The following is a 57,671-nucleotide window of genomic DNA, read 5'->3' as shown; positions in this document are numbered from 1 at the left end:
CCATCATGGGCCGCATCTGTCGGTCGCAGGGGCAGTAGATTGCCTTACCCCCGCATTCCACTCTGACTTAACAGACCTGATTGACAGGTTTGCCCCCTCAGCTTGGTTTTTTGGCCATTCGCATCGCCGGCTGCGCGCCATGGTTGGGCAAACCGATGTCCGAAACATAAGCGTTGGATATTGTCGGGAGTTTCTCCGGTCAGAGAGTGAGTATCTGATCGACGCAGGTATTTGGGAGAGCCTCGATGGGTCCCAAATCGGCTGACCTCATGCTTTTTGAGGCCACATGTCATAGCGACCTAATTGTAATCACAGATACTGGTGGCGCTCCCTAAGAATATTGGTTCCTGGAAAATGACAATGAAGTCAGATGGAAAAAAGTTAGAAGGCCTCACATTCTTGAGCGATGGAACACCAATGTCGTTGCTCAGGCAGAATGCGAAGGCGCTAAAGAAAGCGAAAAACCTCAAGCTTCACGAGGCGCTGGATGAAATCGCAAAGCAGTATGGCTTCAACAGCTGGAGCGAAATGTCTGCTCATAAAGTCCATCCTATCGCTGAGAATGAAATTTTAGTGGGCTTTCGGCAGGAGATAAGCGGTCGTGATCATGAGGTCTATTACGATCATCTCCTTGTTGAGGCTATGGCGCAAGGGAAAGAGCAGGTTGGTTCGTCCGTATTCATCGCAACGGGTGTTGAGGAGGTCGACGGTGAAACCTTATATGTCACAAATATACATTTCATCTCCCCGGAACGGGGGGCAGATGAAGATATTCGGGAGGTCCGTGTGCAGGATGTGCAGGCCTTACGCGCGCTGTTGGATGGTGGCATGACAATCCGACAGACTTTAGCCATTCTGGATGGCCTAGGAGTTTTTGACCTCTACCAGAGAAATGGCACGGAACTATCAAGTTAGGCGTAGCCGATACCATAGCTTGATTTTGGGTAGGAAATCTGAGTCCTGACAGGGCTTGCGAGGACCTTTTCCGGATATGAAATGAGAAGCCTAGCGGGATGGGCGGGATGCCCGCCTCCTGGATTGGCCCCGGTTCCAGCCGCGATCGTCGCGCAGCACCGCCCACAGGTAGCCAGTCTTGGTTTTGCCACGTCCGGGGTCCAAAACGGGAGCCGTCGTCTTATCGATATACGGCCGGGTACTGCCTTGTTTCAGCGGTATCGCCATTCGATCCACCACCGCTGCGATCAGTGTACCGGTCCGACCTATCCAGTCGGCGAGGACCGATCTGTCGTTTAGCACGCCCTGCCGCGCCATGACAACGGCTTGATAGTTCAGCGGCATGTACTCTGAATGCTTGGACACGGCGATCTGCGCCAGCAGCGCCTCAGAGTGGGCCAGCTGCCCTCCAGAAGATGCGCGGGAGCGTTCGCCTGAACTACGCCCGCGCGTCCTTTGGGGCGGGCGTACTTCGGGCGGATCGTGACAATCACTTGATACCGCGCCGGGATGTAGTCCAGCCCCCCCCCCGCACCGTTGTTCCAATTGAGGCAAAACTCGGCGGCTTCTCGAGCTACCTGTGTCGTCGCTACCCTCTAAATCTTTGTTCTTGACAGATACCGTGTTTGGCGAAATTCTCTACACAAGAAATTTTTTTCACATATGTGAAAAGCTCTGCGTCTTTGAGGAAGGATGCACGGCTAAAATGGGGGGAGAGTATGTCTGTAAAGCAGGTCGAAAACGTGCTGCGTTTTTTCGAGTTTTTCTCGGACGAACGAGTGCCTGCAACATTGACGCGGCTGTCGGCGGCCCTGTCGCTACCGGTCTCTAGCACCAGCAATCTAATTAAGACGCTGCGTGAACAGGGATACCTATTCGAGGTGCGCCCAAGAGGTGGGTTCTATCCTACCCGGAGGCTATTCGACGTTAGCCAGAACATCATTGATGGCGATCCGGTTCTTGCAAGCGTGCGCGACCAAATGGCCAAACTACGCTCCGAAACCGGAGAAACGGTGCTGCTGGCAGCTCGCGACGGTAACGACCTAATCTACCTGGATACAATGGTTTCCGATCAGGGCGTGCGATACTCGGCTGAGCCCGGTGAACGGCGTCCCATCTATGCTGTGTCATCTGGAAAGGCGTTGCTCGCCGCGCTCGATGACAAGGCATTAATGGCTGAACTCGAGGCGATGGACTACTCCGGTGCCAACGAGAATTCTGTGACCGATCCGGACAAGTTGTTCCAAATGATCGTTGAGGGCCGCCAGCGTGGCTGGTTCCTTAACGCGACCGAGTTCACTCCTGAGGTTTCGGGCGTGGGGGTTATGCTGGAGGTCGCAGGCCGCCAGCTTGGTTTGTCGGTAGCCGGGCCGAACTATCGCATGGAAGGCCAGCATGCCTCAATCGCCGAGGCGCTTACTCGATCAATAAAGGCGCTCCGCGACCAGATAAGCGGGTCGGGAGGCATCAAATGATTAATAAAACCATGCACATCATCGACACGGCATTCACCGCTGTTGCCGTTACTGCCATCGCAGCATTGACGCTTCTCGTCGTCGCGGATGTCTCCTTGCGCTACGGCATTGGCAAGCCAGTGTTCTTCGCACACGACGTCGTCGTCCTGTACCTGACACCCGCTCTTTTCTTCTTTGGTGTCGGTCCAACGTATTGGCGCGACGAGCACCTCGCCGTCGATCTTCTCGTGTTGCGCCTATCAGTTCGAAAACGTGCCGTGACAGATGCCGTCAGTGCTACCATCGGCCTGTTCATCTTCTCACTTCTTATCTGGGTGTCATGGGACAGAGCATGGACAAGCTTTGTTAACAGCGAGCGGATCGCCAGCATTGTGCCCTGGCCAGCATGGCTTAGTTACATCTTAGTGCCGGTCGGATCGGTAGCGATGGCCCTTGTCTGTCTGGCGCGCCTCTTTTTGGCCATCCGAGTCGTTTTCACCGGTGAAAAGCCTTCCAGCGCTCAACACACCGAACCCGGGGAAGAAACATTATGACCTCGCTGATTGTCGTTATCGGACTTCTCTTTCTTCTGTTCCTCGGTGTTCCGGTTGGTCTCGCGCTTGCCTTTTCAGGCATGGTGGGACTGGTCGCTATTGTCGGATTCAACTCAGCCTTGTCGGTTCTAGCAACCACTCCACTGTCCACGACCAACGGTTATGAGCTAATCGCCGTCCCGCTGTTCATCCTGATGGCCGAGTTTGTGATCGTAAGCGGCATCGCCGATCGGATGTTCAAGGCGATTACGATCTGGGTTGGCCGTTTGCCCGGTGGTCTGGCTGTTGCCACGGCCCTTGCCGGGGCTGGCTTTGGTGCAATCTCCGGATCTTCAACTGCGGCCGCTGCGGCTCTGTCGTCGACATCAATACCCGCCATGCAAAAAGCTGGCTATGAGGCCAAATTTTCAGCTGGCGTGGTGGCCGTCTCGGGCACTTTGGCCATGCTCATCCCGCCCTCGATTGCCTTGGTCTTGTACGGCATTATCGTCGAAGTGAATATCGCGTCGCTGCTGATTGGCGGCGTTATCCCCGGTGTTCTGGTGACCTTTGGTATCATCGTAACGGTCTACGCCCTCATGGCGCGCGATCCATCCATTGCCCCAGCGGCAAAGCGTTGGTCACTGCGGGAAAAGCTTTTTGCCCTGCGCGAGATCGGCCCGATGCTCGCCTTACTCGCATGTGTAACAGGGTCGATCTATCTCGGGGTTGCAACACCCACGGAGGCCGCTGGCCTCGGGGCATTCGGAGCCTTCGTCATCGCTGCCGCTTTTCGTTCGCTGACCTGGGCAAGAACTTGGGGCGCCCTGTCTCGTGCAGTGCGCGCGACATGTATGATTTTCCTAATCATCATCGGCGCGCACATTTTTGGCTATGTCCTGACATTAGGGCAGATAACCCCACAGTTCGTGACGTGGATCACCACGCTGAACGTTTCGCCCTATGTCGTGATGGCCGGGATCATCCTGTTCTACTTGGTTCTTGGCTGTTTCATGGACCAGCTCGCCATTCTGATCCTGACTGTTCCCGTCATGGTGCCAGCCATCGTCACCTTGGGTTTTGATCCGGTCTGGTTCGGCGTGGTCGTCGTCGTCTCCGCTGAGGTAGGCATGATCACACCGCCTCTGGGCATGAACATCTTTGTGGTAGCCCGCTATGCCGGAAGACCGCTATCAGAGATCTTCCGTGGCGTTGCGCCGCATGTGGTAACCCATCTGATCATCATCGCATTGCTTATCGCGTTTCCACAGCTGGTTCTGTGGCTGCCCAGCACAATCAACAACTAAAAAGGACACTGAAAATGACGCAACCAAAGGCTGCAGCTCTGAACCCATCCGTTTTTTTCATGACCGAAGACATGGCGCAGCCCTATTCGCCAAGCGGACACTCCGGAACTGTAAATCGTCGTCTCGTTTCTCCTGAAACCGGCGCAACCCAAATGGAAGTTTTGATCGGACGGATCGAGCCGGGCCAAGGCGCCAGCGCACATTTCCATCCGGGAATTGATCAGTTCTGCTGGATGCTCGAAGGCCGCGCGGACGTTACCATCGGGTCGCACAAACAAGAGATTGGGCCAGGAGAAAGCTGCTTTTTCGCCGCCGACATGCCGCACACCTTCACCGCCATTGGTGAGACGCCGGTGCGTGTGCTCATTTGTTACGCCCCCCCTTACGGAGAAGGCGCTCGCGTCGAGTGCTAAGGGCAATTTCTACCAAACATGATGAACTGGAGGAGTAAAATCATGAAAACGACCCTAACTGCGATCTCTTTGCTGGCGGTAAGCGCTATCAACCCGGCGTTTGCGCAAGAGGTTACACTGAAGATCGCCGACAGTCTGCCAGCGGACCACATCATCACCAAGAATACGACCGACGTGTTCATGGCGCGGGTGCAGGAAGAACTGGGCGACCGCGTTGCCTTCGAACACTATCCTGCTCAGCAGCTTGCTAAAGCAAAGGACATCCTTTCCATTACTCAGGCCGGGATCGCAGACATCGGCTATATCGTGCCATCCTATGTATCTGAGAAGATGCCTTTGGGTGGCGTCGTGGAACTGCCCGGCGAAATCGCATCTTCTTGCGAAGGATCGCTGGCGTTCCGCAACCTCGTGCAACCCGGTGGGATGCTCGACGAACTCGAGTTTCAGCCTGCTGGCGTTCGCGTGCTCTACAACGTCGCACTCTCACCTTACCAGGCAATTTTCTCAGAACGGGCAGGCGTGGGCTCGCTGGATGAATTCGACGGTATGAAGCTGCGTTCGAATGCTGGCGCGATGGAATTGTCGCTACAGTCGGTCGAAGCCGTTCCTGTGCGCATGACGCCGCCAGAGATTTTTGATGCCATGACAAAAGGCACAATCGACGGTGCTCTTTTGCCCTTCACCTCTACCTTCTCCTATGGTCTCGATCAGATCGTCGGGTCGGCTACACGGAACGCGAATTTTGGCACCGTTGGGATTACCTATTCGATTTCGGAAAAGAAGTGGGACAGCCTTCCCCAGGATGTTCAGGAAGTCCTGACCCGCGTCGGGCAAGAGGTGACGGAAAGCGCTTGCTTGGCGTTTGACGAAGCAGAGGTTCAGTTCGCCGACGACCTCTCTGCTAAGGGTGTTAATGTCTTCAGTCTCTCTGACGATGAGACAGCGCGGCTGAACGCATCCTTCGAAACCGTTGCCCAAGATTGGGCTAAAAACCTCGACAGCCGGGACAAGAAGGGCAGCGAAGCGCTCGCGGCCTTCCGCAGCGAAGTCGAAAAGCTACGGGTCGCCAACGATTAAATCCTCTAATCGCGGCGACGGAAACTTTCGTCGCCGCGTGTATCGCAAGCCGATTTCCCGAACCTCACCCTAACCCATCAGAGGCCATTGTGTTTGATCTTCTAAAAGGCGTTCGCGTGGTCGAACTGACCACAATTGTATTGGGCCCCATGGCGGGCCAGATACTTGCAGACTTCGGAGCCGACGTTGTTAAAATCGAGGCTCCCGACGGCGATTTAGCACGACATGTCGAGCCCCGTTCAGAAGCCGGCGAAAGCTCGATGTTTGTGAATTGCAATCGCAACAAACAGAGCATCGCGATAGACTTGAAGACCCAAGAGGGCCGCGAGGTTTTGAAGCGCCTGATATCGCAGGCCGATGTCTTCCTGCATAACATGCGTATGAAGGCGGTGCGCAAACTAGGGTTCGATGCCGCGACTCTGCGCGCCATAAACCCCGGCCTCGTTTATTGTTCCGCCATCGGCTTTGGCAGCGATGGCCCCTATGCTGATCGTCCAGCCTATGATGACGTTATTCAGGCAGCATCAGGTATTGCGCACTTGCCGACATACACAGGTGCCGAGCCCGCATATGTGCCGGGCGTGATCGCGGATAAGGTGGCAGCGCTCTACGCGGCCAATGCGATTTCCTCAGCATTATACAACAAAGCCCAAACGGGACAGGGCGTCGAAATCGAGGTCCCAATGTTCGAGGTTATGACCTCTTTCGTGATGACCGAGCATCTTGCTGCGGCATCTTTCGAACAGGACGCTAAACCAGGATATCGCCGGCTGCTCAACCGCCATCGCCGGCCTTTCAAAAGCTCTGATGGTTGGGTCGCGGTTCTTCCTTATACCGAAGCTCACTGGCGCAGCACGCTTGAGGAGATCGGGCGCGCTGACGTGATTGATCAGGAGTGGTTTAAAAGCGCTTCAACTCGATCGAACCATGTAGCGGAGATGTATGAAATCCTCGCTCAAGTAATGCCCAAGCGTAGTACCGACGACTGGATCAACACCTTTGAGCGGCTGGATGTGCCGCATTCGCGGGTTAGTTCTTTGGGGGACCTGCTGAATGATCCACACCTCCAGGCTGTCGATTTCTTTGGTGTTACAGATGATACAACTGGCCGAGCGCGGTCGGTGCCCCAGCCGGTAAAGGTCAATGGAGCTCACACCACCGTAGACAGAGGTGCGCCGCTGCTTAGTGAGAATTCGATCAGTCTGCTTCAGGAACTCGGTTACGAACCTACCAAAGTTCACGACATGATAGAGCGCGGCGTCGTGCAGGCCCCCCCACCAAAGGAGGGGGAATAGGATGGCAGGTCTGTGGCTAGAAGAATTTAAGCCAGGCATGGTTATCTCGCATGCGATCACACGCACGGTCACCGAAGCTGACAATTTTGCTTTTTCAACCCAGACGATGAACCCCCAGCCGCTGCACATTGATCGGAACTTCGCCGCTCAATCAGAATGGGGTAAGCCGCTGGTTAACTCGCTTCTGACGTTGGGGATCATGATCGGTATTTCGGTTCATGAAACCACACTGGGCACTACTGTCGGCAACCTGGGAATGACTGATGTGATATTTCCGGCGCCGGTCTTTCATGGCGACAGCCTGCGGGTGGAGACTGAAGTAATCTCAGCACGGGCTTCAAAGTCGCGCGCTGGTCAGGGTATCGTGGAGCTCATCCATCGCGCCTACAAACAGGACGGAACTTTGGTTGCTTCCTGCCGTCGTTCTGCGCTTATGCGCGCACGTCCAGCACAGGAGGCAAACTGATGCGATCGTGGCTTTTCGTCCCGGGCAACCGCCCCGACATGATGGCAAAGGCAGTGCGCGTGGGCGCCGATGCCATCATCCTAGATCTCGAAGACTCCGTTGCGCCTCAAAAAAAGGAAGAGGCACGCGAGGCAGTGGCAAACGCCCTCTCCACGCTTGATCGGAGCGCGCAGTTATGGGTGCGGGTGAACCCCATATCCAGCGCCTATTGCACGCAAGATGTCGCGACAGCGATCAATGGGCGCGCCGATGGGCTGGTCCTGCCAAAATCCGAAAACGGCGGAACGGTCCGCGACCTGATCGGTATGGCTGGCAACGCTTGCCCGCCAATCCTCGCTATCGCTACGGAAACCGCGGGCTCCTTGTTCGGCTTAGGCCAGTATGCAGGGCTGGAGACACATCTCTTTGGGTTGGCCTGGGGGGCAGAAGATTTATCGGCAGACTTGGGGAGCACAGCTTCACGCGACGATACCGGAGCCTTGACTGGCCCGTTCGCGGTGGCCCGCAATTTGATGTTGGCCGGTGCGAGGCAGGCAAAGTGCCAACCCATAGACACGGTTTGGACCGACATCCGGGATCTCGCCGGGCTGGAGAAGGAATGCAACGCCGCCCGGCGCGACGGGTTCACCGGCAAGATGGCAATCCACCCCGCACAAGTACCGATCATCAATCAGGCGTTCCGACCAACGGCTTCTGAAATTGCGCTGGCCCAACGGATCACGAAGGCGCTGGCGAGCAACCCTAATGTGGGTGCGGTCAGCATCGACGGACAGATGATTGATATGCCGCATCTCAAGCGTGCAAAGCGGGTTCTGGACCTCGTAGCAAAATACGGAGAAGATCAATGACGTCTGCACCCATTCGCCTAGGCCGTGGCTTTTACTGGCAAGAACTGACAGTAGGCGATCGGTACTCAACATACGGCCGCACTATCACCTCGGCGGATATCAGCACCTTCGTCGGTCTGGCCGGCATGATCGAAGTGCTTTTCACCAATGTGGAATACCGTAAAACCGAAAGCACCTTGAAGGGCGAACCGTCACCCGGAGCGCTAGTGCTTTCGGTAGCAGAGGCGCTGGCCCTTAATGCCACAGCTCAAGAAACGGGTTTAGCTTTCCTTGGGCTTTCCACACTAGACATTAAAGGGCCTGTCCAAGCTGGCGATACGATTGATGTCGAAATGGAAGTGCTCAGTGTTCGCCAGGAAAGCAATGGCGACCGTGGTCTAGTGCGAACACGCAACACGGTTCGCAATCAAGAAGGTAAAACTGTCATGGTGTACGAGCCGTTGCGCTTAATGATGGGAAGGCCCCAATAGGCGGGCAGCGTGGGACTGCGCCTTGCGTCCCAAGATGTGTAAGCTGGCTTGTCACCCTGCATTGAGCCGCGCAGAAAGCTGAGCTCCGTTATCTCAGGATCACACCAGATCGACAACGATCCGCGTTGCCTGAACTAAACTGATAAATCGGCTCACATTTGAGCCGGTTTGGAGGGGCTGAGTGCGTGCCCATATTGTGTCATATAAAAATCACCCCAAACTTCCTCCAAATGTTGGTGACAACAAATAGGAATTAAATTCCACAGAGGAGGAAACAAAATGACCACACGCACGCACGCCCAAGGCTTTTCGGCTGAACCACAGGACTATCGTAATTACATCGACGGTGCCTTTGTCGCCAATAGCGGCGACATGATTGACGTCATGAACCCAGCCAATGGTACCCTCCTGGGGCGCATTCCAGAAACCAGTGCTGATACCGTTGATGCGGCAGTTAAAGCCGCCAGAAAAGCCAAAGGCCCTTGGGAAAGCCTGCCTGCGATTGAGCGGGCGCACTACTTGCGCAAGATCTCCGCAAAGCTGCGCGAACACCGTATTGAGTTGGCTGATGTGATTGTCAAAGAACAGGGCAAGGTACGCGCGTTGGCGCAGGTCGAGGTCGATTTTACCAGCGATTACATGGACTACATGGCCGAGTGGGCCCGCCGGATCGAAGGCGAAGTGTTGACCAGTGATCGCCCAAAAGAGACCATGCTGCTAATGCGGAAACCCGTTGGCGTTGTTGCGGGCATTCTGCCATGGAATTTCCCGTTCTTTTTGATTGCACGCAAGCTGGCCCCCGCGCTGGTGACGGGCAACACAATCGTTATCAAACCCAGCGAAGAGACACCGATCAATGCCTATCTTTTTGCCGAACTGTTGGCCGAAACCGATCTGCCCAAAGGTGTCTTTAACCTTGTCGGCGGACGCGGGAGCGTCGCAGGTGAGGCCTTGATCACCCACAAGGACGTTGACCTCATCACCTTTACCGGCAGCGTTGCGACTGGATCTCATATCATGCAGGCGGCGGGTAAGAACCTAACCAAGGTCAATCTGGAATTGGGGGGCAAGGCCCCTGCAATTGTTTTGAAGGATGCTGATCTGGATCTCGCCGCCAAAGCCATTTACGATTCACGCGTTATCAACACCGGACAAGTTTGCAATTGCGCAGAACGCGTTTATGTTGAACGCACTGTTCACGATGCGTTGGTCGAAAAGCTCACTGCGCATTTCGAGGCGACCCGCTACGGGGACCCATCGGAAAGCGATGATCTCGAGATGGGGCCACTAGTCAGCGAAATTGGTTTGACAAAGGTAACTGCTGCGGTTGATTTGGCAAAAACGCAGGGCGCGACCATTGTGTGTGGCGGCAAGCCAGCTGATCTGGGAAAAGGCTTTCACTTCGAACCAACTTTGATCACCGGTGCGACCCATGAGATGGATATCATGCGCAAAGAAACATTTGGGCCGGTTCTTCCCATCCAGATAGTGGACTCCCTCGAGGAAGCAATCACCTTGTCCAATGACAGTGAATATGGGCTGACGTCGTCTGTCTACACCAGCAACCTCACTTCAGCCATGCAGGCTGCCCGGGAATTGAAATTCGGCGAAACCTACATCAACCGCGAAAACTTTGAGGCTATGCAGGGGTACCACGCGGGCCATAGAAAATCGGGTATGGGTGGCGCAGATGGTAAGCACGGGCTTTACGAATTCACCGTGACACAAGTGGTGTACATCCAAGAGTAAGCCAAAGCAGTCCGGCGCACGCCGCTCAAATACTCACTTTGGCATGTGTCGAACGGATGAAAGCTAAATGCCGCTTCGGTAGTAACGTAAATTTGGGTAATAGAATGGGCTATGTTGCACAAGACCAGCGGGTCTTTATGGCGTGAATCTAATATGGTAGCTGGCTCGCATGAGCAAACCAACAACACCTATCTATAAGACGCGAATTAGACTGCCTATATTGAGACGCTGGAGCGCCGCGGATCACTGAAGATCTGGTTCGATCCGGAGATAAACTGGGATGCCGAACCCTCCGGCAAGAGGGGTAGGTCGCGGACATTCAGTGACGCGGCGATCCAAACCTGTTTGACGATGAAGGTGCTGTTCGGGATGGCGCTGGGTCAGACGACGGGCTCTGTGGAAAGTAGAAAGCCTGCTTCGGCTGACGGGCCTCGATTGGGACGTGCCTATCTTCAGCACCATCTTCCGCCGTCAAGGGACGCTTTCGATGGACATTCTATATCGTCGCGCGAAGGGCCCGCTGCACCTGCTGAACCCCTCCCACGGTTTGAAGACAAACCACCGCAGGCGAATGGAGTGCCCGCAAGCACGGCGGCCCAAAGCGGCGCGTCTGGCGCAAGGTTCACACCGGCATTGATGAGAAAACACCGAAAATCAGCGCAATTGAGGTCACGGGCGGCAACACTGGGGATGCACCGATGTTGCCTCGTCTACTGGGACAGATCCCGCCCGATCAGGAGGTTGGCAGCGTAACTGCCGATGGTGCCTACGACACGCGCCGATGCCACAAGGCCATCGCTGACCGCGGTACGGCTGCAGTTATCCCGCCGCGCCGGAATGCCCAGCCATGGAAGCCGACCACAGCCGGTGCTATCTCCAGAAACGACGCACTTAGCGCATCGAAATATCTGGCACGGCCGCTCTGGCGAAAGGAGCGGCTACCACCGCCGAAGCCGCGTTGATACAAAGATGCATTGCGTGATGCTACTTGGCCAGCGCCTGATGGCGCGCGACTTTGACCGCCAGGTCGCGGAGGTGCAGGTGCAGGTCGCAATCCTGAACGGTTAAACCGCCCTTGGCATCCCTGTCACGAAAGCCCCAGGGTAAATCCGTATGGGGGAAGGTGAGATCCGTTCGTCAGCTGATTTACGCAACAGAGTCACTAGAATGTCATACAATGCTATCTCATCTCCGAATTAGGCTTCAAATAATTTTCGTAATGTACTGGCTCATTTTTTTAGGTCAAAACCAACATTTATACATGCCGCAGGATCGGTGTATTTGAGCGAATGCTGTTGAAAAGCTATTCATTTATCGGTGGATAAGTCGCTGGCGCAACTCCATTATAGGTTAAGGGGTTTTGCTATGATGGGACCGAAGCAAGAAGCACACGCTGCGATGGTTAATGAGTTCAAGCTTGTAGGTCACGTGCCTCAAGATCACCTGCTGCGCTCAATTGATCGTTTTGTCGCTCTGGGTGGTATCCGCCAGTTTCTTGCCGCCTCGATTTGTCTGATCCAGTGCCGAACCATTCGACATTTACAAAGAACCGCCATCGTTGTTCTCGTGAGAGCGCACTGCTGCGGCATCTGTTTGAGAAGACAGTTGCATTGTGCATCGCAGATGGCTCGGTGAGCGGGCAGCGTCTGTCGGCAGATGCTAGCTTAATTGAAGCCGAAGCCGATGGGAACAAACCTAGCTTGTGGGCTTGGTTAGACCGTCCCGAGCTGAACGATGTTCTGGTTCCAAATTAGTTGCGCGCGCTCTTTGACCTCCACGAGGCTCATTTTTGGGAAAAAGACATCTTCGATAGGCCCTTCGTAGGGTTGGCATTCATCCACATGTGAAACAGGCGCGCAATCGCGAACAGGCGTGAAACCCGTAGGGCGCTCGTATTGATAGATCATGTCGAACTTCCCGGTGCTGCACGTGCCATCGGGCAGTTCAAGACCTTTTGGGCAAGCCGTCCAAGTGTGGGGCAGACCGGGAGCGATATCGATTAGTGTGAGCGGGGGGATTACATATAGTTCTCCGGCCAGTTCAAGCAATCCGGCACCGTTTATCACCAGAATGCGCTCGGCGAGTAGTTCGTGTTCTCCGGTGACAGCATCTTTACCAATGTGAACGTGGCGCGGCATCCTGTATTCAGTGCAGAATGGAATTACCCCGAATTGTCCCTCGAAAGATTGTCCCCCGCGCGAAAGCTCGTGCATCTTCAGCGAAAAATGCGGGAAGGGAGATTTTATTCCGGCCCCTTCGCCGTGGACGACGCGGGATCTATTGGGCAAAAGAAAGCCCCAGTGATCTTGAACGTTCATATCTCTTTCTCCGTGCTAGCGTGGGTCTGCCGAAATACATCCCAACGTTGAGTGCGAGTGTAGATTTCCGCGGCCAGCATCCTGTAATCCATGCCGATCAAAAGGAAATCAGCGCTCACATCCGGAAGGGTTTCGATTGCTTCGGGTGATGCAACGCCTGCGAGACCAAAAAATATTCCGGATTTGTTGGTCGCCTGACAGACAGCGCGGAATGCATGCCGCATCACCTCGGCATTCATGTCTCCGGGCACGCCAAGCTCAACTGAAAGATCTGTGGCGCCGATCAATAGCCCGTCGAGACCCGGAGTGGCGGCAATCCGATCGAGATCCCGCAGCGCCGCGCGGGACTCGATCATAGCAATTGCGAGAGTTTCTCTAATGCCCTCGCCAATTAGCTCTGCAGTTGGCTTGGCCGGAAACCCCAGCTGGGGTGACGCCCCTCCCCATGAGCGTTTGCCGACGGGCGGATATTTGCAATGCGAGACAAAAGTGGCCGCTTCTTCTGCACTATCGACATGCGGCATGATGATCCCTTGTACACCGCTGTCGAGGTAGCGGCTGGCTTCGGGTATGGCGCTCTTGTCCAATCTCACTAATGGCGTGACGCCAACCGAGGATAGATAGTTTGCCATCATGCCGACTTCTGATGCCGACAGCAAACTGTGCTCGAGATCAATGAAAGCCCAGTCGATGCCGAATTGTTGCGAAAATCGCGGCGTAAATGGGTTTGCGGGAAGCCCAATGCCAAGACCGAGAGCAGTTTGATTTTGACGCATCTTCTGGGCCATTGTGTTGGCTGTTTTCATTGCGGAATCCTCTGTTTTAGAACTTCGGGGTTGACGACATGGCATGGTTGGCCGCCTTCGAGCACGGCGATGACATTGGCAACGCTTGCCGCAAATATGCGATCCATAGCGCCCTTGGTCGTGGCCAACGCATGCGGCGCGACCACACAATTCGGCAAAGTGAAGATCGGATGGGTTGTGTCGGGTGGTGCAGGATCAAATACGTCGAGACCAACCCCCGCCAACTGGCCAGACGACAATCCATCATACAGCACGTCGAGACTTTCTACGACACCGCCACGTGCGAGGTTGATAAGGAAGGCGCCAGCCTTCATTGAACGCACGGCTTCTTTGTTGATCAATCCCGTGGTTTCAGGCGTCTGCGGACAGTGTAGTGAAAGTATGTCGGAGTTCGCGTAAAGCTCGTCCAGAGTGGCGCGCTTTACGTCAAGGACGTCAAACGCCTCTCGAGGTGCAAATGGGTCGTAGGCCGAGACGCGCATATTAAATGGCCGCGCCATCTCGGCGAGGATACGGCCAATCTGGCCGAACCCGACAATTCCAAGGTGTTTGCCGTCGAGATCACCGCCCTGTCGGGAGTAGCGTGCCTGCCAATCACCGCGCTTTAGTCCGTCATTCCATTCGGGCAGTCGTTTGATGAGTGTCAGCATGAAGGTCATTGCCGCCTCGGCCACCGCACGGGAACCAGCGCCGGGCGTGTTGACGACGGGAATGCCCCTTGCCGTGGCGCAGGCAATATCCACCTTGTCATATCCGACGCCAGTGCGAGCGATTAGTTTCAATCGAGGAGCTGCTTCAATTACCTTGGCTGTGATGGGTGCCGCACCGCGAACAATCAGGACAGATTTGTCTCTGATCCGTTCTACAAGTTCTGATTCAATCATTTCGTCAAGAAAGTACAGGCGGGCGTGGGGCATTAGTGCCGCTTCCGCCTCTGGGCTGAGATGGGCAGTCAGAAGGATGTCTTCTTTCATAGGATGTCCCTTTTCTGTGGTTGCAATTTGGCTTGGGGGTTCAGTTGGGACGGTGGCGGGCAGGTATCGCTCTCAACTGAGGTGTTGCGCTGACGGGCGACGTGAAGTGCTTGCCGACCTTTCGCTTCATTGTCGCTCGGCTGATTTCCAAACAATCGGCCGCTGCGGTGACATTGCCTCGCGTGCGCAACAGTGCGCGACGCAAAACGGCCCTTTCAGCTTGTGCAAAGCTGTCTTTGCCGTTGTCCTCGAATATGTCGCTTGCCGGAATACCCTTTAAAAGGCTTTGCGGAGTTAGGCCCTTCAAAGTGCGTGCCATGCGTGTGGCGCCGATGACCACATCGTCTTGGTCGACGGCAAAGAGGCCTACCCCCGAGCGTGAGGTGTCCCCCATAGTTATGATGCGGCAATCGGGGTAGGCGTTGACAAAGAGGGTTTTCTCGATATCGCGCGCAACTGATATGGCGAGAAAGAGTAGTGCTTGCCGAGCGAAGGCGCTGTCAGCCGTTCGACTTAAAAGTGAAAGGTTGAAGGCGCCGGACAATTCGCCATCTGGGCCAAAAATTGGGGCTGCAACGCAGGCCATGGGGGCAATAGGCAAATAGAAATGCTCATCACGGCGGATCGTAACGGGACGCTCGGACACCAGACAGGTACCAACACCATTTGTGCCGCGATGCGCCTCGCTCCAATCGTATCCCTGAGAAAGGCCCATGCGGGCAAGACAGTCCGCATCAATCCCGTGTCTATAGGCACTCAGAACAATTCCGTTTGCATCGGTAACTAGGGCGCAGACTCTTTGGCCGGGAAAAGCACTTTTCTGATCCCGCAACGCCCTTTGAAAAGCGCGAATTAGGGGGGCGGCGCCTTGTCGCGCCCGTGACAGTTCATGTGCGTCAAGTCGCCGAAGCTCTGTTGGCATAGTAGGATCCAGATTGTGCCGCAGAAGACAACGATGCCACGATGCCACCAATTGCGATTTTCCGGCGCCATTAAATTGGACTTGTGTCATGACTTTGTGTGCGTGTTCACGTATGCCTGTGATCATGATCTCCTCCTGGGGTGATTTCGTTCCAGTTCCTCCACACCCCCCGACTGGGGGTCAGGCTGTTTCGACCTTTACGGTCTGTCCGCCATCGCGCATGCTTTGATCGATTGCTTTGGCTATGTTCAGGGCAGCTACGCCATCGTCGAGCGTTGGCAGTCGCCGCGAGCCGTTTAGGATGTCCTGGGCAAATATTTGCAGTGGTTGCAGATAGCCGTTCTGAGCGATTGATTGGAATTCTCGGGCGCTAACATTGGAATAATTGGGTTCCAAATACTGGGCGAAAGAAGGGGTTTCCTTTTGCATCTGGGTCGTGTCGCTCTTCGACTTTTCCAGAGGCGGTCCTTGCCATGTGAGTTGCCGATGGTTTTCCAAAGTCACGACGTTCTGGTTGCTGCGGATATCCATGTGTTCAGCCCCTTTTGCTGACCAGAACCCCATGGAGCTCAGGAAGAATTGTCCGATTGCCCCTGAACGGAAACGGACATTGGCCGAAATATCAGCCTGACCGTCGTTGGGTTCGACGAAATACGCGGAGACTTCCTCAATTTCGCCCATTATGTTGCGGGCCATGTCGAACCCATGGATCGCGCCGACGGCAAGCAAGTCCCATGTTGTCGCTCGGTGTCCGCCAGCGAAGCGGAAGTGAAAGTAATTTGAGGACCCAAAACCCTCGCCGCTAACAATCTCTTTAACCCGTTGGTAATGGGGCGAGAATCTCTTGTTAAAGGATACAGCAGCCACCAGATTGGGGTGCTCCTTTTGGGTATGGCTGAGAGCCACTACGTCGGCATTCGTCATGACAATGGGTTTTTCCACGTAGACGTGTATGCCTGCTTGAAGTAGCTCGTTGGTCAGCTTCGGTTGAAGGGCGGGGTAGGTAACTAAAAGCACGGCATCAGGCCTAGCCTCTTGCAGAAGGCTCTCATGGTTGTCGTGATACTCCGCTAGGCTAAATCGACGTGCCGCTGCTTGTGCGCGAGACGTGTCGATATCGCAAACCCCTACGACTTCGAAATCGTCGATGAAACCAACTGCGCTATGCAGAACCGTCGTCGCGTGCTCACCGCACCCGATCAGACCAAGACGGATCCGTGGTCGGTCCTCACTGGGAAGTGGATGTTTCAATTTTTGCTCCTTTAGTCTGTGTGTTGCGGCGTTCAGACCGCTGAATTGAAGGCGTTCTTGCGGAATTAGCCAAATGTCCTGATAATCGATTGAATTTCCTCGTCAGAAAGCGTGACGAAGTCTTGGCTGGCGATCAGCCGATCAAATTCTGAAGTGAAACAAAGATCGAAACCGATCGGGACGTCATTGCGAGACCACGGTTTATCTGCCGGTGCGATCAACGTGTCAGGGGCAAACTCCCAGCCGATATCATACACACGCTCTGGATGGGTGCCGAGGAAGACAAGCTTGCCCTTGTACGTACCGTGGACGTTAAAAATATTGGGCACGACCTTGTCGATCGTCCACCCTTGAGCGGCGAGAGCTTCGCGTGCAAGCAGCTCTAGAATCTTTGGATCGAAGTTGATTACCAAATTGCAGTGCAGATGTATGATGTCCGGATCCATGATCATGTTCAGCGTGTCTTTCCAGTGACGCGACTTGAAATAGCGACGGATCTCCTCTTCCTCTTTGACGCCCACGATCTTGAAGGGGAACTGTTGATGGAAATCATCCAACACTGCTTTGCCCCAATGTAGAATGTTGCGACCGTCTTGCGCACGTTCAGGTGCCATTGGTGCCAGTGCGCATCCCGCTTTGAACCGGAAGAAAAGATCAAAATGCGGAAGACCGTCAGGATGAAGGTTGTGCAGCGCCGCGACTTTGGAAGTGGCGCTTGGGGTCAGGTAATCGATACGACGCAACAACGGCTGTCCGCGCTTGGCAAAATAGGCTTCGATAACCGTGTTCAGGGAATCTGGATGGATACAGGTGTCGGCGTAAATATGAGAGTGCCAGACATCACCCTCAAGATCTTTAAGAAAACCGTTCCAGTGGTCTGAGGCGAGATAGTCTGCGACTGCTTTGGCGTGATCGGTGAGTGTGTTGGTGTCGTTTAAGTTGTGAGACATGTTGGTTCCTTCAGGGTGTTAGTACCTGTTCGCGTAAATCCCTTGGATTGCGACGTGATTTTCGGGTCTGCATTTACTTTTTAAGTGGGCGCTGTCTGGCGCTCAGGGAGGAGCGCTCGGAGGCGCACCTGACGGTGGCAAGGCACGAACGGGCTTGCGCGCATGGCTCGGGTGGGGAATAGGCTTGCAATCGGCCATTATCGGAACACCGTGTCAGGTAGCCATTGCGACAGGGCTGGAATGGCGGACAGAGCAAAGAGGCAGACTAGCATGACGCCGTAAAAAGGCAGGATGCTGCGCAAGATGTCTGAGATTTTGAGGCCGCTGACGGAAGCGACGGCAAAGATGCTCAGGCCAAAGGGCGGCGTCATCATGCCCAGCATCGTATTGAAAACAATTACGATGCCCAACTGTTCGGGTTGAATGCCCATGGTCTGTGCGATGGGAAGAAGGATCGGCGTCAGCAAAATAATAATCGTCAATCCGTCAATGAACATCCCAATGATGATCAAGAGCAAGTTGATGATCAGGAAGAATATTAGCGGGTTGTTCCCTATGTTACCAAAGACCGAAGCCGCATATTGGCTGACACCTTCGTTCACCATAATTGTCGAGTACAGTGATCCTGCGGCCAAAAGCGCGACCACGGCAGCGGCACTTATGATTGTGGACCGAATGGATTCCCAAAAACTGCGGATGCTGATGCGGCGGTAGAGAACTGCAAGGATCAAAGTGTAAAGTACGGCGGCGGCACCTACTTCCGAGGGGCTCATAATGCCGAAGATCATCCCACAGGTGATGGCAGGCATGATACAGAGAACCGGCAGCGCCAACAGCAGGTCGCGATAGAATGAGCTTTTTGCTGATGCCGGTTCGCTCATCGAACATTCAACTGTGGGGATATCCTGGTTCCCGCGCTTGCGCTTTAAAATCCAGATGTAGATGGTTACGAAGGCATAGAGAATGGCCGCGATGGTCACTGCGGGGATCACGCCGGCGACAAGCATCCGCACGCTCGAACTGTTTGCCGCGATGGCGTAGACGAGCAGGGGGATACTCGGTGGAAAGATTGGGCCGATGGTCGCGCTTGCCATGGTCAAGCCGGCGGCGAAGGGCTTTCTGATACCTTCACGGCCAGCAGCGTTGATCAACATACGGCCGGTCGCGCCGATGTCGGCAATTGCCGATCCGGACATGCCCGAGAAGATTAGGCTCAGAATCACGTTGAGGCGCAATGAATAGCCAAACTTCTCTCGAAATATGCGGCGCGTGATGGTGATCATGTCGCCTGCAAAGCCGAAACGATTGAGAAGTTCGCCCATGAAAATAAACATAGGAATGGCGATCAGAGTAAATGAGTTGAGGGTTTTGTACATCGTGTAGGGCACGATAGTCAGTGGAAAGTCACTGATCCAGAAATACCCGAAGGCGATTCCGAGGAGGGTCAGCACAATTGGTACCTGTAAAATCATCAGGACCGCAAAAGCTGTTATGATAGAAAAGGCCACCATCGTTATAGAGCTCCAGTTTTGCGTGTGCAGACTTAATTCTCGTCGTGATCGGGCGGAGAGACTTCGTCGAGAAGAGTCACTAGAAGCCAGCTCAGGACACCGTAGATCATGAAGTAGTAGATGAAGCGCACAGGAATCCGAGCAGCGATGGAATAGGTATTCATGACACGGGACAGCATATCGACGGTGAAGTAACCAAGCAGCGCCAAGATGCAGGCTGAAATAACCTTGGTCGTAACGTTTAGGCCATATTGCCAGCGCGGATGCAGCATTGTCGCGAGATAGTCCACGCGAAAATGCTGGCGCTCTCGCGCGGCAGTTGCCGCGCCAATGAATACCATTGCGATGACCGCGAATTGGCACGCCTCGATTGACCAAAGGGTCGGATTGTTTTGATATCGCGTTATGATCTGGATCAGTACGCTCCCAGTTGCCACCAGCAGGGACAGTGCCGCGATGATGGCCGCAAGCTCCGAGGTCGCAATTAGAATACGTTTTGCAATTGTTGTTGTCGCCATGACGGTACTCCTCCCTGTGATGGTCCGCGGCCAGTGCGGCCGCGGACGGTGTTGTGTTCTTGCTCAGAACTGTGCAGCAACCTCCTTAAGCTCGCTTTCTGTGAGCGTCACGTAGGGCACAGATTCGAGGTCTTTCTGGATGTCCTGCACTGTCAGAAGCCGCACTATATCATAGGGGCGAGCTTCGATTACGACCGAGGGATCATATTCCCATTCGATTTCGAGAACGGTTTCCGGCTGTTGCAGAAGAAAGGTGATCTTCTTGTACTCAAAGTTCTCACCAGTCATTGCTCCGCCGACATCTCCGCGGAATGTGACGTCGACCGCTCTGTCCACGACCCATCCCTTGTTGCGGAGAGCCTGAATGCCGCGTTTGGCGATTTCTTCCGGATGTACGCCGACGCGCGCAATAAGATGGCCGTGCTTGTTGCGCTGCACGTTGTAAACCATCTGTTCTAGCAACCTGTGCCAAGCCTTGGATTCAAAGAAGTCGTCAATCTGTTGTGCGGCGTCATCATCCACAGGACGGAAGTCGAACTGCTTGTAGTAGTTCTCCATATAGGTGTCGTCCCAGATGTCGATATTCTTCTTGCCGATCGCTTTTTCTGGCGGCATGGGTTCGATAATCACTTCGGGATTGAAGATCTGCATGATCTCAAAGTGGCAGCGGGTTTCGGGGGCGATGTAATAGCAGTTCGAGAACCCCGGTCCTTCGCTGGTCAACCAAATCGAGCGACGTAGGTTTTCGCCGTGCTTCTCAAAATAGGCGTTGGTCAGGTATTTCAGGTTGGCTGGGTGGATCGAGGCATCAACCGAAAGGTGCGCGTGCCGGACACCCTTGGCCAACTCGATCTGTTCCAGAAAGGACTTCCAGAAGTCGGAAGTATAGAAGTTTACGAGCTCTTGTTGAATAACCTTTTTCACGATTTTCTCCTTAGAAATTTGTCTGGGTTTCTGGTGAGGTCTTGCGAAGCGTGTTCTTTAGTCGACGATGTCTACAGCTCGACATATGTGCCGTTGGCGGCTATGCTTTCCTCGATAGCCAATGCAGTCTTGAAGGCATGCTCAGCATCTTTTAGCCCAGGGCCCGACTGTTGGCCTGACCGCAGGTCGGTGACGAAGGTTTTGATCCGCGTGAAATAGCCGTTTTGATAGTTGCTCTGGTATTCGAGTAAACTGATGTTGCTATAGTTTGGCTCGAGATATTCGGCCGGGGCGGGCAACTCGATGCCTGCTTGATGGCTGCTACCACTGTTCCGAATGGAAAGCGGCGGTTTCTGCCAGGTCAGTTCGCGCAGGTTGTCGAGGGTGATAAAGTTTCTATCACCACGAATTTCGAGATACTCGGCGCCTTTGGCAGACCAAAGTCCGAGAGAACTGAGAAAGAAGTTCCCTATTGCTCCGCTAGCAAACTGCAGGTTCACCGCGATGTGGGCCTGTCCTGCCTGTTTTTCGTAGGGCAGGGCGGAGACGCGGGTAATATCGCCAAAAAGATGACGTGCAAGATCGAAGTAGTGAATGGCTCCGACCCGCAATAAGTCGGTCGATCCGTTACGATAGCCTCCGGCGAATTTTGCGTAAAGATAGGACGGCATCCCGAAGCTGTCGCTGTTGAGAATTTCTCTAGTTTGACAGATATAGGGCGCATATCGTTTGTTGAATGAGACCGAGATATTTAACCCAGGCTTCTCCGCCGCGAGCACGGAAATTCGGTTCAGGTCTTCGAGGCTGGTGAAGAGAGGTTTCTCTACAAATATGTGCAGACCGGCCTGAAGACAGGTCACAGCAATGCTGGTGTGGACATGAGGCGGTCCGACAATTACTGCGGCTTGGGCGTCCGTCTCCGAGAGCATGACCTCTAGGTCAGAATAGTGCGGGCAATTGCCAAACCGGCGCGAGGCGTCACGGGCGCGTTCCTGATCCAGATCGCAAGCTGCGACGACTTCGATATCTTCGATCAGCGATAGTGCGGCGTGAATGACGACCCTCGCATGTTCACCGCAGCCAACGAGAACGGTGCGGATCGGGGATTCATTGGACACAGGTTGTATGTCTGATTTGGTGCTGGACACTGTATTTTACCCGAGTTTTGGATTTGTCGCCCACGCTTGTCGTGAGGCAAAACTTCCCTAGTCCACGAATGTTGTTTTCGTGGGCGACAAAATTTGTTGAAATTGAAGGGTGAATAAGGGGTGGTGTTACTTCATGTTGCGGATCGCCTCGATCCACTCGCCCCAAGTATCTTTGTTGGCATCGTAAAATGTCTGTGAAGTTTCGATGAACGCGTCGCGGTCGAGGCCGTCAGCCTCACGGATGATGGTTGTGCCTTTCGAGACGAGAAATTCCTCATATTCCGCCATCTTGTTGGGGTTGTAGTCAGTCTGGAACCAAGTCTTGGCGCTTTCGAATGCTTCGGTCAGCGCGGCTTGTTGCGTTTCTGACATCTGGTTCCATTTGTCCGCGTTCATCCAAACACCCGCAAATGTCACAACATGCTCAGTTTTCATGACATACTTGTTTACATCATAAATTCCCTTGCCGACGATATCATGCCATTGGTTTTCTTGACCTTCGATCACGTTCGTAAGGATGGCCGAAACAGTTTCCGAGCTCGACATGGGGACCGGCACCGCGCCGAAGTTTTGCCACATATCACTCCAGTGCTTCGAGGGGATGACGCGCATGCGGCGGCCATCAAGTTCAGCAGGCGTATATACTGGCTCTTTCAGTGTCAGATCACGCATGCCGAAATTGAAGAAGCCAAGAAGGTAGATGTTGTCGTTAAGCATCTTCTGGCGAATATCTTGTATGACAGGACTGTCTTGAGCCGAAACCTTGTCGAAGTGGGCATCTGACTCAATAAGGTAAGGTGCTTCAAGGATGGAGATCCACGGCACCACGTCAGAGGCTAGCGTCGGCCCGACCTGTGTGATATCGGCAATTCCGGCACGCACTGGTTCAAGACTGTAGCCGGCGAGCGTGCCACCGGGGTGTACGTTGATTTTGATCGATCCATCCGAAAGATCCGTGGCATATTCAGAGAACTTCCCGGCGAAGGCAATCTGTGCCTCCGCAGGTCCGGCGGTGTCCGAATAGTTTAAGGTGATTGGCTTGTCTTCCGCCGCCGCCAAAATGGGGCCTCCGACAGCAAATGCCGCAGCGAGAATGCCGCTGGTTAGGGCTTTTGTGATGGCTTTCATAGTTTCCTCCCTTGGTGGATTTCCCAAAGCCGCGTGTCATTGTAGCGGCGTCGGAGCGTTATGCCGGTTACTCCCGTCCGGCGATCTCTTGTAATTGCCGTTCGACTTCGAGCTTATCGTTGAATTCGAAATGCTCGCGAAGTCTTTGTTCTGCCTCGTCTTCTTTCTTGAGGACGATGGCTTTGTAAACAAGCAGGTGAACTTCGATCAACGCGGGAACATGCTCTTCTCGAACGTTTGATTGCTGGCGGCGCCACAGAAAACTGTGTTTCATTAACTCAGAAATCGCTTGGTAAACGGTGTTCAATGACGGGCTGTGGCTTGCCCGCACCAGAGCCGAGTGGAACTGAGCTTCTGCGTCAGCCCCGGCGATAGGGTCCAGGGCAGTTTCTCGCAACAACGTGAGACCTTGCTGCAGGTCTCCCAAATCTTCTGCTGTCGCGTAGCTACAGGCCAACCGGACCGCCTGACATTCAATCGCGATGCGCGCTTGAATAATGTCCGAAAAGGCCCTGTCGTTCTGTGCCAGAAAGAACGTGAAGTATTCCGAAAACGCTTCCAAACTCATTCTTGCGACATAGGTGCCGTCACCTATGCGAGTTTCGAGAACGCCGAGGATCGCAAGTGACCTGACAACTTCACGGAGAAGTGGGCGGCCGACGTTAAGCTGTTTCGCGAGCTCGCGCTCGTTTAGTAGTCGATCGCCCGGTTTCATTTCGCCCAGAATGATCGCGTTCCGAAAATACGCCACGATGTTTTCTGACTTTGAGACGGTTCGTTCCATTGATCTCGTTGAACCTCTTACCTTGGTAAGACCAATCTGGGCCGCAGGTTTGCGTTCTGTCAAGAAATTTCAGTCGCAATTTCTTTTACGTTATATAACAGTTACTTATATTGGTGTGATAAGCTGGACTCCTTCGGTAACCCGCCTCCGCTGGGCATTTCGGCCGCCCCGCTCAGACTGCCGGGCGGTCTGAAGGCCATGAGTCGCTCCCAAGGCACTGTCCGCTTCAGGCGGGCGGATACGGTTCGCTGCCATAGGCAAGAGCGACCGCTTTGGGCTAGGGCGCGCCACACGCTGCGCTTGGCACGAAGGTCGGCCCTAGGCCGCTCGCGACGGCGCAGCTTATGCCGCAACTGTGAAGGTCTCCCCTACCTCGGTCAGTTTGGGTTCCTTCTGACCTTCGCCGCACTCTGCAGCGATGACCGCTTCGGGGTGTGACCGGTCGTCCACAGCATGTGCCGCGATGGTCGGCTGAGGGCTAGAAGCATCGGTTTCACCGGAGGCAGAGTTAGGAAGCTCGCCGCGCATAAAGGCGATATAAGCGACTGCGGGCACCGCTAAGCGATTATAGCTCGAGCGCTGGGCAGAGCGGACGTAGATGCAGAAAGTTTCAGTGGCGGAAAATGACCCGCCGCGGTGGTAGGCCTGTCGGCCTGAGAGATTTTGTGAGCAAATGATATTAAGGGTTTAGACGTGGGTAGATGGCAGATCTGGCCTGGGCATTTCATGTCAGTCACCGCATACCTTTTCCAGAATTCACACCATAGGTTTTCCATGGGGTGGTTTTCAGATTGGTCGAAGAAAATGAAAAACGGCGCAGGATCATCCTGCGCCGCTCTTTTATGATAACAATGTCGGATGTTTACCTCAGAATGCGATCTGTCGCTTCCCGCAGGTAGACGTTCCCAAAAGCACCACGCTTGCCAACAAAGGGCTTGATACCTGCATCTCGTAGCTGTCGAACTAAGGCCTGCCACGATGCGCCGTGGGTCTGTGACAGCAGCTTGGGCGTCGTGTAGCATTCTTCGAAGGCGGCGGCGTCTTCGGCGGTGAAGTAGGCCTGATCTACCTTAGTAACCGGGTTCCTGAAGATCGTTGTCTTAACATGCCCCTCGTCGATCATGCATTTGAGGACCGAGGGCTGCCCGATGCCAACGGCCTTCGCGAAGTTTTCGATGCTCTGTGCGTCGACAGGGTCGGGGCGGAGCACTGCCGCGACCTCGTCGTGATAGACGTGAACCGCTACGTATCCTTCCCATTCCATGTGATTACCCACTCGAGAGATCCGACCGTCGCGGATGGCTTCGATGATCTCGACAGGACGGATCTTGAGTCGCCGGGCTTCCTTGGAAAGATGCTCCCAGCCATGTTGTGCTTGCCGGAGCTGCTGTGCGCCAGTCAGGATGCTGTCGAGGAACCGCTGACCTTGGGTCGGGTGCCAGACAGCTTTCACATCGGAAGCATCAAGATCTGGCCCCAAAACACCATCCTCGACCAGAAGATTGAACTGGGAGCGCGTCGCGTTGATTGATGCCGCCATGTCCTTGGCAGTTATCAGTTCGGTCAAGTTTTCCAGAGCTGGCCCCGCGGCCGTTGCATCGAAGACTTCCCATGGATCGGGCAGGCCCTTGTCCATTTCACGTACAATCCCCGCGCCGACGAGAGCCTTGCGCAGACGGCGCTGGTCAATGCCGGTTGCCTGTGCAGCCGTACGAACGGAATGAAGCCGTCGAACCTTGACTGGTTCGCCGAGGAGCTCGTCGCCGGGCCCCAAGGGCCATGTGCTCAACATGTGCGTGCGCAAGAGGTCTCGGAACGGGGCGTAGTCGGGATGATCGCGGTAGTCATGGGCAAGCCGGTCATACAGCTTCGGAAAGTTCGCCCTGGGACCATCTTGGGGGGATCCCGGTCTGCGTTGGAGGGCATCAAAGGTCTCGAGGATGGCGTCTTTCCCATGGCGAGCGACCTGAAAGCCCATTTCATAAAGAATTGGACGATCCTCTGGCGTCATCCGGGATTGAGGAATATCTTCAAGACGTAGCCGCGCACTCCCCAGCAGGTAGCAGAAATTGCAGGCAGCATGCAGCGGAAGGCCGTCGAGCCAGGTTTCATGGAATGATGTATGAGCCAATCGAGCCTCCAACCATAGGTCGAAAGGGAGGAGCTTCCTCGGTTTTCCATCATGCTTTTCGGCCAGAATATCCAACGCGAGACCTGCTAGTACGGGCGCAGAATCGAACCTTTTCAGGGGGCTGGCTTCCCGCCATAAGGCAACGAGTGCGGTTTGATGGATGACGCAAACAGTGACATGTGGAACCAGCCAGTGGCCGCGCATTTTCATTGCTCCCGTTGTCTCGAAGTCTTCCCGAAGGCAGGGGGCGCAGCCACGCATAACGGGTGTCTGGAGTGATTTGGTCGGGAAGGCATAGTCACGGAAAGATCGGGTGCCACTCCCGCTCTGCTGCGGCGACCATATTCTCACCTCTTCAGGGACAGTCTCCCCATGATCTTCCAGAGCCGAGATTGCCTCGTCTGCATTTTTCAAAACCGCCGTGAGAGAGGTCCCCTTGTCCACGCAGAACGTGGCGGCATCCACCCAGAAATGGGCCGCGCGGCGGGAAATCCAGGACGCGATGGTCTCCCTCGTGGATGTTATGTTTATTGGTGGCATTGTCGGCTGGATTGCTGATGTTCCAGCCCAGATATGTCAAATGCCCCGATTTGCAAGACAGTTCGTCCAGCCTATAGGTCAGTGTGCCGCTGGATTCTCGAGGATGGGGCCAGAGTCCCTCCCGTGGATTTCGGCCCAAAGCCGCCGTCCGCCGGGGTCATTAAATGCTGCGCTGCGGCCCGTCGAACCGGTCATTCGCTGCAACCGCAAGATCTGATGATGTGTGAATTCACACATTGCGGGACAAAGCGCCATTTCTCTGCATCTAAATCGATGATTGCAATCGGCGCTCAGCCAATAATCAGTTCATTGCGAACTGCTAGCAACTGTATTTCTCAAGCGCTCTGAGTGCGCCATTTCTGATCTGCTTTCACGAGCGCATTGACGATTGTGACGAGTTTTCGCGCAACGGCTGTGATGATAACCTTGTGTGATTTTCCGGCGTTGCGCAGTCGATCGGCGAAGATTCTGAGGACTGGGTTGTGATGGCTGGCAACGAGGGCAGCTTGGAACATGACATGCCGAAGCAGTCGTCGACCACCGGCAATTGCACGCTTGCCGCGCATCGCGCCGCTGTCGTGGGCAATGGGGGCAAGGCCCGTGAGCGCTGCGGCCTGCTCGCCTGAGATTTGGCCGAGTTCGGGCATCTCGGCGATCAACATGGTGCTGGCGACAGGGCCAATGCCAGGAACGGAGCGCAAGATGTTGGCGGTTTTGGCAAGCGTTTCATCCGCCGCAATGGCCTGTTCGATCTGAGCCTCAAGGTCTGCTATTTGGTGGTCGAGAAGGGTTTTCAACTCATCATCCATACTCGCAAATATGTCAGACGACCCCAACTTCCCATGCGCCTTGACCTGCGCCAGAAGTCGCTTCCGCGTTTCCACGAGCTGACCGCGTTTTGATACCAAGGCTCTGAGAACGCGTATCTTTTCGTGCGGCAGGTTGCGCCCGGCATCAGGTCTGAAGACCATGAACCGCGCGATAAGCTCCGCGTCGATCCGGTCCGTCTTGGCGCGTGTGCCACGGCTGGCGGCGAAGGCTTTGATCTGAGCGGGTGGCAATTGCCGTGTCGCGATTGCTGCGGCATCCAGAGCAGACCACAAGCGCCATTCTTGCCCACCAGTCGCCTCAAAGCACACAAGCGCGTTGAGTGAAGCCGCCAGGTCGGCAATCTGCGCGTGGCCTTCCTCAGTGTTGGGCAGGCGCTGTCGCTGTCCGCCTGGCAGGCAGTGAATATCCAGCCAATCGCGGCTGACATCTGTGCCGATGATCGCAGAGTGTGTTAACTTATCCATGTTCTCTTCCTTCTGGTCCGTGGTCCTGATTGGCCACATTCAACTGTTCGAGATGATGAAGAGAGACGGCGCTGGCTCGCTAGCAAACGTGGTCAAACCCACAAGGCTCAGACGCCATACACCGCCCCGTCAGCGACCTCGGCCAAGGCGGCTGACGGGGGCAACATAGCAAAACTGAGATACAGAAGGCTCAGGACCCATTGATTATCGCGGAGCCGCATGATTCACCGTCCGAAAACGGAGCGGTGATATGTCTGATCTTTTCTGGCTGAACGATGCGCAGATGGCGCGGCTGGAGCCCTACTTTCCGAAATCCCATGGCAAACCACGTGTCGATGATCGGCGGGTTTTAAGCGGGATTATTTTCATCAATCGCAATGGTTTGCGATGGCGAGATGCGCCTAAGGAGTATGGCCCCCACAAGACGCTCTATAACCGTTGGAAGCGTTGGAGCGACAAAGGCATTTTCGCACAGATGATGGTGGGACTGGCTGCCGAGCACAGCGAAAAGAATACCGTGATGATCGATGCTACCTACCTGAAGGCTCATCGCGCAGCGTCCAGTTTGGGCGTCAAAAAGGGGGGCGTGGACGTCTTATTGGACGAACCAAAGGCGGCATGAACACCAAACTTCATGCAATCTGCGATAGCCGGGGGCGCCCACTCAACCTGTTCGTAACGGCAGGACAGGTGAGCGACTACATAGGTGCGCGAGCGCTTTGCGATAGTCTTCCGGATGTCGATTGGCTGCTCGGCGATCGCGGCTACGACGCCGACTGGTTCAGAGAAGCATTAAAAGACAAGGGGATACACGCCTGCATCCCCGGACGAAAACAGCGGAAGGCGACGGTGAAGTATGACAAGCGCAGATACAAACGCCGCAATCGGATCGAGATCATGTTCGGCAGACTCAAGGACTGGCGGCGCGTTGCCACTCGCTACGACCGATGCCCAAAGGTCTTCCTCTCAGCCATCGCTCTCGCCGCCACTGTCATCTACTGGCTATGAGTCCTGAGCTTAGGTTGCTACAGAACTGTAGCAGGTGTCTGGGCAAAATGACGGATTCTCCATCCGAGAGACTTGATTTGTGACTGGGCCTAATGAGTTCCCCACTCACAAAGAATAACTAAGACGAAGTCACATGAGTATAACGATCAGCCATAACAAGCCCAGAATGCCAAAGGGTATTATTCGGCAACAATACGAATGAAGTTGATGGTCACGTAATCACTATCTTTCATCTTGGGGTGTAGATTTCCACGCAGAAGTGAGCCGGGTTTTCCATCGAGAAGTGAGCCACCTTTAAGTTATGTTTCGGGTGTCAGGCTCTGGTCAATGCATGATTGTCCTCCCTCTTTTTCTGCGCCGCTACGGCTGCACTGGCTTTGAAGCGGAAGCTATCGTTTCCGGTCTCCAAGATGTGGCAACGGTGGGTTAGGCGGTCGAGGAGTGCGGTCGTCATCTTAGGATCGCCGAAGACGGTAGCCCATTCGCTGAAGCTCAGGTTCGTGGTGATGACGACGCTGGTGCGCTCGTAGAGTTTGCTGAGCAGATGGAAGAGCAGCGCGCCGCCTGATGCACTGAACGGCAGGTAGCCAAGTTCGTCCAGGATCACGAGATCCAGGCGGACGAGGCTTTCGGCAAGATGCCCAGCTTTGCCTTTTGCCTTCTCTTGCTCGAGCGTGTTGACGAGCTCGATGGTCGAAAAGAAGCGAACCTTGCGGCGGTGATGTTCGACAGCCTGCACGCCAAGGGCTGTCGCGACATGCGTTTTGCCGGTGCCGGGGCCACCGATCAGCACAACGTTCTGGGCACCATCCATGAACTCGCAGCGATGCAGCTGCCTTACAGTGGCCTCGTTGATCTCACTGGCCGCAAAGTCGAAGCCTGACAGATCTTTATAAGCCGGGAAGCGTGCGGCCTTCATGTGATATGCAATGGAGCGCACCTCCCGTTCTGCGACCTCAGCCTTCAACAACTGGGCAAGCATCGGCACCGCAGCGTCGAATGCTGGTGCGCCTTGTTCCATGAGGTCGGTGACAGCTTGCGCCATGCCGTGCATCTTCAGGCTGCGGAGCATGATGATGATGGCGCCGCTGGCGGGATCATGACGCATGATGACCTCCGGCGGTCCGGGTCCGCAGGCCATCATAGCGTTCGACATTGGCTTCTGGTTCGCGCTGAAGGATCAGCGCCTGCGGCGTATCGATATCGGGCCCGCAGATCGTCTTTCCGTCGATAAGACGGTGCAGAAGGTTCAGCACATGGGTCTTGGTCGCGACACCTTCAGCCAGGGCCATTTCCACGGCGGCCAGCACAGCCTGTTCGTCGTGATGCAGAACCAGCGCCAAGATGTCGACCATCTCCCGGTCACCGCCGGGGCGACGCAACATGAGATCTTGCAGCTGCTTGAGGGCTGGAGGGAATTCGGAAAAGGGGGCACCGTTCCGCAAGGCACCGGGCTTGCGCTGGAGAACGGCCAGGTAATGCCGCCAGTTGTAAATCGTGCGTGGTGGCAATTGGTGGCTGCGCTGGATCACCCGCGTATGTTCGCACAGGATCTGTCCTTCGGCGGCGATCACCAGACGTTCAGGATAAACCCGCAAGCTCACCGGCGGTTCGCAAATGACGCTGGAACGCTGTAGCGATTGCGTTCAAAGCTGATCAGACAGGTCGGCGATACCCGCTTGCTATGCTCGACAAAGCCATCGAATGCGGGTGGTAATGGCATCAGAGCTGCTTGTTCGGCGGCCCAAACGTCAGCAACGCTCCCGGGTAATGCTGCGTGCGGGATCTTACCCCATAATACGACACACTGCTGTTCCAGCCAGTCGTTCAGAGCCGCAAGATCGGGGAAGTCCGGCATGGGTTGCCACAGTCGATGTCGGGAATCCTGCACGTTCTTCTCGACCTGCCCCTTCTCCCAGCCTGCGGCCGGATTGCAGAACGCTGGCTCAAATACATAGTGGTTCGCCATTGCGAGAAAGCGCATGTTGACCTGTCGCTCCTTTCCGCGACCGACGCGATCGACTGCCGTCTTCATATTGTCGTAAATCCCGCGCCCCGGGATGCCACCGAAGACCCGGAACCCATGCCAATGAGCGTCGAACAGCATCTCGTGCGTTTGTAGCAGATAGGCTCGGACCAGAAAGGCACGGCTGTGCGACAGCTTGATGTGGGCGACTTGCAGCTTCGTGCGCTCACCACCCAGAACGGCAAAATCCTCGCTCCAGTCGAACTGGAACGCCTCGCCCGGGCGGAACGAAAGCGGCACAAAGGTGCCGCGCCCCGTCGTCTGCTGATCCCGTTGCCGATCGGCCCGCCACTCACGCGCAAAAGCCGCAACCCGGCCGTAGGACCCGTCAAATCCGAGAACCATCAGATCGGCATGCAATTGCTTCAGCTTGCGCGACTTGCCAGCCTCCGTCTTCAGCCACCCGGTCAGCTTGTCGGCGAACGGATCGAGCTTACTTTGCCGCTCCGGCGTCGTGAACTGCGGCTCGATCGTGCCCGCGTTCAAATATTTGGTGATGGTGTTGCGCGACATCCCCGTGCGACGCGCGATCTCGCGGGTCGATAGTTTCTCGCGCAGTGCCATACGTCGAATGATGTTCAAAAGTCCCATGTGTATCACTCCGATGTCCCCCATTGCGCATCGCGCTGGAGGAAAGGTCACATGGCTCAAATCTCAGTGGAAATTATCTGCTCACCCGGCTCACTTCTGCGTGGAAATCTACATCCCTCCGCTTTCACTGGAGCATCTGCTTGGATTTGCGGATCGCTTGGGCGCCGATAGGAACCTCCCGCCCGAAGCCGTTGATGCAGTTAAGGAAGTCATTAAGGCTATCAAGGCTCCACAGCTCATGAGCCTAAGGTCAGTCGCGAGGATGCTGGATTCTGTGGACCAGGTGATCAACCGACTGCACTTACATTGACAGAGAGAAACTGGACGCGAGCCCAGAGAACATGTGATGAAATCTGACCAGATAATTTCTATAGGAGGAGCTCATGCCTTCCAATGTTTGTCGAGAGTTGCTGACCTGAGCCCCTAAAATTCTTCCAGATTTGTGTAGAGTCCGCCCAACAAAAGGACGGCTCAATGAAGGCAAGATTCACAGACGAGCAGATCATTGCGATGATCAAAGAACAGGAAGCTGGAGAGAAGACCGCCGATGTATGTCGGCGGCATGGGATCAGCTCGGCGACGTTCTACAAATACAAATCGAAGTATGGCGGAATGGAGCCTTCTGATGCGAAGCGATTAAGGGCTTTGGAGGACGAGAACGGTAAGCTGAAGAAGCTGTTGGCCGAACAGATGCTCGACAACGCCATGCTCCGAGACATCAATTCAAGAAAGTGGTGACGCCCGCCGGGAAGCGGAAAGCGGTGGCGCACTTGATAGAGGTCCATCAGGTCAGCCAGCGACGGCCGTGCGATACGCTGCAAGTTGATCGGTCGTCGGTGCGATACCTGACGCGCCGTGGCGATGACACTGAGCTGCGCGATGTGATCAAACGGGTAGCCAGAGAACGGCGGCGGTTTGGGTGTCGTCGTGTCCATGTGATGATTGCACGGGAAGGTTTTGCGGTGAACTGTCACCCGGCAGTGCATGTTTACATGCATGAGAGGGCACAAAAAGGTGAGGCGCATCTATACCGAAGAGAAGCTTCAGGTGCGGCACAGAGGTTGCAGGAAGCGTGCGTTGGGCACGAGAAAGCCGATGGTCCCACCCGATGGCCCAAACCAAAGTCGGAGCTTAGATTTCGTGTCTGACGCGCTGACAGACGGTCGCCGTTTTCGCATTCTGGCCGTCGTCGATGACTTCAGTCGCGAGAACTTGGTGCTGGTCGCGGACACATCATTGTCGGGACAAAGGGTTGCCAGAGAACTGAACCGTGTGATCGCTGAGCGGGGCATGCCAGAGACGATTGTATCGGACAACGTCCTATGCGCGGAATAACTGGCTGATTTGGCATCAGGTCATTGTCGTATCGAGGTGCCTCGACACGTTCAGAGAATGCCTCAGTTCGGCTTTTTGTCAACGACAGTCTCTCCCATAACAAACACAGAGTACGCTTTTGCGGCTCTCACCGTCCTTAAGACGAGATCATCGGGTCGCTAACACAGAAGGCCTGAACATTATCTACGAGGTCAGTTACCTGCCTCCACGGCACCTACAGAGAAAGGTCCTTCTGCGATCGATCACCCCTCAAAGAAAGGGCGATAGGGCTCGCCATGTTTGATAATCCCGTGAACCGTACGGGCCATCTTGGCGGCGATTGCGGAATACGCCTTTCGACGCAAATGGGTGTTTTGTCGGTCCTTGGCGATGTAGCGCTCGAACTTATCCCGGAAGCTGTTGGTGCGCTGCAGTATGGCAACCTGGCCAGCCATCCATAGGGTGCGGCGCAAGCGGGCATTCCCGTATTTTGACAGCTTGGTTTGGCCCCGGAATGTGCCCGACTGAATGGTTGCCAAGTCCATGCCGCAGAACTTCAAGAACTGCCGATGATGTCCAAAACGGCGCAAGTCGCCAGCTTCTGCGAGGATGGTCAGAGCGTTAATCGGGCCGATCCCAGGTATTGATGTCAGCAACTGATAGTCAGGTAGATCCTTGAGAAGCGCGACGGCGCGATCTTCAATTTGATTACGTTGCGCAATGAGACTGCGGCCTTCTCCAAGGACCAAGCGGAACATTCTGATCGCATCAGAATCTGGGGCAACCGGCAATCCCACGGAAGACTTAGCTGTCTCGTAAATATCTGCAAGCAAACGCTCTTTCGCGACCTTGCGCCCAATGACGTCCCAAGCATCAGCGGTGAAAGCGGCTTTGTCCATTGCTGTGATCAAATGTGGTGATGGATAACGCTCAAGGAATGCAAAGAACCAATCACTGCGTGAGCTGCGGTGAAACCGATCCGCTTCAGGGAAGTACAGCGGCAGATAATGGGTCAACACCCGGTGCCAAAGTTCAGTCTTCGACTTGGAGACGATATCGTGGGTTTTGGACAGCTCTTGGATGTCGTTTGTGCCGCATACCAGTGGATCGTGGTAATATTGCACGTTCCCGATCTCCATCATGTGGAGGATCACTTGCGCGTCCTTTGGGTCATTCTTATCCCAACTGTTGCTGAGGGCTTCGCGCGTACGCGCCAAAGCCACTGAGGACACCAGCTTTACCTCAAAGCCAGCAGTTGCCAGATAGTACGCCAAGGCACGGTGATAATTGCCAGTCGCCTCAAACGCTACACGAACTGGGCGTCCGTATCCCTTAAGTGCGGTAACGAGGCGATTAAAGTCGGCGAGTTCGTTTAAAACGGTTAAGCGACGTCGCCTTTTCTTATCTGGAATAGCGATCAAAACTTCATGCCGGGCCTTGGCGATGTCGATAGCCACCAAAACAGGGGCATCTTGTGCAACAATAATCTTGGTCATAGCTGGTCTCCTTTGCGGTGTGGTTTGTGCAAAACCACTGTAGGGACCCGAGACCCGGCTATGACCACCTGCTGCGCTACCTGGGGCTGCGCAGGCGGCCATAGCCTCTCAATCAGCTTCATTCCAAAGGTGTTACGGCACTGAGTTCACCAGCATGGCGATCCTCAAATGGGTTCAGGAAACCGGCATCGATTGGTATTACATCGCGCCTGGAAAGCCTGAGCAGAACGGCTTCATTGAAAGCTTCAACGGCAAACTGCGAGACGAATGTCTCAACGAAACGCTGTTTGGAACATTACGCGATGCCCGCAACACGCTTGAAGAATGGCAGGAGGATTACAACTGGCGCAGACCACATTCAGCATTGGGCAACCTGACACCGATGAAATTTTTGCAGAGAAAGGCAACGGACAAGGTGGCGGCCTAACGCCAAAGATTTAACACCAAGGACTCCGCTCAGAGCTGGAAGGAACTTGGGGCTCAGGTCAACGTTAATGAACGGCAGGGCATTTAATCGGATGAGTTCCCACAGTGATACCGAAAGATGTAGTAATCTTCGGCGACGGGCCTTAGCCTTTTGTATCGAATTGCATTCGATAAACAAAAAGCGAGACGCAATGGATCAAGAAACGCATGTCGCACGCCGAGCTGGGATCCGAGAGCCGCAACGGCAGCGGGGTATCGCGCGGTTTCAGCAACTCCTTGACGCCACAGAGATTATTTTGACCGAAGCGCCCGACAGCGACATGAGCCTTGCCGTAGTGGCAGAGGCGGCGGGCGTCCCTTTGCCCTCGATCTATCACTTCTTCCCCAACAAAGACGCGATCCTTGTTGCTTTGGCGCAGCGCTATCATCAGGCGCTTTCCACACTCGCGCAAAAGCCGTTGGACCCGCCCCCCGGCTCTTGGCAGGAGATCATCCGCCGCCGACAGATGGACGGGGCTGCGTACCTCAATCGCCATCCTGCCGCGCTGAGGCTTTTCATGGGGGCGGGAGTAAGTTCCGAAGTGCGCACTTTGGATTTGCAAGGCAATGCCTCCCTTTCAGCGATCCGCACCGCGGAGTTCAGGCGGTGGTTCGACTTCTCTGCCGTGCCAGATCTTGAGCACCGCATCGGGGTGTCGATCGGGATCATGGATGGCATCTGGGCTATCTCGTGGTCACAGCATCGCTGCATCACCGAAGGCTATCTGACCGAAAGCATTCGTGCATCGACCTGTTACTTGCGCTGCTTCTTGCCAGAGATTCTGCCAGCGCGCGAGCCGATCGAGAAATAACGAAACTTTCTATCACTAATTTGCTAAGTGTTTCGCAAAGGTTAAACGCTGAGCGGTTTACTCCGCACTATGGTTTTATACTCTTTGAGGCCAGTGGACACGATGATTCAGCTCTATTTGAACTGTTCCAGAACAACGAGCTATAGGCGATTTGCTGACCATCAATACCCTCTATGCAGCCAAAAATTCCCCCGCTAACCTGATCTATATGGCACAGCGGGCCAGCTAATAAATCGAACCGATCACAGTCATTTTCCAGACGGCCGACGGGCAAATTGGCGGTCACCTGCCCGAGAGGGCATGGCAAATCAGTCCTGCCCGAACCATCGACCTCACAGAATGCTGGGGCGGGGAAACAAGCAAAGGGGACTATGGTATGAATACGACTTCATCTTTAAAGACCACGGCACGGCGGCGGGGCATGGTCCTGCTTTTTGGCACGACCAGCGCGTTGATGTTCGGCTCTGCGGTGGCAGCGCAGGATACGCTCGTCGTGGGCCGCTCCATGGACGTCAACTCGCTTGATCCGTCGCGGGCCTTCTGTGACACCTGCCAAATATATCTCACGGCCGTCTATGAACCGCTGATCACACTTGGTGCAGACAATAAGACACTTGAGCCAAAACTTGCGGCAAGTTGGGAGCACAACGAGAATTTCACTGAGTTCACCTTCAACCTAAACCCTGAGGCCGTCTTTTCCGATGGCAGCCCAGTTGAGGCTTCCGACGTGGTCTGGACTTTCGAGCGGCTGCGCAACCTTAAAGGATCGCCCTCCTTCTTGATGGATGGCACGCAGTCCATCGAAGCGGTCGATGCCCATACCGTGAAAGTAACGGGGCACGCGCCCAACTCCGAATTTCTCAATAAGGTTTCCGCCCCCTACACAGGTATCCTGAACGCCGAAGCCGCGATGGCGGGCGGGGCGCTGGCCGATGAATCTGCGGCGACTGCCGATGGAGCCGAAGGTTGGTTCTTGGAGAATTCAGTAGGCAGTGGGCCATTCATTCTGGCCAACTACGCCCCCGAAGACGAGCTGCGTCTGTCGCGCAATGACAGCTACTATGGCAACGCCCCCGCCTTTTCCGAGGTGGTGATCACGCAGATGCAGGATTCTGTCAGTCAGGCGCAGGCGCTGGAAACGGGCTCAGTCGATATTGCCATGCAGATCGACGCAGATACGGCCAAATCCCTCGACACCCCGGACGTGGTGACTGAGATTATCCCTTCCTTCAACTTCGTCTATTTCGCTTTCATGCCGGGCTCTACCGCGATGAAGGACAAGCTGACCCCTCAGGTGCGCGAGGCGCTGACCTACGCAGTCGACTATGACGGGATGATCGAATTCACCGTCGGCGGCAACGGTAACAGGATCGCAGCACCCATTCCCAACGGCTTTCCGGGCACCCAGAACCTTGAGCCGCGGGCGCAAGATGTGGAAAAAGCCAAGTCGATGCTGGTAGAGGCGGGCATGGGTAGCGGGCTTGAGATGGTTGCCGTTTATCCCAACGACAACGTCTACGGCGTTGACCTCAACGTGATGATGCAAAAGCTGCAACAGGACTTCGCGCAGGTGGGGGTCGATGTCACGCTCAAACCGGTGACCTATCCGGTCTGGCGCGAAGAGATGGCCGCCGGTACGGCTGACCTTACAGCGGTTTATTATGCACCCGACTACTACGGTTCGGGCCAGTATGCAGCATACTTCGGGATGACCGAAGGCTCCACTTGGGTCAGCCGAGCGGGCTACCAATCGCCTGAGACGGTGCTGAACGAGAAAGAGGGCGAAATCTACGCGCAGGCGCTGGCCGCGTCGGGTGAAGAGGCCGCCGCGAAGTATGAGGAACTGGCCCGAGAGTTGATGGCAGACAACGTCATCATTCCACTGGTCAGTCCGAACCTTGTGCTTGCCCACCGCGCTGACATCGACGGGGTTCGCTACAGCGCCTGCTGTAACCTGCCGCTCGCCGAAATCTCGCGCAAGTAAAGGGGCAAGGCCATGCTGCGCTATATCATACGCCGAGTGCTGGGAGTGCCGTTTCTCCTGCTCGGCGTGGCCAGTGTGGCCTTCATCCTGTCGCAAAGCACGAAGGGCGATCCGCTTTCCGCCCTCGTGCCCGAGCGGATGATGAACAACCCCGAAATCGTGCAGGCCGTGGAGGCGCAGTGGGGTTTGGATAAACCTTTGCCGGTGCGCTACGTCGTCTACATGAAAAATCTGGTGCAGGGCGACATGGGCACCTCCTTTAACACCCGCCGCCCCGTCGCCCGCGATATTGCCGAGCGTTTGCCCGCGACGTTGGAACTGGTGGTCGCCGCGATGATCGTCGGCACCACGCTTGGGATGGCAATTGGCTTGCTGTCGGCACGGTTCCGTCACTCGATCTTCGACAATGCTGCCCGCGGGTTTGCCCTACTGGGATCCTCGCTGCCGATCTTCTGGTCGGGTCTGATCATGCTTTATATCTTCTCGGTACAGCTTAAATGGACGCCCGGCACGGGGCGGCTTGATGCCCGGACCCAAGCGCCAGAAGGGGTCACTGGGTTTTATACCGTTGATGCGCTGCTGGCCGGGAGCGGCGGACTTTTCATCGAGGCGCTAAGCCATCTTGCGCTGCCTGCGCTGGTTTTGGGCTGGTCGGTTATCGGCATTGTCGCCCGACTGGTCCGCTCATCGCTGCTTGATGCGCTTGGGCAGGACTATGTGCGTACAGCACGGGCCAAGGGCGCATCCGAGCGGGTCGTGCTGATTAACCACGCGCTGCGCAATGCGCTTATTCCAGTGCTCACGGTGTTAGGCTTTACCTTTGCCTACCTCATCACGGGCGCTGTGCTGACCGAGGCGATCTTTAGCTGGCCGGGCATTGGCTCCTATGCCGTGTCGGCGGCGCGTTCGCTGGACTATCCCGCTATTGGCGGCGTCACCATCGTCGGCGCGACGGCCTTCCTTCTGGCCAATCTGGTCACCGACATCGCCTATGCTTGGGCCAACCCGCGCATCAAGGTGTCGGGATGAGCGCGGTCGAGACATTGCGCCCCGCAAGCTCCGATCGGTTTCAGCGCATGGGGTTGCTGCTGCGACGCTTACCCCTGACCGGACAGATCGGCATCCTGATCCTTTTGTTCTGGGCCCTGACCTTGCTGACCGTTCAGTTCTGGCCGCTTGTCGATCCGCTGATGATGGCCGGGCGGCGGTTGCAGCCGCCCTCCGCTGACCATTGGCTGGGGACCGACGCGCTTGGTCGTGACGTGCTGTCGCGGACCTTACATGGGGCAACTTACACGATCCCCGTGGCTCTTATGGTAGTGGTCTCTGCCGTTGTCATCGGCTCGGCCTTAGGGGCTGCGGCGGGCTACCTTGGCGGCTGGACGGATGCAGTTATCATGCGGGCCGCCGATGTGACCCTGTCGTTCCCGCCGATCCTACTGGCGATGACCGTCGCTGCGACCTTGGGGCCGGGATTGCCGAATGCAGGCCTCGCGATGGTGATCGTCTGGTGGCCGATCTATGCGCGGCTGATGCGCGCACAGGTGCTGGAGGTTCGCACCCGCGAACATGTCGAAGCGGCCATCGCAGGCGGGGCCGGGCGCGGGCGCGTGCTGGTGGTGCACATCCTGCCGCTGTGCTGGACGCCCACGCTGATCAACGCGACGATGGACTTCGGGCAGGTGGCGCTGCTGGCCGCCTCGCTCAGCTTTATCGGTCTGGGGGCTGTGCCCCCAAGCCCGGAATGGGGCAGCATGATCTCGGAAGGGGCGGCGAAATTCTATAGCTGGTGGATCGCCTTTGGTCCCGGCATGGCAATCCTTTCTGTGGTGCTGGCAACTGCATTCTTGGGAGACGGCCTGCGCGACGTGCTGGACCGCAGGGGCCCGAAATGAGCGCCGCACCCCTCTTGGAAATCCGCGATCTGCGCGCGGCCTTTCCTGGCCCGCATGGCCCGGTTGAGGCATTGCGCGGCATCGACCTCACGCTCGACGCAGGCGAGGTGCTGGGGATCGTCGGCGAAAGCGGCTCGGGCAAATCTGTGGCGATGATGACCCTGCTACAACTGCTGCCGCCAAGTGCCATCATCAGCGGCTCGGCCCGGTTCAAGGGGCGCGAGTTGGTCGGCATGCCGCGTGGGGAAATCCGTCAGATTTTGGGCCAAGAGATCGGCTGTATCTTTCAAGACCCGCTGAGCGCCTTCAACCCGGTGTTGACCATCGGCGACCAGATCCTTGAAGCGATCCGTCTGCATCACCGCAAGATCAGCACGCAAGATGCAAAACGCCGGGTGCTGGACCTGTTAGCCTCGGTATCAATCCCGCAGCCAGACCGCCGCGCGGATCAGTATCCCCATGAATTCTCCGGCGGGATGCGCCAGCGGGCGATGATCGCCATGGCGCTTGCCAATAATCCCAGTCTGCTGATCGCTGATGAGCCGACCACCGCGCTTGATGTGACGGTGCAGGCACAAATCCTTGATCTGTTGCGGCAATTGGCTGCGGAGCGCGGGATTGGCATGGTGCTCATCACCCATGATTTGGGCGTTGTGGCGGGCATGGCGCGGGACATCGCAGTTATGTACGGCGGCCGGGTGGTCGAGACTGGTACGGCAGACGACATTTTCTACGACACCTGCCATCCCTACACGCGCGGACTGATCGCCGCGATGCCCCGGCTTGAGACGATCACCGAAAAACTCGTGTCCATCGAAGGCACACCGCCGTCAATCTTTGACCGCCCCGCAGGGTGTAGCTTCGCGCCGCGCTGCAAACTGGCACTCCCTGATTGCCGTGCGACCGACCCGGCCCTGCGCCCGGTGCACCGCACATCCGTGGCCTGCCTGCGTGCCGAAGAAATCGTTGCAGGCACGCAAGGTGCTGTGCGCGAAGAATTTGGGAAGGGGGCATTATGACCCAAACACCTCCCTCTCAGCCTGTTCTATCGGTGCGCAACCTTTCCAAGGATTACCCCGTCGGTTCCAACCTTCTGGGCACCAAGCCCGCGCAGCTTTTGCGGGCGGTCAGCGATGTGAGCTTTGACGTAGCACCGGGCCAGACCTTTGGGCTCGTGGGGGAAAGCGGCTGCGGTAAGACGACGCTGGGCCGCTGCATCCTGCGGCTGATTGAACCCACCAATGGCGAGATCGTGTTGGCCGGGGCCAACATCACCCGGCTTGATGTGGCGGATATGCGGCCTGTCCGACGGGATCTGCAAATCGTGTTTCAGGATCCGATGTCCTCGCTGCATCCCGGCATGACCATCCGGCGCATTCTGGCCGAAGGGATGCGCCTGTTAAAGCTTGACGCCAAAGCGACAGAGGCGCGCATTCGTGACTTGTTGGAGTTGGTGCAGTTGCCACAAGACGTGGCAGACCGATATCCACACGAGCTTTCGGGCGGACAACGGCAGCGCATCGGCATCGCCCGCGCCATTTCAGTCGACCCTAAGGTGGTGGTGCTGGATGAGCCTGTCTCGGCGCTGGATGTGTCCATTCAGGCGGGGGTGTTGAACCTGCTGCGTGATTTGCAGGAACGGCTGGGAATCGCCTTTTTGTTTATCGCCCATGACCTTAGCGTTGTGCGCTATATTTCGCACCGGATCGCGGTGATGTACCTTGGCCAGATCGTCGAGGTCGGCGCGGCGGATGCGCTGTTTGCGGCACCCCAGCATCCCTACACACAGGCATTGCTCTCGGCGATCCCGCTGGCTGACCCCCGCGCTGAGCGCAGCCGCAAACGCACCATGCTGAAGGGCGATTTACCCAGTCCGCTGAACCCCCCATCGGGCTGTCGTTTCCGAACCCGCTGCCCGCGCGCACAACCGATTTGTGCCGAGGTCAGCCCGGGATTGACGCCGGATGCGGATGATCATGCCGTCGCCTGCCATTTTCCCGGCCCCGATCCGGTACTGGACGCCACAACACCGACAATCACAAATTCTTATAACGGAGCGGATAGATGAATTCGCCTATGGTTCAGACCAACGAGTCTCAGGACAGACGCCTGCGCGCGCGGGCCGCGCGTGTCATTCCCGGCGGCATGTGGGGGCATCAGCGTGCCGAGGCGCTGCCGAAGGGCTACCCGCAGTTCTTCGCCAGTGGCAAAGGCGCACGGGTGACCGATGTCGACGGACGCGAATACATCGACTTTATGTGCGCTTGGGGGCCGATTATTCTGGGTCACCAGCATGAGGGGGTCGAAGCGGCTGCCGCGGCGCAGGCGAGCGTGGGGAACTGTCTCAATGGCCCCACTGAACACGCCGTGATCCTTGCCGAAAGGTTGGTGGAAACGGTGACCCATGCAGATTGGGCGCTGCTGCAAAAGAACGGATCGGACGCGATGACCACCTGCATTACCACCGCCCGTGCGGCAACAGGACGGCGCAAAATCCTTATCGCGAAAGGGGCCTACCACGGGGCGGTGCCTTGGTGCTCGCCTTCGCTGGTGGGTGTGACCAGCGAAGACCGCGCGCATTTGCTGCACTTCACATTTAACGATGCTGACAGTCTTTTGGCGGCTGTTACCGACGCGGGTGACGACCTTGCTGCGATCGTGGTGTCAGCGTTTCGGCATGACCTGGGCATTCCCCAAGAGTTGCCGACCGAGGCCTTTGCCCGTGCCGTGCGCAAGCACTGTGACGCCACCAAAGCGGTTATGGTGCTTGATGACGTGCGGGCGGGCTTTAGGCTTAATATGGCCGGATCGTGGGAAGGGACGGGCGTGCGCCCCGATCTGACCGCCTTTTCCAAGGCGATTGCCAATGGCCATGCGCTTTCAGCCGTCACCGGCAGCGATTGGCTGCGCGACGCGGCCAACAGCGTCTTTGTAACCGGCTCATTCTGGTACGCCGGGGCGCAGATGGCTGCGGGGGTCGCGACGCTGGGTGAATTGGCGCGGATCAATGGCCCCGCGCTGATGACCCGCGCCGGACACCGGCTGCGAAACGGATTGGACGAACAGGCCGCGCGCCATGGCTTTGCCCTCAACCAAAGCGGGCCGGTGGCAATGCCGCTTGTGCAGTTCGCAGGCGACGACACCAAAGCCTCGCTTGGCGAGGCGTTCTGCGGAGAGGCGCTGCGCCGCGGGGTCTATATGCACCATCGCCACAACATGTTCCTCAGCACGGCGCATACGGACGCCGAAATCGACTGCGCGCTGGAGGCCACAGAGGGTGCGTTCGCCGCCTTGGCGCGGAACCGTACCAAAAATCAAGGAGACGCCGCATGAAGCCCGAGCGCAACAACGTCAGTCTGTCGGTTCTGGAAGAAAAGGCGAAGTTCATCCGAACCGAAACCGTGCGACTGTCCCGCATTGCCGGAGCGGGGCATTACTCATCGACATTCTCCTGTGCCGAACTGCTGGCGACCCTCTACTACGATCAGATGCGCTTGGAGCCGGGGCAACCCCAGTGGCCGGAGCGGGATCGCTTTGTCATGTCCAAGGGGCATGCCGCCATCGGGCTTTACCCCGTGCTGGCAGATCTGGGTTTTTTCGACCCCTCTGAGCTCGACACCTATACCCGGCTGGGGTCAAGCTACGGTGACCATCCGGATATGAAGAAGGTCAAAGGGATCGACTTTTCCTCCGGCTCGCTGGGGCATGGGCTTTCTATCGGTGTCGGCATGGCGCTGGCAGCGCGGATGACGCAGCGCGACTACCGTACCCATGTGATGCTTGGCGATGGCGAGTTGAGCGAGGGACAGATTTGGGAGGCTGCAAATTCAGCCGGGCATTTCGGACTGCAGAACCTCGTGGCCATCGTGGACCGCAATGGGCTGTCCATCGACGGGCATACCGAGGACATTATGACCGTTGAGCCGATGGAGGACCGCTTTGCAGCCTTCGGCTGGGAGGTGCAGCGCATTGATGGCCATGACCTTAATGCCGTCCGCGAGGCATTCGCGCGCCTGCCTTCGGGCCGCGATGGGCGTCCGCAGGTGATCATCGCCGACACCGTAAAAGGGCGCGGCGTGGCGCATATGGAGATGTCGCTCGATTGGCACGTCGGCAACCTTGTGGGCGAAGACTACGACGCCGTGATGGCCGAGTTGGAAGTCGGCCTGAAACCCTTTGAGCCGGAGAGCATGGTATGACCAAGGATATGCAGGACGAGAGCGAGATTTTTCGCGGCACCACCACCGGCAGCACCCGGCTGCGCGATGCCCGTTCGGTACGTGGCACGCCCAAGGCCGGGATGCCGGCCTTTGTTTTGGGAGAGGAGCTTGCCGATCTGGCGGACAGCGATCCGCGCATTGTCGTGGCGACGGCCGATCTCGCCTCGGCCAACCGCACCAATGATTTTCGCGACCGGCATCCTGAGCGTTTCGTGAACTTCTCAATTGCTGAGAAGAACATGATCACAGCAGCGGCGGGCATGGCTTCGACCGGGCTGGTGCCCTATGTCGCGACCTTCGCCAGCTTTGCGGCGATCCTCGGGGCTGAGGCGATCCGCACTGACTGCGCCTATCCGCGCATGAAAGTCCGGGTAATCGGCAGCCATTCTGGCATGTCGATGGGCTTCTACGGCAGTTCGCATCATGCGTTGGAAGACCTCGGGATGTTGCGCTGTATGGCCGATCTGACGGTGGTTTGTGCCACAGATGCCAATCATCTGCGCGCGATCCTGCGCGCCTCGGTTGACCATCCCAAAGCGATGTACATCCGGCTTGGTCGGGGACGCGATCCGGAGGTGTATCCGTCCGTGCCGCAGATCACTTTCGGTAAGGCGGCACGGCTCCGCGAGGGGACCGACTTGACCATCATCACCTGCGGGTCACAGGTCCGCGCCAGCCTCGACGCGGCAGAGGTTTTGGCAGGCGAGGGGATCTCTGTTCGCGTCGTCGACATGTTCACGATCAGCGAAATCGACCGCGATGAGATCAAGGCCGCCGTCGAGGAGACTGGCGCAGTCCTTACTGTGGAAGAGCACAACGTCACCGGGGGTCTCGGGTCTGCCGTGACCGAAGTGTTGATTGACCTACCCCGGTGCAAGTTCCGCAAGCATGGTGTCCCTGACAAATACGTCGAAGTCGGTCCACCCGCGGCGCTGTACGCGCACTACCGTCTAAACGCGGAGGGTGTCGCTGAAGTTGCTCGTGAATTTCTCTCGGTCTGATTCACATAACATCGGTCTCAATGCTTTTTTTGTCATAGGATAGAGAAACAAAAGACCTCTGAATTTCTTTGTCGACCCAAGATTGCCCGCTACTGCCAGCTGATACAGAAATTTGGTTTTGCCGGCTAACCAACGATAAAGGAGGTGAAAATACTGCAGCATGCTTAAAAGTCCGGTTTCGGAGGTTGTATTGCTGCATGAAAACAAATTGTCGAAAAGCAGCTATGGCCGTTCGCGTTGATCAACACCATCGGCGGTAAGCGGACCTTCGCCGCGATCGGGGCTAAGGTCCGCTATAGGATGGAGCAATCCGACCTCAGTAGACTGTTTCCTCCCGTACTTGAGATCTCTCCGTGGGCCGCTGAAACCGAAGTTGAGTTCGGTTTCAGGGTGTCTCCAAGCTGTTTGTCCTAATAGGCAAAGCCCCTATATCTCCACATTTGAATTCTCAGGTTCACTTGAGCGTCTCGTAACGAAATACAGCAGGGACGCCGCGCAGGCTGGAACTGCGAGGCCAAGAGTCATTGGCAGGGCGGTGGACGCCCCGCCTACGGCTACGAAGCTGGAAACGGTGAAGGCCAAAGCGAACTGAATGGCACCCAGCAGCGCCGATCCCATCCCCGCCGCGGCCTTGGTCAATTCCATCGCAAGGGACATCGCATTTGCCGAAAGCAGGCCCACCAAGCCGATCGAAATCCACAGGGGCACGACAAACACCAATAAGGAGTCAGTCTGAGACAGCAAGGTGAGCAGCACGGTAGACGCAGCAAAAAACGGTAGCATGATCTTGAGAATTTGTTCCGGTCTGAACCGATTGAGCAATATCCCATTGATCCGGCCAAAGATAATCAACGCGGTCGCGATGATCGCGAACATGATGCCAAAGCCAATGGAGTTTAGCCCAAAAATCCCTTGGAATACCCCCGATGAGCCTGTGATAAAGGCAAACATACCGCTTTGGATAAGGCCCGCCACCAAGGCCATCGTGACAAACCCGCGTTGCGAAAGCAGGCGTTTCGCGGCTTTTAAGCCATTGTGAATGGGCGCGGGCTGGCGATCCTGAGCGGGTAGGGTTTCGGGCAGGCTGACCACGGAGAGGGTCAAGGCCACGAGGCTGATAAACGCCATCGTTGCAAAGATCGACCGCCAGCCAAACGCTTCGAGAAGCAGGCTGCCCATCGTCGGTGACGCGATGGGCCCAAGTGTCAGCAACATGACCAGCACGGTCATAACCTTCGCGGCCTTTTGCCCCTCATAAAGATCTTTCACCATGGCGCGCCCGACGACCATTCCCGCACTCGCGCCGATTGCCTGTAGGAACCGTAGGGCATTGAACCATGCAATGTCATTCATCAGCGGCAGTGCAATCGAGGTGACGGTGAACAGAACGGTCCCTACAAGAAGCGGGCGCTTGCGTCCGTAGGTGTCGGTCAATGGGCCAATGAGGATCTGCCCAAAACAGAGGCCGAGGAAGAAAATCGAAAGCGAAAGTTCAGCCGCCATATGGGTGGCGTTCATTGAGGCCGCGAGCTCACCAAGTGCGGCGAGGTACATATCGGTGGCCAATGGGGGGAAGAGAGACAAGAGGCCCAAGGTGGCAGTAACTGCAAAGGCCCGTTTCGGGGTAAGGGGAATCTGTGACATCTCGGCTCCGGCGATAATATTAGACTGCTGTCTACTTGCGGTTAGTGGACTGCAGTCTAATGATCAATCACGGACTATTCTGCATCTATGAACAGGAACTGTGCATGTCAGGGAAAAAGCCAATCGGGCGGCCCGCAAATCAAGACGCCAGCACGGCATTGAAGGCTGTGGCTTTACGTCTGGTTCGGGAGTTGGGCTATGAGAAAGTTTCAGTTTCGGCAATCATTGAGCAGGCTGGCGTGGCGCGCCAAACGCTCTACAACCGCTGGAATACGAAGGCTGACCTTGTCCTCGAAGCCGTTTTTGAGCAGACCAACACCTATGCCGCCGAACCTTCTTGGGACGGGGCGGAGGATTGTCGGACCTTGCTCGAAGGTTTCCTGACTCGTATTTTCGAACACTTGCGCATCGACGGGGACACCCTCCGCGCGTTGATCGCGGCCTCTCAGCAGGATGCAAAGTTCCACAGGTCGTTTCATGCAAATTTCGTTCTGCCTCGGGAGCAGATGATCACCGCTTTGCTCCGCCGGGCACAGGATTGCGGAGAGCTTTCGCCGGGGCGGAACGTAGAAACAATGTCGACCCTGATACATGGTGCGTTCTGGTATCGACTGTTGAACCGCGGGGTGTTGGACGCTCAGCTTGCGAAGGAAATTGTGGCCGAAACCTTTGTCTGATTGTTCGATACTCCGCGTTTGGTCTGCAGGCCTGAGCCAAAGGGTCGCCGTGCCCGTCCAGTCCTTCGCGTTAACTATCTAAAGCAAAGCTCAGCTAAATTACGTCGGGCGCGTTAAGAGAGCCGCCGCGGCGATTGTTCCTTCCCAGACCAGGTTCAAGGCGGCGCTCAGAGATAGGTTTTCTTCATGCTCCCAAAGGAAGATTGCTCGGCCTATTGCGTCGGTTGTATGGCTCGCAAGTGCTGCGGCGGTCTGAGGGCACTCTACGCGGTGGCTCAGGCATTCGGTAAGTTCTCTGCGTTCCATAATGAGAAATCCTTGCAGAATGCCTCTCGCTTTTTCGTTTGAGCGCAGAACCGTTCCGATCATCTCGAGAATTGGTTCATCATTGGTCAGCGCTTCGATTTGTTTGTTCAGGAACAGTTTGAGATCGTCGGCGAGAGGTCCGGTTCCGTGGCGCAGCGCTTCTTTCGCTTCCTCTGTAAAAGCGGGCGGCGCCCCGACCGCAGCCGCTTCCTTATTGGTGTAGTAGTTAAAGAAAGTCCGCGTGCTGATGCCCGCAGCAGCGGCAATCCCTTCCGTCGTCACGTTGTCCAGCCCTTTTTCGACAGCCAGCTTTAACGTGGTCATCTGGATGTCTCGCGCCGTTTCCTGTCGTCTGCGCTCTCGTAACGAAACTGTCACCACTGAAATCCTTGCGTACTGTGCAACCTTTGCGTAAAAGGCATAAATTCTGCCGGATAGTCAAGGATCGAGTAGCACATGAAATTCAGAGTTTGGAAGATGTTTGGCGCAGCGATTGCTTTGGCGGGGGTTGCTTCAACGGTAAACGCGCAAGGCGAACCAACCGATGGCTTGCCCGATGCAGGAGCGCTTGAGGTCGGCGTGATCGAAATGCAGATGCAGGAAATCCCGCGTATTGTTACGACACCGGGGCGGGCTGTTGCTTTTCAAGATGTTGAGGTGCGTCCGCGCGTCGGCGGCGTGATCGAGGAAATCCTCTATACGCCGGGGCAGTTGCTTGAAGTTGGTGATCCGCTTTTCCGGGTCGACGATGCCTCTTATCTTGCTGCTGTCGCGACAGCACGCGCTAACTTGGCCACTGCCGAAGCCAATCTGCCGGTGATGCAGGCGGCCTATGACCGCGCCGAACAACTCTCCGGACGCGGCTACACCGAAGCTGAGGTCGAAGCCGCCCGAGCCAGTCTGGCCGAAGCAAAGGCCACGCTGGATGCAAACAAGGCGGCGGTGGCGTATGCCGACACTGAGCTGTCGTGGACAACGATGACCAGCCCGATTGCTGGACGTGCCGATGTATCAACTGTTTCCGTGGGAGATTTGGTCACGGCAGGCCAAACCGACGCCCTAACGAGCATCGTCACCTCCGATCCGATCTATGTGGATATGATGGAGGCAAGCGCGCGTATCCTGTCGGTGCGCAGCGCCATTGCCGAGGGTGATCTGCAACAGAACGACACCCTTGAGGCGAAACTGACGCTCGAGAACGGCGATATCTATCGCGGCACAGGGCAGTTGGTTACGCCCGGCAACAATGTGTCGACCTCCACCGGAACCGTGACCATCCGTTTTACCTTTGACAACCCGCACCACATCATCCTTCCCGGCATGTTTGTGCGTGGGGAAATCGTGCTTGGCACGATGCAAGCCTACCTTGTTCCGCAGCGCGCAGCCACGCGAGGCAACTCAGGCAAACTGACCGCCTATGTGATCGGTGAAGACGGCAAGGCAGAGCAGGTGGCGCTCGAAGATGACGGGACCTATCAGAACGCATGGATCGTGCGTGAGGGGTTAAACGATGGGGACCGGCTTGTCGTGGATGGTCTTTCAGCCATTCGCGCGGGGCAAGAGGTAAGCCCCGTTGCAGTGACGATCGACGAGGATGGCATCTCTCGTGATATCGCTGCCCCCGCGGCGGAGGAGTGATTAATGGCGCGTTTCTTCATCCACCGTCCCGTTTTTGCTTGGGTTCTGGCGATTGCCACCATGTTGCTGGGCGCTTTCAGTATGACGGGTCTGCCGATCTCGCAGTATCCTGACATCGCCCCCACCACCGTTCGAATTTCCGCCACCTATACCGGGGCATCGGCCGCGACGGTGGAGAATTCGGTCACCACTGTCATCGAAGACGGGCTGACGGGGTTGGACGGGCTTACCTATATGACCTCATCCTCCAGCGAAGGTGCGGCGAGTGTATCGCTGACCTTTGATGACAGTATTGATCCTGACATGGCGCAGGTGCAGGTCCAGAACAAACTGCAACTGGTGGAATCCCAACTGCCTGACGCCGTGACAAGCCGGGGTGTCTCGGTCACCCGCTCGACCAGCTCGATCCTGATGGTCGGAGCGCTGGTCAGTGAAGACGACGGCCATACCTCGCTTGAACTGGGCGACCTGCTGAGCAGCACGATTGAAGACGCCGTGCAACGCACGGCGGGGGTGGGGTCGATCAATGTTTTCGGCACTGAGTACGCAATGCGCATTTGGTTGAACCCCGAAAAGCTGTTTCAATATCAACTGACCTCCGCTGATGTGACCGCAGCCGTATCCGAGCAGAACACAAACGTGACGGTCGGCAGTCTGGGTGAACAGCCGGTGGTGAAAGGCCAACAATTCACGGTATCTCTTTCGGCGCAGTCTCAGCTTGGATCGGTTGAGGACTTTCGAAACATCTTGCTGAAGACCAATGCAGACGGGTCGGCTATTTACCTTGCCGATGTCGCCACGATTGAGCTCGCCGAAGAGGACTACGGAAGTGTGAGCCGCTTTAATGGCCATCCGGCGGCGGGCTTTGCTGTGAACCTTTCCACTGGCGCCAATGCGGTGGATACCGCCGAAGCGGTGCGGGAAGTGGTGGGCGATCTGTCATCTGCGTTGCCAGAGGGCGTAGTGGTCGAATATCCCTATGACACCTCGCCCTTCGTCGAGGAATCCATCGACCAAGTCTATGAGACGTTGATCGAGGCGATTGTCCTCGTCTTTCTTGTCATCTTCCTTTTCTTGCAAAGCTGGCGGGCGACGATCATCCCGACCATCGCCGTGCCGGTGGTGTTGTTGGGCACCTTTGGCGTGCTGTCTGCCTTCGGCATGTCAATCAACACCCTTTCCATGTTCGCACTGGTCTTGGCCATTGGTCTGTTGGTCGATGACGCGATCGTTGTGGTGGAAAACGTCGAACGGGTGATGGAAGAAGAAGGGCTGGACGCCGTTGCTGCGACGGAGAAGAGCATGGGAGAGATTTCCTCGGCGCTGATCGGCATCGTGATGGTGCTTTCTGCGGTCTTCCTGCCGATGGCCTTTATGGATGGGTCGACGGGGGTCATCTACAAACAGTTTTCGATCACCATTATTTCGGCGATGGTGTTGTCGCTTTTCGTCGCTTTGATCCTCACGCCTGCGATGTGTGCGCAGCTTCTCAAACCGAACCATGATAAGAAACCTCTGCTGCCGCTGCGCTGGTTCAATGGCGGCCTTGACCGTCTGACAGGTGGCTATGCTTCGCTTGTCGGGCGGTTGTCCATGCGGCCTTTCCGTATGGTTGTGGTCTTGGCCCTTGTCGGATTTGGCGCCTATTGGGTCTACGACCGTCTGCCGTCGTCGTTCCTGCCGACCGAAGATCAGGGCGTCCTTATGACTATGATCGAACTGCCTCAAGGATCAACGGTCCAGCAAACGGCCAATACGATTGAGCAGATCGAGCAGTATTTGATGACCGAAGAGACCGAGATGGTTGATGGCGTCTTTGCCAACGTCGGGTTCAGTTTTGGGGGTTCTGGTCAGAACTACGGGATGATGTTCATCAGGCTCAAGGACTACGAAGAGCGCCCCGGGCTTGATGCGGCTGATCTGATGATGCGGGCCAATGGCAGGTTCTTCCAATCTCGTCTGGGCAGCATCTTTGTGCTTCAACCGCCTGCCATTCCGGGGCTGGGAACGTCTTCGGGCTTTGCAATGTACCTCGTCGATCAGTCGGGCGCGGGTCAGGAAGCATTGAGTGATGCCGCAGATCAACTGGTCGCGGCAGGGCTTGCTGACGGTCGCGTGACCAACCTGCGCGGCAACGACGCGGCGACGGAGCCTTCATTGAAGCTGCGTATCGACCAGCAAAAGGCCGAGGCTCTGGGCGTGTCTTTGTCGAGCGTGAACACCATGCTGGCGACTGTGTTCTCTGGCACCTATGTCAACGACTTCCCTCTGGGCAACAACCTGCGTGAGGTCATTGTACAGGGCGGTGCAGACTGGCGCATGCAGCCTGATGACATCGACCATTGGTATGTGCGCAACGACAGTTCGGAAATGGTGCCACTGTCGGCCTTTGTCAGCCGCGAATGGGAAACCATCACGCCCAAGCTGTCGCGCTATGGCGGCACCCGCGCGTTGGAGCTTTCTGGCGAAGCGGCAACGGGGATCAGTTCGGGCGACGCGATGGAGGTGATGGAACAGCTTACCGCTGATCTCGACGGGTCCTACGCTTCGGCTTGGACAGGGCTCAGCTATCAAGAACGGTTGTCCGGCGATCAAGAAGCCATTCTCTATACGATTTCGGCGCTGGTCGTTTTCCTCTGTCTCGCCGCCCTCTACGAAAGCTGGGCCGTGCCCCTTGCGGTAATGCTTTCGGTGCCCGTGGGCATTCTGGGGGCGCTGGTGACAACGTGGTATTTCGGACAGTCGAACGACGTCTATTTCAAAGTGGGCTTGCTGACCACGATCGGCCTCGCGGCGCGAAATGCCATTCTGATCGTTGAATTCGCGGAATCCCTACGGGCGGAAGGCAAAGCATTGCTGGAAGCCACCGTCATGGCAGCGCGCCAGCGTCTGCGTCCCATCTTGATGACATCCCTTGCCTTTGGGTTCGGGATCATGCCGCTGGTATTGGCATCCGGGGCTGGGGCCAATGCGCAAAAATCCATCGGGACGGGGATGCTCGGCGGGATCATCTTTTCGGCGGTCATCGGGATCGTGATGGTGCCGGTCTTCTACGTCGCAGTTATCCGAACCACAGAAATTTTCCGTATGCGAGTGGAGAAAGCTCAGTGAAACCTTACTATCTCGTACTGGGTCTGCTCGTCGCGGGCTGTGCTGTCGGGACCGATTACCAGCGGCCCGAAGTGTCCATGGAAACCCGGTTTGTCGGTGGCAATGCTGAAGAAATTGGCGCGGTAGCCACCCAGCAGTGGTGGCTGAACTATAAAGACTCGATCCTTACGAGTTTCGTTGCACGGGGTCTTGCCCAGAACCTTGATGTGATCGCTGCGGGTGAGAGGATACGCCAAGCGCAGGCCGAGTTGCGTACAACCGGGGTCAATGCAGCGGCGGACGGATCGCTGACCGGTTCGGTGGCGGCATCCGGTGGCGATGGAATAAGCGGGACAACTACCGTCGAAAGCGGGTCTTTGGGCGCCTCATTTGTGATCGATCTGTTTGGCAGCATCCGGCGCGAGCGCGAGGCCGCTGTCGCCTCTCTCACTGCCGCCCGCGCCGAAGAGGAAACCGTTCGTCTTGCATGGCTGGCCGAACTGATCGCCGCCTATTCCGACGCGCGCTATTACCAAGAGGCGATGGCCTTGACACGCACCGCCATCGCCACGCGCGAAGAAACGGTGAGCATCACCCGAAGCCAGTTCAATGCGGGCGCGGCCACCGAATACGAAGTGGCCGAAGCGCGGGCCTTGCTGTCGACGGCGCGGGCCGATTTGCCGCAGTTCGCCGCCCTGTTTGACGCAAATGTCTACGCCATCGCGACTTTGCTGAACGAACCGGCGGGTCCGATCAAAGCGCAGATGCAAAAAGGCGCACCGCAACTTTCCAGCCCCGGGAATGCCCGCACCGGTGTACCTGCTGACCTGCTTCGCAATCGCCCCGATGTGCGCAGCGCCGAGGCCGATTTGGCCGCGGCCGTTGCCGAAGTGGGCGTTGCCGAAGCGGCGCTTTACCCGGCGTTGTCTCTGTCCGGAACGGTGGGCCGTACCGAGTCGGCTGATGCGTGGAGTTTCGGGCCTCAATTGTCCCTCCCTGTGTTCAATCAAGGCCTGCTGAAAGCCAGCCGCGACGCGCAACTCTCTGTCGCCCGACAGGCCGAAATCGCTTGGCGGGCCTCAATCAACGAGGCCGTCGAAGATGTTCAGGTCGCGCAGTCCAACCTGTCGCGGGCTCGGCAGAGAGCGCAGTTGCTGAGAACCGCTGCCAGTGATTACCGCCGTGCACTGACATTGGCACAGGAAAACTATCGCAACGGCGCCATCACGCTTTTGAACCTACTGGAGACCGATCGAAACACCAATGCCGCAAGGATCTCGGCGGCTTCGGCTACGAATGAAGCGGCGCAGGCTTGGGCTACACTAAAGATCGCGACCGGATCGGGGGCGGCAGTCACTGGTCAGCCGAACAACTGAGCATATCTTAACGCTGGTCGTGAAAGGCGAAAAACTTGAAACATACTGGAAAAATCGCGATGTTGATTGCAGTGGCGGGTTTAATCTGCGTCACACTGATCTTGTTCGGTGCGCGCTTGGGGCTTTGGCAGCCGATCGTAGGGTTCGGACTTTACCGAACCTACTTCAACGCAATCGGTGCGGGTATCTTCAGTGTGGGCCTTTTCGCTTTGGCCATTCACTTCGGCCGCGGTGAGAAGGGTTGGGCGGCGGTCGGCGGTGTGGTCGCGCTGCTCGGGCTGGTGTTTCTATTTCCCCTCATCTCAAGCACCGTGAACCCCCAACCGCGCGCCGCGCCAATTCACGACATCACAACCGATACGGCCAATCCTCCGGCCTTTGAAGTGCTGGATGAGACCCGCGCGGGCGCCCGCAATACGCTGGAATACGGTGGTGCGGAAGTGGCTGACCAACAAGCGACGGCTTATCCCGACATCGCGCCACTTCAGACACCACTGACCGCGAATGCTGCCTTTGAGCGGGCGCTGGAAGTGGCTGGTAAAATGGGGTGGGAAATCGTCGCGACCGCCCCGAGCCGCCATCGGTTCGAGGCCACCGCGCGCACCTCAGTATTCTATTTCGCCGATGACATTGTCGTTGCAGTTATCCCTGCCGAGGACGGTAGCCGCGTGGATATGCGCGGCGTCTCACGGGTGGGGGGCAGTGACCAAGGTGTCAACGCCGATCGAATACGTACTTTCCAACAACAGTTCCAAAAGGATTGAGCTGTGAGGTTTCCGAGCTCAAATTATGCCTTTGCCGTACTGATAATGGTGGACCAATGTCTCCCTATCTACGCCTAAGTGGAGGCACCAAACATCCATACTGCAGGGCATGTTGTCCATCTTGCCGATAACCTGAATAAAGAAGCCTCGCTGCGCTGGTGCAGAAGGACTAGAACTGTGCGATCAGCTTCACGCGCATTCGTGCAAACCGGAAGGGGATGACGTCTTGCTCACCTACGCAGTGAAAATGGCATGATTGCGTCAACGGCATATGAAGGTTTGTGCATGGCATATTAACGGAAGTTGGTCACGGGACACGAGCCAAATTGTAGTGCCGGCAGAACTCCATTGTTTATTTCGGCGTCAAAGTCCCGACCCCGCGCTTCCAGTAGGACGCGCTTAGCGTAGCGTTGCCAAAGAAATCGCACTCACTTAGCCTGCAAGATAGGTGCGGAACCAAGCTATCATGCGTGCCTCAGCGAGCTTGGCAGCGGCTTCATCGTAGCGCGGCGTCGTGTCATTATGGAAACCGTGGTTCACCTTAGGATAGATATGCGCTTCATATCGCTTGTCGTTTTCTTCCAGAGCCTTCTGGAAATCTGGCCACATAGCGTTGATGCGTTGGTCGAGTGCGGCAAGCTGGATCATCAGCGGTGCCTCGATCTGCGCGACCTGTGCAGCGTCAGGAGCCGCTCCGTAGAATGGGACACCCGCAGCCATCTCCGGATAGGCTACGGCCAGCTTGCTGACGACGCCCCCGCCGTAGCAGAAACCCGTTGCGCCGACCTTGCCGTTGGTGCCGTCCAGCGTCTGGAGATATTCGAACCCCGCAAAAAAATCGTTAAGCAAGGCTTCGCCGTCGAGGCTTCGTTGCATATCACGGCCCTCGTCGTCACTGCCAGGATAACCGCCTAAGGAAGATAGGCCGTCCGGGCCCATGGCAATGAAGCCCGCCTTAGCCAAGCGCCGGACTACATCGCGGATGTAGGGGTTGAGGCCGCGGTTCTCGTGGACCACCAGCACCGCCGCCGGCGGCTGATCGGGGTCGGCCTTTGCCGGACGGGCCAAATAGGCCGTGATATCTCCAGTGCCGTTCGGGCTTTGGTAGATAATGTCTTCACCTACAATATCGTCATCATCCTCTGCCACCTGCTGGGCCAGCGCGTAGTTGGGGGTAAGCGTATTGAGAACGGCGGCGGCAGTCAGCCCGCCCACAGCCCATTTTCCCGCACGATCGAGAAACTCGCGCTTCGAAATCTTGCCATGCGCGTAGTAATCATAAAGGTCAAGAAGCTCTTGATCGAAGTCGGCCGCGGTCAGGCGGCGCTGAGGGCTCTGGTCATCCATTTGCGAATCTCCCGCTGTTTCCGCTTATGATAGCATGGGCCCCCAGGATCGATGGTCACGATTTGCGACAGGGGCTGCCTGATGACGGCATTGGTGACGACAGTCGGCTGGAGAAAGCCATGCGCAGCCAGTAATTGCCACCGGTGAAAAAACCTGTCACTGATCTCGGCGTCGGTTTCCTTCGGGAATTGAAAGGGAATCCGTTCCGGTCACAGCCGGGAAACGGAACTGCCCCCGCAACTGTAGGCGGCGAGCGCCTCTCGATGTGCCACTGGGATTACCCCGGGAAGGCGAGAGGTGCCGTAACCCGCCAGTCAGGAGACCTGCCGACGGATATGAAACCACGACCGGACGGGGTGTACCGGGGCGGGAAACTCGACGTGGCCGCCTTGGCCATATTCCGTTTCGCGTCTTGCCCCTGACGGTCCTATCTGACGGGACGGATCGGATGAGACAGACCTTGATTGCAGCCACTTTGGTGGCCAGCGCCGCACTTCCCCTGCAAGCGCAGGGAACAAACTATCCCCTTAAACTTACGAATTGTGGTGTCGAAATATCCTTCGACGCCGCTCCGGACAGTGCCGTGACCATTGGCCAGTCTGCGACAGAGATCCTCTATTCTCTTGGCCTCGCGCCAAAGGTCGCGGGCACTTCGGTCTGGTTCAACCCGGTTCTGCCTAAATTCGCCGAAGTTAACGCGGAGATTGAGCGGCTGGCGGACAACGATCCCAGCTTTGAAAGCGTAGTTGCGAAAAAGCCCGGCCTGATCGCCGTGCAATACGAATGGCACGTCGGCGAAAGCGGGATCGTGGGGACGCGCGATATGTTCCACGACATCGGCATCCCCACCTACATCATGCCGGCCGATTGTGACACCAAGGACAATTCCACCGGCGGGGACGGCACGCGGACGGGCGCCTTCGAGACGGCGTCCGTCTACAAAGGCATCCGGGAGTTGTCAGAGATTTTTGACGTGCAGGACGCGGGCAAAACGCTGGTCGCAGAACTCGAGGCCGTCGAGGCCGAAGCGATCGCCCGGGCCGAAGGGGTCGATTTGCCGGACAACCTGTCGGCGGTGTTCTGGTTCTCCTCCGCCGATCTTGAGATCGACCCTTACGTGGCAGGGCGGCTCGGCGCGCCGGGCTACATGATGGACGCTCTCGGTATCGAAAACGTCATCGCCTCGGACGAGGAATGGCCGACAGTCGGCTGGGAAAGCATCGCCCGCGCTGATCCGGACGTCATCGTCATCGCCTATATGGATCGCCGCCGCTTTCCGGCCGATGATGTCGAGAAAAAGCTGGAGTTCCTACGCAACGATGCAGTCGCAAGCCAAATGACGGCTGTTCAAGAGGGGCGGATCGTGCAGATCGACGCCCATGCGATGAGCGCGACGATGCGCTCGATCTACGGGCTGGAGACGCTGTCCGAGGCGCTCTCGGAGATGTCGTTCGAATGACGATGGTGGCCGCGCAGCCACGGGTCGCGCCGCTGCGCGGCCTGTGGGGGGCGCCCCTGATCCTCGGTCTCACCATTCTCGCCGGGACCGCTATCGGCGAAACACGGCTGCCGTTCGTCACCGTCCTTCAAACGCTGGCGAACCACCTTTGGGGCGCGAGCTATCCCGTGGACGGGATCGAGGCGGGGATCATTTGGAGCTATCGCCTCCCTCGGGCCATCGTTGCCGCCTGTTGCGGTGCGGGGCTGGCGCTGACAGGTGTCGTGCTTCAGGCGCTCTTGCGCAATCCGCTGGCCGATCCCTACCTCATGGGTCTTTCGGCGGGAGCCTCGACCGGCGCGGTTCTGGTAACGGTTGCGGGCGTCGGCGGCGGCGTGATTTCCATGTCGTTCGGGGCACTGACCGGTGCGCTTCTCGCATTCGGCTGCGTCGTGGTCCTGGCCCATGCTGTGAGCGGAGGGGCGGGGGGCGGCCTTGCCACACAGGCTGCGGCCGCGATTATCCTTGCGGGCATTGCCGGATCGCAGATGTTCAACGCCCTGACGGCCTTCACCATTGCCCGCTCGGCCAATGCCGAGCAGGCGCGCGGCATCATGTTTTGGCTGATGGGCAACCTCTCGGGCATTCGATGGGAAGATGTTATGGCCTGTACGTTGGTCTCCCTTGCTGGGGTGGGCCTTTGCCTCTGGCACCGGCGCGGGCTTGATGCCTTCACCTTCGGGGCGGACGGCGCGGCGTCGCTCGGGATCAACGTACCAGCACTGCGCGGTAGCCTGATCACCGCGACCGCGA

Annotated in this window: 49 protein-coding genes, 6 pseudogenes and 1 riboswitch (2 of these 56 cut by a window edge); of the genes and pseudogenes, 33 read left to right on the top strand and 22 right to left on the bottom strand. The window is 56.7% G+C overall.

Features of this window, described 5'->3' with window-relative positions:
• Positions 1 to 265, top strand: partial view of a metallophosphoesterase gene (locus tag DSM110093_RS13210; RefSeq protein ID WP_243265524.1) — the final stretch only. It extends 635 nt beyond the left edge of the window; 265 of the gene's 900 nt are visible here — the last part of the coding sequence; its start codon lies beyond the left edge, outside the window; its stop codon occupies positions 263 to 265.
• 95 nt (positions 266 to 360) lie between these two features.
• Positions 361 to 915 carry a hypothetical protein gene (locus DSM110093_RS13205; RefSeq protein WP_243265523.1) on the top strand — a complete coding sequence of 185 codons (555 nt, stop codon included), beginning with the start codon at positions 361 to 363 and terminating at the stop codon, positions 913 to 915.
• A gap of 132 nt (positions 916 to 1,047) precedes the next feature.
• Here the strand turns inward: DSM110093_RS13205 and DSM110093_RS13200 are convergent.
• Positions 1,048 to 1,475, bottom strand: a pseudogene (locus tag DSM110093_RS13200) (transposase); the annotation flags it as partial.
• Positions 1,476 to 1,673: 198 nt separating this feature from the next.
• Between DSM110093_RS13200 and DSM110093_RS13195 the strand changes: the two are divergent.
• The 12 genes and pseudogenes from DSM110093_RS13195 to DSM110093_RS13140 form a co-directional block, all read left to right on the top strand.
• Positions 1,674 to 2,429 carry an IclR family transcriptional regulator gene (locus tag DSM110093_RS13195; protein ID WP_243265522.1) on the top strand — a complete coding sequence of 252 codons (756 nt, stop codon included), beginning with the start codon at positions 1,674 to 1,676 and terminating at the stop codon, positions 2,427 to 2,429.
• On the top strand, positions 2,426 to 2,962 hold the full coding sequence (locus tag DSM110093_RS13190; RefSeq protein WP_243265521.1) for a TRAP transporter small permease: 537 nt from the start codon (positions 2,426 to 2,428) through the stop codon (positions 2,960 to 2,962). The genes DSM110093_RS13195 and DSM110093_RS13190 overlap by 4 nt, the downstream gene beginning before the upstream one ends.
• The gene (locus DSM110093_RS13185) at positions 2,959 to 4,248 is read left to right on the top strand and encodes a TRAP transporter large permease (RefSeq protein WP_243265520.1); all 1,290 of its coding nucleotides are present in this window, start codon (positions 2,959 to 2,961) and stop codon (positions 4,246 to 4,248) included. The genes DSM110093_RS13190 and DSM110093_RS13185 overlap by 4 nt, the downstream gene beginning before the upstream one ends.
• Positions 4,249 to 4,262: 14 nt before the next feature.
• A complete protein-coding gene (locus tag DSM110093_RS13180; RefSeq protein ID WP_243265519.1) occupies positions 4,263 to 4,661 on the top strand; it encodes a cupin domain-containing protein in 399 nt (132 codons plus the stop codon).
• Between the two features lie 42 nt (positions 4,662 to 4,703).
• Positions 4,704 to 5,738, top strand: coding sequence for a TRAP transporter substrate-binding protein DctP (gene dctP, locus DSM110093_RS13175; RefSeq protein ID WP_243265518.1), 1,035 nt, complete (start codon positions 4,704 to 4,706; stop codon positions 5,736 to 5,738).
• 116 nt (positions 5,739 to 5,854) lie between these two features.
• Positions 5,855 to 7,033 (top strand): CoA transferase, encoded by a 1,179-nt coding sequence (locus DSM110093_RS13170; protein ID WP_243265517.1) that lies wholly within the window; start codon positions 5,855 to 5,857, stop codon positions 7,031 to 7,033.
• Position 7,034: 1 nt separating this feature from the next.
• Entirely contained in the window at positions 7,035 to 7,499 is a 465-nt protein-coding gene (locus DSM110093_RS13165; RefSeq protein ID WP_243265516.1) for a MaoC family dehydratase, read from the top strand.
• Positions 7,499 to 8,347 carry a CoA ester lyase gene (locus DSM110093_RS13160; protein WP_243265515.1) on the top strand — a complete coding sequence of 283 codons (849 nt, stop codon included), beginning with the start codon at positions 7,499 to 7,501 and terminating at the stop codon, positions 8,345 to 8,347. Before DSM110093_RS13165 ends, DSM110093_RS13160 begins: the two co-directional genes overlap by 1 nt.
• On the top strand, positions 8,344 to 8,817 hold the full coding sequence (locus DSM110093_RS13155; RefSeq protein ID WP_243265514.1) for a MaoC family dehydratase N-terminal domain-containing protein: 474 nt from the start codon (positions 8,344 to 8,346) through the stop codon (positions 8,815 to 8,817). Before DSM110093_RS13160 ends, DSM110093_RS13155 begins: the two co-directional genes overlap by 4 nt.
• Positions 8,818 to 9,189: 372 nt before the next feature.
• Positions 9,190 to 10,566: an aldehyde dehydrogenase gene (gene aldA, locus DSM110093_RS13150; protein ID WP_243265513.1), complete on the top strand. Its 1,377-nt coding sequence runs from the start codon at positions 9,190 to 9,192 to the stop codon at positions 10,564 to 10,566.
• Positions 10,567 to 10,735: 169 nt separating this feature from the next.
• Positions 10,736 to 11,634: pseudogene (locus tag DSM110093_RS13145) on the top strand (IS5 family transposase).
• Between the two features lie 297 nt (positions 11,635 to 11,931).
• Positions 11,932 to 12,248 (top strand): annotated as a pseudogene (locus tag DSM110093_RS13140) (transposase); the annotation flags it as partial.
• Between the two features lie 30 nt (positions 12,249 to 12,278).
• On the opposite strand, the gene DSM110093_RS13135 reads toward DSM110093_RS13140, so the two are convergent.
• The 15 genes from DSM110093_RS13135 to DSM110093_RS13065 all read right to left on the bottom strand — a co-directional run bounded on the left by DSM110093_RS13135 (position 12,279) and on the right by DSM110093_RS13065 (position 27,766).
• On the bottom strand, positions 12,279 to 12,884 hold the full coding sequence (locus tag DSM110093_RS13135; RefSeq protein WP_243265512.1) for a hypothetical protein: 606 nt from the start codon (positions 12,882 to 12,884) through the stop codon (positions 12,279 to 12,281).
• Positions 12,881 to 13,690 carry an aldolase/citrate lyase family protein gene (locus tag DSM110093_RS13130; RefSeq protein ID WP_243265511.1) on the bottom strand — a complete coding sequence of 270 codons (810 nt, stop codon included), beginning with the start codon at positions 13,688 to 13,690 and terminating at the stop codon, positions 12,881 to 12,883. The genes DSM110093_RS13135 and DSM110093_RS13130 overlap by 4 nt, the downstream gene beginning before the upstream one ends.
• Positions 13,687 to 14,664, bottom strand: coding sequence for a hydroxyacid dehydrogenase (locus DSM110093_RS13125; protein ID WP_243265510.1), 978 nt, complete (start codon positions 14,662 to 14,664; stop codon positions 13,687 to 13,689). The genes DSM110093_RS13130 and DSM110093_RS13125 overlap by 4 nt, the downstream gene beginning before the upstream one ends.
• A gap of 40 nt (positions 14,665 to 14,704) precedes the next feature.
• On the bottom strand, positions 14,705 to 15,712 hold the full coding sequence (locus DSM110093_RS13120; protein WP_243265509.1) for a GAF domain-containing protein: 1,008 nt from the start codon (positions 15,710 to 15,712) through the stop codon (positions 14,705 to 14,707).
• A 54-nt stretch (positions 15,713 to 15,766) separates the two neighbouring features.
• Entirely contained in the window at positions 15,767 to 16,837 is a 1,071-nt protein-coding gene (locus DSM110093_RS13115) for a Gfo/Idh/MocA family oxidoreductase (RefSeq protein ID WP_243265508.1), read from the bottom strand.
• Between the two features lie 65 nt (positions 16,838 to 16,902).
• Positions 16,903 to 17,787, bottom strand: a complete 885-nt coding sequence (locus DSM110093_RS13110) for a hypothetical protein (protein WP_243265507.1) — start codon at positions 17,785 to 17,787, stop codon at positions 16,903 to 16,905.
• Between the two features lie 197 nt (positions 17,788 to 17,984).
• Positions 17,985 to 19,238, bottom strand: a complete 1,254-nt coding sequence (locus tag DSM110093_RS13105; RefSeq protein WP_243265506.1) for a TRAP transporter large permease — start codon at positions 19,236 to 19,238, stop codon at positions 17,985 to 17,987.
• Positions 19,239 to 19,330: 92 nt separating this feature from the next.
• Positions 19,331 to 19,816, bottom strand: coding sequence for a TRAP transporter small permease (locus tag DSM110093_RS13100; RefSeq protein WP_243265505.1), 486 nt, complete (start codon positions 19,814 to 19,816; stop codon positions 19,331 to 19,333).
• Positions 19,817 to 19,879: 63 nt separating this feature from the next.
• Positions 19,880 to 20,740, bottom strand: a complete 861-nt coding sequence (locus DSM110093_RS13095) for a hypothetical protein (RefSeq protein ID WP_243265504.1) — start codon at positions 20,738 to 20,740, stop codon at positions 19,880 to 19,882.
• A 71-nt stretch (positions 20,741 to 20,811) separates the two neighbouring features.
• A complete protein-coding gene (locus DSM110093_RS13090) occupies positions 20,812 to 21,888 on the bottom strand; it encodes a Gfo/Idh/MocA family oxidoreductase (protein ID WP_243265503.1) in 1,077 nt (358 codons plus the stop codon).
• Positions 21,889 to 22,014: 126 nt separating this feature from the next.
• Positions 22,015 to 23,016: a TRAP transporter substrate-binding protein gene (locus tag DSM110093_RS13085; protein WP_243265502.1), complete on the bottom strand. Its 1,002-nt coding sequence runs from the start codon at positions 23,014 to 23,016 to the stop codon at positions 22,015 to 22,017.
• Positions 23,017 to 23,083: 67 nt separating this feature from the next.
• On the bottom strand, positions 23,084 to 23,800 hold the full coding sequence (locus DSM110093_RS13080; protein ID WP_243265501.1) for a FadR/GntR family transcriptional regulator: 717 nt from the start codon (positions 23,798 to 23,800) through the stop codon (positions 23,084 to 23,086).
• Between the two features lie 342 nt (positions 23,801 to 24,142).
• Complete coding sequence (locus DSM110093_RS13075; protein ID WP_243265500.1) at positions 24,143 to 24,355, bottom strand: hypothetical protein; 213 nt, start codon at positions 24,353 to 24,355, stop codon at positions 24,143 to 24,145.
• A gap of 307 nt (positions 24,356 to 24,662) precedes the next feature.
• On the bottom strand, positions 24,663 to 26,471 hold the full coding sequence (locus DSM110093_RS13070) for a TniQ family protein (RefSeq protein WP_243265499.1): 1,809 nt from the start codon (positions 26,469 to 26,471) through the stop codon (positions 24,663 to 24,665).
• A gap of 335 nt (positions 26,472 to 26,806) precedes the next feature.
• Positions 26,807 to 27,766, bottom strand: coding sequence for an IS110 family transposase (locus DSM110093_RS13065; RefSeq protein WP_243265498.1), 960 nt, complete (start codon positions 27,764 to 27,766; stop codon positions 26,807 to 26,809).
• Positions 27,767 to 28,016: 250 nt separating this feature from the next.
• Between DSM110093_RS13065 and DSM110093_RS13060 the strand changes: the two genes are divergently transcribed.
• Positions 28,017 to 28,774 (top strand): IS5 family transposase gene (locus tag DSM110093_RS13060; RefSeq protein ID WP_243265497.1). Its coding sequence is split into 2 segments (ribosomal slippage): positions 28,017 to 28,338 and positions 28,338 to 28,774, totalling 759 coding nucleotides; the frame shifts between segments, so codons are not numbered across the junction.
• Positions 28,775 to 29,087: 313 nt separating this feature from the next.
• Here the strand turns inward: DSM110093_RS13060 and istB are convergent.
• Both istB and istA read right to left on the bottom strand, forming a co-directional pair.
• A complete protein-coding gene (gene istB / locus DSM110093_RS13055) occupies positions 29,088 to 29,882 on the bottom strand; it encodes an IS21-like element helper ATPase IstB (protein ID WP_243265496.1) in 795 nt (264 codons plus the stop codon).
• Positions 29,872 to 31,391, bottom strand: a pseudogene (gene istA / locus DSM110093_RS13050) (IS21 family transposase). Before istA ends, istB begins: the two are co-directional and overlap by 11 nt.
• A 474-nt stretch (positions 31,392 to 31,865) precedes the next feature.
• Between istA and DSM110093_RS13045 the strand changes: the two are divergent.
• Positions 31,866 to 32,708 (top strand): annotated as a pseudogene (locus DSM110093_RS13045) (transposase); the annotation flags it as partial.
• A gap of 260 nt (positions 32,709 to 32,968) precedes the next feature.
• Here DSM110093_RS13045 and DSM110093_RS13040 read toward each other — a convergent pair.
• Positions 32,969 to 34,201 (bottom strand): IS110 family transposase, encoded by a 1,233-nt coding sequence (locus DSM110093_RS13040; RefSeq protein WP_243265495.1) that lies wholly within the window; start codon positions 34,199 to 34,201, stop codon positions 32,969 to 32,971.
• A 136-nt stretch (positions 34,202 to 34,337) separates the two neighbouring features.
• Here DSM110093_RS13040 and DSM110093_RS13035 point away from each other — a divergent pair.
• From DSM110093_RS13035 to DSM110093_RS12990, 10 genes and pseudogenes are all read left to right on the top strand, one after another.
• Positions 34,338 to 34,628: pseudogene (locus DSM110093_RS13035) on the top strand (integrase core domain-containing protein); the annotation flags it as partial.
• A gap of 190 nt (positions 34,629 to 34,818) precedes the next feature.
• A complete protein-coding gene (locus DSM110093_RS13030; RefSeq protein ID WP_243265494.1) occupies positions 34,819 to 35,478 on the top strand; it encodes a TetR/AcrR family transcriptional regulator in 660 nt (219 codons plus the stop codon).
• A gap of 376 nt (positions 35,479 to 35,854) precedes the next feature.
• The gene (locus DSM110093_RS13025; protein WP_243265493.1) at positions 35,855 to 37,462 is read left to right on the top strand and encodes an ABC transporter substrate-binding protein; all 1,608 of its coding nucleotides are present in this window, start codon (positions 35,855 to 35,857) and stop codon (positions 37,460 to 37,462) included.
• Positions 37,463 to 37,474: 12 nt separating this feature from the next.
• Positions 37,475 to 38,491, top strand: a complete 1,017-nt coding sequence (locus DSM110093_RS13020; protein WP_243265492.1) for an ABC transporter permease — start codon at positions 37,475 to 37,477, stop codon at positions 38,489 to 38,491.
• Positions 38,488 to 39,357 (top strand): ABC transporter permease, encoded by an 870-nt coding sequence (locus tag DSM110093_RS13015; protein ID WP_243265491.1) that lies wholly within the window; start codon positions 38,488 to 38,490, stop codon positions 39,355 to 39,357. Before DSM110093_RS13020 ends, DSM110093_RS13015 begins: the two co-directional genes overlap by 4 nt.
• Positions 39,354 to 40,376, top strand: coding sequence for an ABC transporter ATP-binding protein (locus tag DSM110093_RS13010; protein WP_243265490.1), 1,023 nt, complete (start codon positions 39,354 to 39,356; stop codon positions 40,374 to 40,376). Before DSM110093_RS13015 ends, DSM110093_RS13010 begins: the two co-directional genes overlap by 4 nt.
• Positions 40,373 to 41,425, top strand: a complete 1,053-nt coding sequence (locus tag DSM110093_RS13005) for an ABC transporter ATP-binding protein (protein WP_243265489.1) — start codon at positions 40,373 to 40,375, stop codon at positions 41,423 to 41,425. The genes DSM110093_RS13010 and DSM110093_RS13005 overlap by 4 nt, the downstream gene beginning before the upstream one ends.
• On the top strand, positions 41,422 to 42,690 hold the full coding sequence (locus DSM110093_RS13000) for an aminotransferase class III-fold pyridoxal phosphate-dependent enzyme (protein WP_243265488.1): 1,269 nt from the start codon (positions 41,422 to 41,424) through the stop codon (positions 42,688 to 42,690). Before DSM110093_RS13005 ends, DSM110093_RS13000 begins: the two co-directional genes overlap by 4 nt.
• A complete protein-coding gene (locus DSM110093_RS12995; RefSeq protein ID WP_243265487.1) occupies positions 42,687 to 43,556 on the top strand; it encodes a transketolase in 870 nt (289 codons plus the stop codon). Before DSM110093_RS13000 ends, DSM110093_RS12995 begins: the two co-directional genes overlap by 4 nt.
• Entirely contained in the window at positions 43,553 to 44,578 is a 1,026-nt protein-coding gene (locus DSM110093_RS12990) for a transketolase C-terminal domain-containing protein (RefSeq protein ID WP_243265486.1), read from the top strand. The genes DSM110093_RS12995 and DSM110093_RS12990 overlap by 4 nt, the downstream gene beginning before the upstream one ends.
• Positions 44,579 to 45,004: 426 nt before the next feature.
• Here the strand turns inward: DSM110093_RS12990 and DSM110093_RS12985 are convergent, their stop codons facing one another.
• The gene (locus DSM110093_RS12985; protein ID WP_243265485.1) at positions 45,005 to 46,222 is read right to left on the bottom strand and encodes a multidrug effflux MFS transporter; all 1,218 of its coding nucleotides are present in this window, start codon (positions 46,220 to 46,222) and stop codon (positions 45,005 to 45,007) included.
• Positions 46,223 to 46,326: 104 nt separating this feature from the next.
• Between DSM110093_RS12985 and DSM110093_RS12980 the strand changes: the two genes are divergently transcribed.
• Positions 46,327 to 46,899, top strand: coding sequence for a TetR/AcrR family transcriptional regulator (locus DSM110093_RS12980; RefSeq protein WP_243265484.1), 573 nt, complete (start codon positions 46,327 to 46,329; stop codon positions 46,897 to 46,899).
• A gap of 99 nt (positions 46,900 to 46,998) precedes the next feature.
• On the opposite strand, the gene DSM110093_RS12975 is transcribed toward DSM110093_RS12980, so the two are convergent.
• Positions 46,999 to 47,529, bottom strand: coding sequence for a TetR/AcrR family transcriptional regulator (locus DSM110093_RS12975; RefSeq protein ID WP_243265483.1), 531 nt, complete (start codon positions 47,527 to 47,529; stop codon positions 46,999 to 47,001).
• A 132-nt stretch (positions 47,530 to 47,661) separates the two neighbouring features.
• Here DSM110093_RS12975 and DSM110093_RS12970 point away from each other — a divergent pair, with 132 nt between their 5' ends.
• Genes DSM110093_RS12970 through DSM110093_RS12955 form a run of 4 tightly spaced genes read left to right on the top strand, consistent with a single transcriptional unit; the run spans position 47,662 to position 54,073 of the window.
• Positions 47,662 to 48,843, top strand: a complete 1,182-nt coding sequence (locus DSM110093_RS12970; protein WP_243265482.1) for an efflux RND transporter periplasmic adaptor subunit — start codon at positions 47,662 to 47,664, stop codon at positions 48,841 to 48,843.
• Between the two features lie 3 nt (positions 48,844 to 48,846).
• Positions 48,847 to 51,954 carry an efflux RND transporter permease subunit gene (locus DSM110093_RS12965; RefSeq protein ID WP_243265481.1) on the top strand — a complete coding sequence of 1,036 codons (3,108 nt, stop codon included), beginning with the start codon at positions 48,847 to 48,849 and terminating at the stop codon, positions 51,952 to 51,954.
• The gene (locus DSM110093_RS12960) at positions 51,951 to 53,309 is read left to right on the top strand and encodes an efflux transporter outer membrane subunit (RefSeq protein WP_243265480.1); all 1,359 of its coding nucleotides are present in this window, start codon (positions 51,951 to 51,953) and stop codon (positions 53,307 to 53,309) included. Before DSM110093_RS12965 ends, DSM110093_RS12960 begins: the two co-directional genes overlap by 4 nt.
• 35 nt (positions 53,310 to 53,344) lie before the next feature.
• Positions 53,345 to 54,073: a DUF1499 domain-containing protein gene (locus tag DSM110093_RS12955; RefSeq protein WP_243265479.1), complete on the top strand. Its 729-nt coding sequence runs from the start codon at positions 53,345 to 53,347 to the stop codon at positions 54,071 to 54,073.
• Between the two features lie 432 nt (positions 54,074 to 54,505).
• Here the strand turns inward: DSM110093_RS12955 and yghX are convergent, their stop codons facing one another.
• Complete coding sequence (gene yghX / locus DSM110093_RS12950) at positions 54,506 to 55,420, bottom strand: YghX family hydrolase (RefSeq protein WP_243265478.1); 915 nt, start codon at positions 55,418 to 55,420, stop codon at positions 54,506 to 54,508.
• A 155-nt stretch (positions 55,421 to 55,575) separates the two neighbouring features.
• Positions 55,576 to 55,766: riboswitch (cobalamin riboswitch) on the top strand.
• Between the two features lie 102 nt (positions 55,767 to 55,868).
• On the opposite strand from yghX, the gene DSM110093_RS12945 reads away from it, so the two are divergent.
• Positions 55,869 to 56,879, top strand: a complete 1,011-nt coding sequence (locus DSM110093_RS12945; protein ID WP_243265477.1) for an ABC transporter substrate-binding protein — start codon at positions 55,869 to 55,871, stop codon at positions 56,877 to 56,879.
• Positions 56,876 to 57,671, top strand: the 5' portion of a protein-coding gene (locus tag DSM110093_RS12940) for an iron ABC transporter permease (protein WP_243265476.1). 263 nt of this gene lie beyond the right edge of the window; the window shows 796 of its 1,059 coding nt (coding positions 1-796); the start codon lies at positions 56,876 to 56,878; its stop codon lies off the right edge, out of view. The genes DSM110093_RS12945 and DSM110093_RS12940 overlap by 4 nt, the downstream gene beginning before the upstream one ends.

The sequence above is a fragment of the Sulfitobacter sp. DSM 110093 genome (genome assembly GCF_022788715.1).
GTDB lineage: Bacteria > Pseudomonadota > Alphaproteobacteria > Rhodobacterales > Rhodobacteraceae > Sulfitobacter.
This window is presented reverse-complemented; position numbering and strand designations above follow the sequence as displayed.

What these genes read in the sequence shown, in the direction of transcription:
- DSM110093_RS13205 (WP_243265523.1), top strand. Translation starts at nt 361, where the DNA reads ATGAAGTCAGATGGAAAAAAGTTAGAAGGCCTCACATTCTTGAGCGAT.
- DSM110093_RS13195 (WP_243265522.1), top strand. Translation starts at nt 1,674, where the DNA reads ATGTCTGTAAAGCAGGTCGAAAACGTGCTGCGTTTTTTCGAGTTTTTC.
- DSM110093_RS13190 (WP_243265521.1), top strand. Translation starts at nt 2,426, where the DNA reads ATGATTAATAAAACCATGCACATCATCGACACGGCATTCACCGCTGTT.
- DSM110093_RS13185 (WP_243265520.1), top strand. Translation starts at nt 2,959, where the DNA reads ATGACCTCGCTGATTGTCGTTATCGGACTTCTCTTTCTTCTGTTCCTC.
- DSM110093_RS13180 (WP_243265519.1), top strand. Translation starts at nt 4,263, where the DNA reads ATGACGCAACCAAAGGCTGCAGCTCTGAACCCATCCGTTTTTTTCATG.
- dctP (WP_243265518.1), top strand. Translation starts at nt 4,704, where the DNA reads ATGAAAACGACCCTAACTGCGATCTCTTTGCTGGCGGTAAGCGCTATC.
- DSM110093_RS13165 (WP_243265516.1), top strand. Translation starts at nt 7,035, where the DNA reads ATGGCAGGTCTGTGGCTAGAAGAATTTAAGCCAGGCATGGTTATCTCG.
- DSM110093_RS13160 (WP_243265515.1), top strand. Translation starts at nt 7,499, where the DNA reads ATGCGATCGTGGCTTTTCGTCCCGGGCAACCGCCCCGACATGATGGCA.
- DSM110093_RS13155 (WP_243265514.1), top strand. Translation starts at nt 8,344, where the DNA reads ATGACGTCTGCACCCATTCGCCTAGGCCGTGGCTTTTACTGGCAAGAA.
- aldA (WP_243265513.1), top strand. Translation starts at nt 9,190, where the DNA reads ATGATTGACGTCATGAACCCAGCCAATGGTACCCTCCTGGGGCGCATT.
- DSM110093_RS13135 (WP_243265512.1), bottom strand. Translation starts at nt 12,884, where the DNA reads ATGAACGTTCAAGATCACTGGGGCTTTCTTTTGCCCAATAGATCCCGC.
- DSM110093_RS13130 (WP_243265511.1), bottom strand. Translation starts at nt 13,690, where the DNA reads ATGAAAACAGCCAACACAATGGCCCAGAAGATGCGTCAAAATCAAACT.
- DSM110093_RS13125 (WP_243265510.1), bottom strand. Translation starts at nt 14,664, where the DNA reads ATGAAAGAAGACATCCTTCTGACTGCCCATCTCAGCCCAGAGGCGGAA.
- DSM110093_RS13120 (WP_243265509.1), bottom strand. Translation starts at nt 15,712, where the DNA reads ATGATCACAGGCATACGTGAACACGCACACAAAGTCATGACACAAGTC.
- DSM110093_RS13110 (WP_243265507.1), bottom strand. Translation starts at nt 17,787, where the DNA reads ATGTCTCACAACTTAAACGACACCAACACACTCACCGATCACGCCAAA.
- DSM110093_RS13100 (WP_243265505.1), bottom strand. Translation starts at nt 19,816, where the DNA reads ATGGCGACAACAACAATTGCAAAACGTATTCTAATTGCGACCTCGGAG.
- DSM110093_RS13085 (WP_243265502.1), bottom strand. Translation starts at nt 23,016, where the DNA reads ATGAAAGCCATCACAAAAGCCCTAACCAGCGGCATTCTCGCTGCGGCA.
- DSM110093_RS13080 (WP_243265501.1), bottom strand. Translation starts at nt 23,800, where the DNA reads ATGGAACGAACCGTCTCAAAGTCAGAAAACATCGTGGCGTATTTTCGG.
- DSM110093_RS13070 (WP_243265499.1), bottom strand. Translation starts at nt 26,471, where the DNA reads ATGCCACCAATAAACATAACATCCACGAGGGAGACCATCGCGTCCTGG.
- DSM110093_RS13065 (WP_243265498.1), bottom strand. Translation starts at nt 27,766, where the DNA reads ATGGATAAGTTAACACACTCTGCGATCATCGGCACAGATGTCAGCCGC.
- istB (WP_243265496.1), bottom strand. Translation starts at nt 29,882, where the DNA reads ATGCGTCATGATCCCGCCAGCGGCGCCATCATCATCATGCTCCGCAGC.
- DSM110093_RS13040 (WP_243265495.1), bottom strand. Translation starts at nt 34,201, where the DNA reads ATGACCAAGATTATTGTTGCACAAGATGCCCCTGTTTTGGTGGCTATC.
- DSM110093_RS13030 (WP_243265494.1), top strand. Translation starts at nt 34,819, where the DNA reads ATGGATCAAGAAACGCATGTCGCACGCCGAGCTGGGATCCGAGAGCCG.
- DSM110093_RS13025 (WP_243265493.1), top strand. Translation starts at nt 35,855, where the DNA reads ATGAATACGACTTCATCTTTAAAGACCACGGCACGGCGGCGGGGCATG.
- DSM110093_RS13020 (WP_243265492.1), top strand. Translation starts at nt 37,475, where the DNA reads ATGCTGCGCTATATCATACGCCGAGTGCTGGGAGTGCCGTTTCTCCTG.
- DSM110093_RS13015 (WP_243265491.1), top strand. Translation starts at nt 38,488, where the DNA reads ATGAGCGCGGTCGAGACATTGCGCCCCGCAAGCTCCGATCGGTTTCAG.
- DSM110093_RS13010 (WP_243265490.1), top strand. Translation starts at nt 39,354, where the DNA reads ATGAGCGCCGCACCCCTCTTGGAAATCCGCGATCTGCGCGCGGCCTTT.
- DSM110093_RS13005 (WP_243265489.1), top strand. Translation starts at nt 40,373, where the DNA reads ATGACCCAAACACCTCCCTCTCAGCCTGTTCTATCGGTGCGCAACCTT.
- DSM110093_RS13000 (WP_243265488.1), top strand. Translation starts at nt 41,422, where the DNA reads ATGAATTCGCCTATGGTTCAGACCAACGAGTCTCAGGACAGACGCCTG.
- DSM110093_RS12995 (WP_243265487.1), top strand. Translation starts at nt 42,687, where the DNA reads ATGAAGCCCGAGCGCAACAACGTCAGTCTGTCGGTTCTGGAAGAAAAG.
- DSM110093_RS12990 (WP_243265486.1), top strand. Translation starts at nt 43,553, where the DNA reads ATGACCAAGGATATGCAGGACGAGAGCGAGATTTTTCGCGGCACCACC.
- DSM110093_RS12985 (WP_243265485.1), bottom strand. Translation starts at nt 46,222, where the DNA reads ATGTCACAGATTCCCCTTACCCCGAAACGGGCCTTTGCAGTTACTGCC.
- DSM110093_RS12980 (WP_243265484.1), top strand. Translation starts at nt 46,327, where the DNA reads ATGTCAGGGAAAAAGCCAATCGGGCGGCCCGCAAATCAAGACGCCAGC.
- DSM110093_RS12975 (WP_243265483.1), bottom strand. Translation starts at nt 47,529, where the DNA reads ATGACCACGTTAAAGCTGGCTGTCGAAAAAGGGCTGGACAACGTGACG.
- DSM110093_RS12970 (WP_243265482.1), top strand. Translation starts at nt 47,662, where the DNA reads ATGAAATTCAGAGTTTGGAAGATGTTTGGCGCAGCGATTGCTTTGGCG.
- DSM110093_RS12965 (WP_243265481.1), top strand. Translation starts at nt 48,847, where the DNA reads ATGGCGCGTTTCTTCATCCACCGTCCCGTTTTTGCTTGGGTTCTGGCG.
- yghX (WP_243265478.1), bottom strand. Translation starts at nt 55,420, where the DNA reads ATGGATGACCAGAGCCCTCAGCGCCGCCTGACCGCGGCCGACTTCGAT.
- DSM110093_RS12945 (WP_243265477.1), top strand. Translation starts at nt 55,869, where the DNA reads ATGAGACAGACCTTGATTGCAGCCACTTTGGTGGCCAGCGCCGCACTT.